General features: G+C 70.9%; 52 protein-coding genes and 2 pseudogenes (1 of these 54 only partly in view). 32 read left to right on the forward strand and 22 right to left on the reverse strand.

Annotated elements, in window-relative coordinates:
* The 3 genes from ACIPSA_RS39440 to pstB all read left to right on the forward strand — a co-directional run.
* On the forward strand, positions 1-1,824 hold the 3' portion of the coding sequence (locus ACIPSA_RS39440) for an Ig-like domain repeat protein (RefSeq protein ID WP_402643957.1). It extends 168 nt beyond the left edge of the window; the window shows 1,824 of its 1,992 coding nt (coding positions 169-1,992); its start codon lies off the left edge, out of view; it ends in the stop codon at positions 1,822-1,824.
* A gap of 76 nt (positions 1,825-1,900) precedes the next feature.
* On the forward strand, positions 1,901-2,809 hold the full coding sequence (locus ACIPSA_RS39445) for a sortase (protein WP_402643960.1): 909 nt from the start codon (positions 1,901-1,903) through the stop codon (positions 2,807-2,809).
* 109 nt (positions 2,810-2,918) lie between these two features.
* A complete protein-coding gene (gene pstB, locus ACIPSA_RS39450; protein ID WP_402644259.1) occupies positions 2,919-3,683 on the forward strand; it encodes a phosphate ABC transporter ATP-binding protein PstB in 765 nt (254 codons plus the stop codon).
* Positions 3,684-3,689: 6 nt separating this feature from the next.
* Here pstB and ACIPSA_RS39455 read toward each other — a convergent pair whose 3' ends face one another.
* Positions 3,690-4,520, reverse strand: a complete 831-nt coding sequence (locus tag ACIPSA_RS39455; protein ID WP_402643961.1) for a M55 family metallopeptidase — start codon at positions 4,518-4,520, stop codon at positions 3,690-3,692.
* Between the two features lie 84 nt (positions 4,521-4,604).
* On the opposite strand from ACIPSA_RS39455, the gene ACIPSA_RS39460 reads away from it, so the two are divergent.
* Both ACIPSA_RS39460 and ACIPSA_RS39465 read left to right on the forward strand, forming a co-directional pair.
* Complete coding sequence (locus tag ACIPSA_RS39460; protein ID WP_402643964.1) at positions 4,605-4,886, forward strand: hypothetical protein; 282 nt, start codon at positions 4,605-4,607, stop codon at positions 4,884-4,886.
* 89 nt (positions 4,887-4,975) lie between these two features.
* Entirely contained in the window at positions 4,976-6,853 is a 1,878-nt protein-coding gene (locus tag ACIPSA_RS39465) for a phosphatidylglycerol lysyltransferase domain-containing protein (protein WP_402643965.1), read from the forward strand.
* Here the strand turns inward: ACIPSA_RS39465 and ACIPSA_RS39470 are convergent.
* The 5 genes from ACIPSA_RS39470 to ACIPSA_RS39490 all read right to left on the reverse strand — a co-directional run bounded on the left by ACIPSA_RS39470 (position 6,822) and on the right by ACIPSA_RS39490 (position 12,663).
* On the reverse strand, positions 6,822-8,096 hold the full coding sequence (locus ACIPSA_RS39470; RefSeq protein ID WP_402643967.1) for an ArgE/DapE family deacylase: 1,275 nt from the start codon (positions 8,094-8,096) through the stop codon (positions 6,822-6,824). The two genes, ACIPSA_RS39465 and ACIPSA_RS39470, sit on opposite strands and share 32 nt — an antisense overlap.
* A 147-nt stretch (positions 8,097-8,243) precedes the next feature.
* A complete protein-coding gene (locus ACIPSA_RS39475; RefSeq protein WP_402643968.1) occupies positions 8,244-9,107 on the reverse strand; it encodes a carbohydrate ABC transporter permease in 864 nt (287 codons plus the stop codon).
* A gap of 8 nt (positions 9,108-9,115) precedes the next feature.
* On the reverse strand, positions 9,116-10,114 hold the full coding sequence (locus tag ACIPSA_RS39480) for a carbohydrate ABC transporter permease (RefSeq protein ID WP_402643971.1): 999 nt from the start codon (positions 10,112-10,114) through the stop codon (positions 9,116-9,118).
* 72 nt (positions 10,115-10,186) lie between these two features.
* On the reverse strand, positions 10,187-11,533 hold the full coding sequence (locus ACIPSA_RS39485) for an ABC transporter substrate-binding protein (protein WP_402643974.1): 1,347 nt from the start codon (positions 11,531-11,533) through the stop codon (positions 10,187-10,189).
* A gap of 110 nt (positions 11,534-11,643) precedes the next feature.
* Positions 11,644-12,663 carry a LacI family DNA-binding transcriptional regulator gene (locus ACIPSA_RS39490; protein ID WP_402643977.1) on the reverse strand — a complete coding sequence of 340 codons (1,020 nt, stop codon included), beginning with the start codon at positions 12,661-12,663 and terminating at the stop codon, positions 11,644-11,646.
* Positions 12,664-12,842: 179 nt separating this feature from the next.
* Here ACIPSA_RS39490 and ACIPSA_RS39495 point away from each other — a divergent pair, with 179 nt between their 5' ends.
* Positions 12,843-14,216 carry a mucin-1 gene (locus tag ACIPSA_RS39495; protein ID WP_402643980.1) on the forward strand — a complete coding sequence of 458 codons (1,374 nt, stop codon included), beginning with the start codon at positions 12,843-12,845 and terminating at the stop codon, positions 14,214-14,216.
* A gap of 31 nt (positions 14,217-14,247) precedes the next feature.
* On the opposite strand, the gene ACIPSA_RS39500 is transcribed toward ACIPSA_RS39495, so the two are convergent.
* Positions 14,248-15,720, reverse strand: coding sequence for an APC family permease (locus ACIPSA_RS39500; protein ID WP_402643982.1), 1,473 nt, complete (start codon positions 15,718-15,720; stop codon positions 14,248-14,250).
* Between the two features lie 86 nt (positions 15,721-15,806).
* Positions 15,807-16,541 (reverse strand): FadR/GntR family transcriptional regulator, encoded by a 735-nt coding sequence (locus ACIPSA_RS39505; protein ID WP_402643984.1) that lies wholly within the window; start codon positions 16,539-16,541, stop codon positions 15,807-15,809.
* A 244-nt stretch (positions 16,542-16,785) separates the two neighbouring features.
* Here ACIPSA_RS39505 and ACIPSA_RS39510 point away from each other — a divergent pair, with 244 nt between their 5' ends.
* Complete coding sequence (locus ACIPSA_RS39510; RefSeq protein WP_402643986.1) at positions 16,786-18,261, forward strand: amino acid permease; 1,476 nt, start codon at positions 16,786-16,788, stop codon at positions 18,259-18,261.
* A gap of 92 nt (positions 18,262-18,353) precedes the next feature.
* Here the strand turns inward: ACIPSA_RS39510 and ACIPSA_RS39515 are convergent, their stop codons facing one another.
* Positions 18,354-18,530 (reverse strand): ester cyclase, encoded by a 177-nt coding sequence (locus tag ACIPSA_RS39515; RefSeq protein WP_402643989.1) that lies wholly within the window; start codon positions 18,528-18,530, stop codon positions 18,354-18,356.
* On the opposite strand from ACIPSA_RS39515, the gene ACIPSA_RS39520 reads away from it, so the two are divergent.
* Positions 18,499-18,999: a hypothetical protein gene (locus ACIPSA_RS39520; protein WP_402643991.1), complete on the forward strand. Its 501-nt coding sequence runs from the start codon at positions 18,499-18,501 to the stop codon at positions 18,997-18,999. The two genes, ACIPSA_RS39515 and ACIPSA_RS39520, sit on opposite strands and share 32 nt — an antisense overlap.
* A gap of 592 nt (positions 19,000-19,591) precedes the next feature.
* Here ACIPSA_RS39520 and ACIPSA_RS39525 read toward each other — a convergent pair.
* Positions 19,592-20,239: a hypothetical protein gene (locus ACIPSA_RS39525; RefSeq protein ID WP_402644261.1), complete on the reverse strand. Its 648-nt coding sequence runs from the start codon at positions 20,237-20,239 to the stop codon at positions 19,592-19,594.
* A 326-nt stretch (positions 20,240-20,565) separates the two neighbouring features.
* On the opposite strand from ACIPSA_RS39525, the gene hemL reads away from it, so the two are divergent.
* From hemL to ACIPSA_RS39565, 8 genes and pseudogenes are all read left to right on the forward strand, one after another.
* Positions 20,566-21,882 carry a glutamate-1-semialdehyde 2,1-aminomutase gene (hemL, locus tag ACIPSA_RS39530; RefSeq protein WP_402643994.1) on the forward strand — a complete coding sequence of 439 codons (1,317 nt, stop codon included), beginning with the start codon at positions 20,566-20,568 and terminating at the stop codon, positions 21,880-21,882.
* Between the two features lie 32 nt (positions 21,883-21,914).
* Entirely contained in the window at positions 21,915-22,562 is a 648-nt protein-coding gene (locus ACIPSA_RS39535; RefSeq protein WP_402644264.1) for a histidine phosphatase family protein, read from the forward strand.
* A gap of 213 nt (positions 22,563-22,775) precedes the next feature.
* A complete protein-coding gene (locus tag ACIPSA_RS39540) occupies positions 22,776-24,086 on the forward strand; it encodes a hypothetical protein (RefSeq protein ID WP_402643995.1) in 1,311 nt (436 codons plus the stop codon).
* A 77-nt stretch (positions 24,087-24,163) separates the two neighbouring features.
* Complete coding sequence (locus ACIPSA_RS39545) at positions 24,164-24,751, forward strand: TlpA family protein disulfide reductase (protein ID WP_402643998.1); 588 nt, start codon at positions 24,164-24,166, stop codon at positions 24,749-24,751.
* A gap of 1 nt (position 24,752) precedes the next feature.
* Positions 24,753-25,529, forward strand: a complete 777-nt coding sequence (locus ACIPSA_RS39550; RefSeq protein WP_402644000.1) for a cytochrome c biogenesis CcdA family protein — start codon at positions 24,753-24,755, stop codon at positions 25,527-25,529.
* Between the two features lie 3 nt (positions 25,530-25,532).
* The gene (locus ACIPSA_RS39555) at positions 25,533-27,248 is read left to right on the forward strand and encodes a cytochrome c biogenesis protein ResB (protein ID WP_402644002.1); all 1,716 of its coding nucleotides are present in this window, start codon (positions 25,533-25,535) and stop codon (positions 27,246-27,248) included.
* Positions 27,245-28,345, forward strand: coding sequence for a c-type cytochrome biogenesis protein CcsB (gene ccsB, locus ACIPSA_RS39560; RefSeq protein WP_402644004.1), 1,101 nt, complete (start codon positions 27,245-27,247; stop codon positions 28,343-28,345). Before ACIPSA_RS39555 ends, ccsB begins: the two co-directional genes overlap by 4 nt.
* A gap of 149 nt (positions 28,346-28,494) precedes the next feature.
* Positions 28,495-28,683, forward strand: a pseudogene (locus ACIPSA_RS39565) (transposase); the annotation flags it as partial.
* A gap of 60 nt (positions 28,684-28,743) precedes the next feature.
* Here the strand turns inward: ACIPSA_RS39565 and ACIPSA_RS39570 are convergent.
* Together ACIPSA_RS39570 and ACIPSA_RS39575 are read right to left on the reverse strand one after the other, a co-directional pair.
* Positions 28,744-28,856 (reverse strand): annotated as a pseudogene (locus tag ACIPSA_RS39570) (IS481 family transposase); the annotation flags it as partial.
* A 133-nt stretch (positions 28,857-28,989) separates the two neighbouring features.
* Positions 28,990-29,334, reverse strand: coding sequence for a hypothetical protein (locus tag ACIPSA_RS39575; protein ID WP_402644007.1), 345 nt, complete (start codon positions 29,332-29,334; stop codon positions 28,990-28,992).
* Positions 29,335-29,684: 350 nt separating this feature from the next.
* Here ACIPSA_RS39575 and ACIPSA_RS39580 point away from each other — a divergent pair, with 350 nt between their 5' ends.
* Positions 29,685-30,143, forward strand: a complete 459-nt coding sequence (locus ACIPSA_RS39580) for a hypothetical protein (RefSeq protein WP_402644009.1) — start codon at positions 29,685-29,687, stop codon at positions 30,141-30,143.
* On the opposite strand, the gene ACIPSA_RS39585 is transcribed toward ACIPSA_RS39580, so the two are convergent.
* The 3 genes from ACIPSA_RS39585 to ACIPSA_RS39595 form a co-directional block, all read right to left on the reverse strand.
* The gene (locus ACIPSA_RS39585; RefSeq protein ID WP_402644011.1) at positions 30,140-31,687 is read right to left on the reverse strand and encodes a hypothetical protein; all 1,548 of its coding nucleotides are present in this window, start codon (positions 31,685-31,687) and stop codon (positions 30,140-30,142) included. The two genes, ACIPSA_RS39580 and ACIPSA_RS39585, sit on opposite strands and share 4 nt — an antisense overlap.
* A complete protein-coding gene (locus tag ACIPSA_RS39590) occupies positions 31,687-33,804 on the reverse strand; it encodes a hypothetical protein (protein ID WP_402644014.1) in 2,118 nt (705 codons plus the stop codon). Before ACIPSA_RS39590 ends, ACIPSA_RS39585 begins: the two co-directional genes overlap by 1 nt.
* A 110-nt stretch (positions 33,805-33,914) precedes the next feature.
* Positions 33,915-34,892 (reverse strand): isopenicillin N synthase family dioxygenase, encoded by a 978-nt coding sequence (locus ACIPSA_RS39595; protein WP_402644016.1) that lies wholly within the window; start codon positions 34,890-34,892, stop codon positions 33,915-33,917.
* 216 nt (positions 34,893-35,108) lie between these two features.
* Between ACIPSA_RS39595 and ACIPSA_RS39600 the strand changes: the two genes are divergently transcribed.
* A complete protein-coding gene (locus tag ACIPSA_RS39600) occupies positions 35,109-35,876 on the forward strand; it encodes a CDP-alcohol phosphatidyltransferase family protein (protein WP_402644018.1) in 768 nt (255 codons plus the stop codon).
* A 43-nt stretch (positions 35,877-35,919) separates the two neighbouring features.
* Here ACIPSA_RS39600 and ACIPSA_RS39605 read toward each other — a convergent pair whose 3' ends face one another.
* On the reverse strand, positions 35,920-36,894 hold the full coding sequence (locus tag ACIPSA_RS39605; protein WP_402644019.1) for a zinc-binding alcohol dehydrogenase family protein: 975 nt from the start codon (positions 36,892-36,894) through the stop codon (positions 35,920-35,922).
* A 121-nt stretch (positions 36,895-37,015) separates the two neighbouring features.
* Here ACIPSA_RS39605 and ACIPSA_RS39610 point away from each other — a divergent pair, with 121 nt between their 5' ends.
* Positions 37,016-37,360: an ArsR/SmtB family transcription factor gene (locus ACIPSA_RS39610; RefSeq protein WP_402644020.1), complete on the forward strand. Its 345-nt coding sequence runs from the start codon at positions 37,016-37,018 to the stop codon at positions 37,358-37,360.
* Between the two features lie 74 nt (positions 37,361-37,434).
* Here ACIPSA_RS39610 and ACIPSA_RS39615 read toward each other — a convergent pair whose 3' ends face one another.
* Complete coding sequence (locus ACIPSA_RS39615) at positions 37,435-37,887, reverse strand: nucleoside deaminase (RefSeq protein ID WP_402644023.1); 453 nt, start codon at positions 37,885-37,887, stop codon at positions 37,435-37,437.
* Positions 37,888-38,034: 147 nt separating this feature from the next.
* A complete protein-coding gene (locus tag ACIPSA_RS39620) occupies positions 38,035-38,304 on the reverse strand; it encodes a PLD nuclease N-terminal domain-containing protein (RefSeq protein ID WP_402644025.1) in 270 nt (89 codons plus the stop codon).
* 154 nt (positions 38,305-38,458) lie between these two features.
* Here ACIPSA_RS39620 and ACIPSA_RS39625 point away from each other — a divergent pair, with 154 nt between their 5' ends.
* From ACIPSA_RS39625 to ACIPSA_RS39660, 8 genes are all read left to right on the forward strand, one after another.
* Positions 38,459-39,910 carry a menaquinone biosynthesis decarboxylase gene (locus tag ACIPSA_RS39625; RefSeq protein ID WP_402644028.1) on the forward strand — a complete coding sequence of 484 codons (1,452 nt, stop codon included), beginning with the start codon at positions 38,459-38,461 and terminating at the stop codon, positions 39,908-39,910.
* The gene (mqnP, locus tag ACIPSA_RS39630) at positions 39,907-40,809 is read left to right on the forward strand and encodes a menaquinone biosynthesis prenyltransferase MqnP (protein WP_402644031.1); all 903 of its coding nucleotides are present in this window, start codon (positions 39,907-39,909) and stop codon (positions 40,807-40,809) included. The genes ACIPSA_RS39625 and mqnP overlap by 4 nt, the downstream gene beginning before the upstream one ends.
* A 259-nt stretch (positions 40,810-41,068) precedes the next feature.
* Entirely contained in the window at positions 41,069-41,743 is a 675-nt protein-coding gene (locus tag ACIPSA_RS39635) for a UbiX family flavin prenyltransferase (protein ID WP_402644033.1), read from the forward strand.
* 73 nt (positions 41,744-41,816) lie between these two features.
* Positions 41,817-42,272, forward strand: coding sequence for an Lrp/AsnC family transcriptional regulator (locus tag ACIPSA_RS39640; protein WP_263211303.1), 456 nt, complete (start codon positions 41,817-41,819; stop codon positions 42,270-42,272).
* Positions 42,273-42,354: 82 nt separating this feature from the next.
* Complete coding sequence (gene mqnE, locus ACIPSA_RS39645; RefSeq protein WP_402644036.1) at positions 42,355-43,518, forward strand: aminofutalosine synthase MqnE; 1,164 nt, start codon at positions 42,355-42,357, stop codon at positions 43,516-43,518.
* A gap of 125 nt (positions 43,519-43,643) precedes the next feature.
* Complete coding sequence (locus ACIPSA_RS39650; protein ID WP_402644037.1) at positions 43,644-44,168, forward strand: GNAT family N-acetyltransferase; 525 nt, start codon at positions 43,644-43,646, stop codon at positions 44,166-44,168.
* A gap of 101 nt (positions 44,169-44,269) precedes the next feature.
* Complete coding sequence (locus ACIPSA_RS39655; protein ID WP_402644039.1) at positions 44,270-44,569, forward strand: DUF4229 domain-containing protein; 300 nt, start codon at positions 44,270-44,272, stop codon at positions 44,567-44,569.
* A gap of 47 nt (positions 44,570-44,616) precedes the next feature.
* Positions 44,617-45,267, forward strand: a complete 651-nt coding sequence (locus ACIPSA_RS39660) for a TetR/AcrR family transcriptional regulator (RefSeq protein ID WP_402644041.1) — start codon at positions 44,617-44,619, stop codon at positions 45,265-45,267.
* A gap of 7 nt (positions 45,268-45,274) precedes the next feature.
* On the opposite strand, the gene ACIPSA_RS39665 is transcribed toward ACIPSA_RS39660, so the two are convergent.
* Positions 45,275-46,573: a DUF6716 putative glycosyltransferase gene (locus ACIPSA_RS39665; RefSeq protein WP_402644042.1), complete on the reverse strand. Its 1,299-nt coding sequence runs from the start codon at positions 46,571-46,573 to the stop codon at positions 45,275-45,277.
* Positions 46,574-46,723: 150 nt separating this feature from the next.
* Positions 46,724-47,575 carry a MaoC family dehydratase gene (locus ACIPSA_RS39670; RefSeq protein WP_402644044.1) on the reverse strand — a complete coding sequence of 284 codons (852 nt, stop codon included), beginning with the start codon at positions 47,573-47,575 and terminating at the stop codon, positions 46,724-46,726.
* 405 nt (positions 47,576-47,980) lie between these two features.
* Here ACIPSA_RS39670 and ACIPSA_RS39675 point away from each other — a divergent pair, with 405 nt between their 5' ends.
* From ACIPSA_RS39675 to ACIPSA_RS39685, 3 genes are all read left to right on the forward strand, one after another.
* On the forward strand, positions 47,981-49,852 hold the full coding sequence (locus ACIPSA_RS39675; protein WP_402644267.1) for an AMP-dependent synthetase/ligase: 1,872 nt from the start codon (positions 47,981-47,983) through the stop codon (positions 49,850-49,852).
* A 133-nt stretch (positions 49,853-49,985) separates the two neighbouring features.
* A complete protein-coding gene (locus tag ACIPSA_RS39680) occupies positions 49,986-51,026 on the forward strand; it encodes a DUF1259 domain-containing protein (RefSeq protein WP_402644046.1) in 1,041 nt (346 codons plus the stop codon).
* Entirely contained in the window at positions 51,026-52,237 is a 1,212-nt protein-coding gene (locus ACIPSA_RS39685; protein WP_402644048.1) for a cytochrome P450, read from the forward strand. The genes ACIPSA_RS39680 and ACIPSA_RS39685 overlap by 1 nt, the downstream gene beginning before the upstream one ends.
* Before the next feature lie 44 nt (positions 52,238-52,281).
* Here ACIPSA_RS39685 and ACIPSA_RS39690 read toward each other — a convergent pair whose 3' ends face one another.
* Complete coding sequence (locus ACIPSA_RS39690) at positions 52,282-53,175, reverse strand: LysR family transcriptional regulator (RefSeq protein ID WP_402644050.1); 894 nt, start codon at positions 53,173-53,175, stop codon at positions 52,282-52,284.
* Positions 53,176-53,332: 157 nt separating this feature from the next.
* On the opposite strand from ACIPSA_RS39690, the gene ACIPSA_RS39695 reads away from it, so the two are divergent.
* Both ACIPSA_RS39695 and kstD read left to right on the forward strand, forming a co-directional pair.
* Positions 53,333-53,887 carry a DUF6817 domain-containing protein gene (locus ACIPSA_RS39695; RefSeq protein WP_402644053.1) on the forward strand — a complete coding sequence of 185 codons (555 nt, stop codon included), beginning with the start codon at positions 53,333-53,335 and terminating at the stop codon, positions 53,885-53,887.
* A gap of 66 nt (positions 53,888-53,953) precedes the next feature.
* Positions 53,954-55,723, forward strand: coding sequence for a 3-oxosteroid 1-dehydrogenase (gene kstD, locus ACIPSA_RS39700; RefSeq protein ID WP_402644055.1), 1,770 nt, complete (start codon positions 53,954-53,956; stop codon positions 55,721-55,723).
* 63 nt (positions 55,724-55,786) lie between these two features.
* Here kstD and ACIPSA_RS39705 read toward each other — a convergent pair whose 3' ends face one another.
* Positions 55,787-56,464 carry a class I SAM-dependent DNA methyltransferase gene (locus ACIPSA_RS39705; protein WP_402644058.1) on the reverse strand — a complete coding sequence of 226 codons (678 nt, stop codon included), beginning with the start codon at positions 56,462-56,464 and terminating at the stop codon, positions 55,787-55,789.
* Positions 56,465-56,514 lie beyond the last annotated feature (50 nt).

Here is a 56,514-nt window from a genome sequence, read left to right on the forward strand (position 1 = left end):
ACGGTCAACGGCACCAGCTACGCCGCGACCGCCGTGAAGTCCGCGAGCGGCGCGGGCGTCGCCTCGTACGACGCGATCGAGCCCGGCACCGGCTCCACCACCTCCAGCATCACCACCCGCTCCGGCGGCCCGTCCTTCCTGCGCCCGAACGGCTCCGGCAAGGGCCGTCTCGCCCTGAGCGAGTCGCTGACCGGCGACAAGTACCCGGACTCCTCCGGTGTCTCCATCAAGGGCCAGGTCGACTTCGCCCGCTCCTCCAGCGGTCCGTCCACCTCCGGCACCGCGCTCACCTACATCCCGTTCGCCCGGGACGCGGTCGGCGTCGCGGTCAAGGGTTCCGCCCTGGACACGCTGACCGTGGACCAGCTGCACGACATCTACTCCGGCACGCTCACCACGGTGAACGGCCAGACCGTGCACCCGAAGATCCCGCAGAGCGGCTCCGGCACCCGCAAGTTCTTCCTCGGCGCGATCGGCCTGACCGACGCGACGCTCTCCCCGACCATCCCGACCGTCCAGGAGAACCAGGGCAACGCGGCCCTCACCGAGGACGGCGCGCTCGTCCCGTTCTCCGTGGGCTCCTGGATCGCCCAGAACAACGGTGTGGCCCCCGACTTCAGCAAGTCCTCGGCGGCCGCGGGCGGTCACCTCGCCGCCGTGCAGCTGCCCGGTGACACGGGTGCCACCAGCCCGGTGACCACGGTCAACGGCAAGCTCACCCCGGTCGGCGGCTACTACGAGAACGCCACCTTCGGCCGTGACGTCTACAACGTCGTCCCGAGCCGGGCGATCGACCCGACCAGCGTCTTCTTCGACAAGGACCTCTACGACGTCTTCGTCACCACCGGCAGCCACTCCGCCGCGCTGGCCTCGGACGACGCCGAGAAGGTCATCTCCGCCTTCGGCTTCGTGAACGAGTCGTACAACGGCTCGGTCAGCGTGGCCAAGCACGCCAAGCTGGGCGGCCTGGAGGAGTCGGGCGTCGACGCCTCCGTGCCCGCCGCGCCCGTCGCCAAGGCCACCACCGGCGACGCGAGCCTGAAGCTGTCCTGGACCGCCCCGGCCGCCACCGGTCTGCCGCTCACCGACTACCGGCTCACCCTGACCGGTTCGGACGGCGCCGTCGTGGCCGTCAAGGACGTCCCGGCCACCGCCACGTCGTACACCTTCACCGGTCTGGCCAACGGCAGCTACACCGCCACGGTCGCCGGCGCCAACCTCAACGGCACGGGTGCCGCCGCCACCTGGAGCGGCTCCGTCAAGTACGCGAGCGCCACCACGGCGACCGCCGCGACGACGGCGTACGGCAAGACGCCGAAGGTCGTCGTCACCGTCACCGGCTCGCACGGGGTCGCCCCCACCGGCAAGGTCACGGTGAAGGAGGGCAGCACGGTCCTGGGCACCGGCACCCTGGACGCCTCCGGCAAGGTCACCCTCGGCCTGTCGAACCACCTCAAGGTCGCCACGCACTCCCTGTCCGTCTCCTACGCGGGCAACTCCAACCTCAACGCGTCCTCCCAGACGGTCTCCCTGAAGATCACCAAGGCGACGCCGTCCATCAGCAGCACCGCGCCGTCCACCGTGAGCCACACCGCCCACGCCAAGGTCACCGTGAAGGTCACCGCGACCGGCACCACCCCGACCGGCACCGTGCGCATCTACGAGGGCACCAAGGTGCTCGCCACCGGCACGCTGAGCGGCGGCAAGGTGACCATCACCCTGCCGAAGCTGAGCCGCGGCAAGCACACGCTGCACGCGAACTACGCGGGCTCCTCGACGGTGAGCTCGAAGAGCGGCGCGAACTTCACCATCAAGTCCACCTGATCCGCTCGGCTGCCGGGGAGACGGCTCCTGTCTCCCCGGCAGCCCCCTCGAACTTCAGCAAAGGAGGCGGGCCGCCGTGACCGTCGCCGCACAGACCAGACTGGCACCGGCCGCGCCGCGCACGCGTGTCCGGAGCCTCACCGCCGTCCGCCACCTCGCCCGCGGCGGCCTGCTCAGCCTCGCCGCCCTGCTGCTCGGCATCACCGCCCAGCTGCTCCTGGTCAGCGCCGCCCAGGAACACTCCGCCCAGCACGCCGCGTTCGACGACCTGCGCAAGCAGTTGGCGCTGGGCACGGCCCCGGTGTCCCAGGCCGACCAGCAGGGCAGGCTGCTGGCGCCCGGCACCCCGGTCGCGCTGATCGACATCCCCGCGCTCGACCTGAGCCAGGTCGTCCTCGAAGGCACCGACTCGGGCGTGCTGACCGACGGTCCCGGCCACCGTCGGGACACCCCGATGCCCGGACAGGCCGGCACCAGCGTGCTGATGGGCCGCGCGGCGGCCTACGGCGGCCCCTTCGGGCACCTCGCCGATCTGGCCGAGGGCGACACGTTCACCGTGACCACCGGTCAGGGCAAGGCCAAGTACCAGGTCGCCGACGTACGGCGGGCAGGTGACCCGGCGCCCGGCGCGCTGGCCTCGGGCAAGGGCCGCCTCGTGCTCATCACCGCCACCGGCCCCCGCTTCATGCCGGCCGGTGTCCTGCGCGTGGACGCCGACCTGGTCTCCGCGCCCTTCCAGACCCCGGCGGCCGTCATCCGCTCCGGCACCCTGCCGGAGTCCGAGGAGCCGCTGGCCCACCCCTCCGGTGTGCCGTGGCCGCTGGTGATGTGGCTGCAGGCGCTGCTCCTGGCCGCCGTCGCCGCCGTGTGGACCTGGCACCGCTGGGGCCGCCACCAGACGTGGATCGTCTTCGCCCCGGTCGTCGCGGTGCTCGGCCTCCAGGTCGCCACGCGCACCACCGAACTCCTGCCGAATCTGCTGTGAACCGAGGTATCCGACCGTGACCGACACCGTGACCGACATCGTGACCGACGCCGTCACCGACACCGCCGTACTCCCCGTCCACGCGGACCCGACCGCCAACCCCGCCACGCTGGAGGCCCGCGACGTCTCGGCCTGGTTCGGCACCCACCAGGTGCTCAGCCGCGTCTCGCTGACCATGCCCGCGGGCCAGGTCACGGCGCTGATCGGCCCCTCCGGCTGCGGCAAGTCGACGTTCCTGCGCACCCTGAACCGCATGCACGAGATGATCCCGGGATCGGCCTTCGGCGGCGAGGTCCTCTTCGAGGGCGAGGACATCTACGCCCCCGAGCGCCGGCTGACGGACGCCCGCCGCCGGATCGGCATGGTCTTCCAGAAGCCCAACCCGTTCCCGGCGATGTCGATCTACGACAACGTGGTGGCGGGCCTGAAGCTGACGGGCACGCGCGCGAGCCGCCGTACGAAGGACGAGCTGGTCGAGGAGTCGCTGACCCGCGCGGGCCTGTGGAAGGAGGTGCGGGACCGGCTCCGCCAGCCCGGCGGCGCGCTCTCCGGCGGCCAGCAGCAGCGTCTGTGCATCGCCCGCGCGCTGGCGGTACGGCCCCGGGTCCTGCTCATGGACGAGCCCTGCTCCGCGCTCGACCCCACCTCCACCCGCCGGGTCGAGGAGACCATCCACGAGCTGGCCGGCCAGGTGACGGTCGTGATCGTCACCCACAACATGCAGCAGGCCGCCCGTGTCTCCCAGCAGTGCGCGTTCTTCCTCGCCGAGCAGGGCACCCCGGGCGGCATCGTCGAGCACGGCGACACCGAGCAGATGTTCGGTTCCCCGGTGGACCAGCGGACCGCCGACTACGTGGCGGGCCGGTTCGGCTGAGCTCCGTCAGCAGTACGGCGGCTGGTTGGTGAGCGAGGCCGCCACGCGCATCCACACGCCGAACTGGCGGTAGAGGGCGGGCAGCGGACCGCGGGCCTCGACCGTACGGCTGTCCGTGGCGGTCACGCCGGGGATTCCCGGGAGGGTGGCGGCGACGGAGGCCGACTGCCAGCGGACGGTGAGGGTGCGGTCGCCCGCGGGGACGGAAGGCCGCCGCGGCGCGGCCGACAGGGCCGTGGCGACCGCTTCCTCCACCGCCCGGCGCGCCTCGGCCTCGGGGCGCAGCTCCGCCGCGAAGCGGTCGCGGGCGTACTTCACGGGGACCGTGACGATCCGGTCGTCCCACGCCGTCGCCTCCGCGCAGGCCACGTCGTCACCCGTGAGGGCGACCACCGGGACGCCGAGTGCCGCCGCCGTGGCCTGGGCCAGTCCGATCTCGCCGACCGGGCTGCCGTCCAGCCATATGTCCTCGATCTCGTGGCCCATGAAGCTGTGGCTGAGCACGCCCGGCGCCCCCGCCCGGGAGTGGTAGCCGACGCAGATCACGGCGTCGTACTCGGGGGTAAGGCCCTCCAGCATGAACATCTGCTTGGGCTTGCCGCGTACCAGGCGGGCGGCCGGGTGCAGCGCCTCGGGCAGGATGTTGCGCATGGGGCCGTGGGCGTCGTTGACAAGTACGTCGCTCGCCCCCGCCGCCAGGGCGCCCAGGACGGCGGCGTTCACGTCCTGCGCCATCATCGAACGGCCGCGTTCGTAGTCCCGCCCGCCGGGCTGGACGTCGTCCGCGTCGACGAGTCCGGTGATGCCTTCCATGTCCGCGCTGATGTAGATCTTCACAGCCTTACGCTATCCCGACCCTACATACTGTAGGTTCCCAACTGCTGACAGCCAGAAGCCAGAAGCCGGTTCGACGGGGGAATCATGCAGGGCTCGGAGACGCGGGAGGCACCGCAGCCGGGGCAGGGCGCCGTGAGCCTCGGACCCACGATCGCGCTGCTCGTCGTGAGCCTCGTCATCGCCGCCGTGGGCGTGTACGAGCTGTGCGGCTTCGGGCTCCACAGCCTCGCCAAGCGGCCGCACCTCTTCAGTGACGGGCTGGCCACGGGGGGCGTGATCGCCGCCGTGGTGACGGCCGGCGCGGCGGTCGGCAACCTGGCGTGGCACCTGGTGGCGGCGCGGCGAGGGCCGGACCGAACCGGGTGAGTCCCGGTATGCCCGTACTCCGGTTACCTTACAAGCTGTAGGGTCTGCGTTGTCCGTCCCCGTCCCCGTCCCCAAGGTGACCAGTCACCATGCCCGCACCCGCACAGCGGCCGACCCCGATTTCCCCACAGGTCCCCGCTCAGCGCAAGCCCCGACAGCGAATCACCGATGCCGACCGGTCCCGGCTCAGGGCCTGGGCCGCCCAGGCCACGGTCTGGTACCTGCGACTCATGGCCGTGTTCAACATCGTGGCCGTCATGTCGCTGCCGTTCCGGCAGGAGGTCAACGAGCACAACACCGGCCGGCTCCTCACCCTCCACCGGCAGCACGCGCACCACGCCGGCCAGTTCTTCACCCCGTACCTGGCCACCGCCGGCCTGGTCTCGGCCGCGCTCGCGCTGTTCCTCGCGCTGGTGATGCGGCGCCGCAAGCGGGCCGCCTGGGTGTCCAACCTGCTGCTCGCCGGACCCCTCTTCGGCCTCTACGTCCTCGCCCTCACCCAGCACGAGTACCGCGAGCACGCCTTCAACTGGGTCTCCACCGGCCTCACCGGCCTCTTCGTGGCCGCGCTGATCGTCGGGCGCCGTGAGTTCAACGCCGTCGGCGACCCCTCCAACCCGAAGCTGGCCCTGGCCGTCGGCGCGGGCGGCATCCTCGTCACCGGCGGTCTCGGCACCCTGCTCGTGCACGCCACCAACAAGTTCCCGGGCGCGAGCATCACCGACGAGATCGCCTACACCCTCCTGCGGGGCATCAGCGTCGGCCCGCTCGCCGACCGCGTCGAGGCCGTGCACGCGCCCCGCTGGACCGACATCGCCATCAACATCATGCTCGCGGCGGCCTTCTGCCTCGTCCTGTACGCCTGCTTCCGCTCGCCCCGCGGCCGCCGGCTGCTCAGCACGGAGGACGAGGAGCGGCTGCGCCGCCTGCTCGACAAGCACGGCGCCCGGGACTCCCTCGGCTACTTCGCGCTGCGCCGCGACAAGGCCGTCATCTGGTCGCCCACCGGCAAGGCCGCCGTCACCTACCGCGTCGTCGGCGCCGTCAGCCTCGCCTCCGGCGACCCGATCGGCGACCCGGAGGCCTGGCCCGGCGCCATCGACGCCTGGCTCACCGAGGCACGCCGGCACGCCTGGACGCCCGCCGTCATGGGCGCGAGCGAGGAGGCCGGCACGATCTACGCCCGGCACGGCCTGGACGCCCTGGAACTGGGCGACGAGGCCATCGTGGACCTCGCCGACTTCACCCTCGAAGGCCGGGCCATGCGCGTCGTACGGCAGGCGCACAACCGGGTCAAGCGGGCCGGGTACACGGTTCGCATCCGCCGCCACGAGGACATTCCCGACGACGAGATGGCCCTGCTCGTCGAGCGCGCCGACCACTGGCGCGACGGCGCCACCGAACGCGGCTTCTCCATGGCCCTGGGCCGCCTCGGCGACCCGTCCGACGGCCGTTGCGTGATGCTGGAGTGCCTGGACGCCGAGGACGAGCCCCGGGCCCTGCTCAGCTTCGTCCCCTGGGGCGAGCACGGCCTCTCGCTCGACCTGATGCGCCGCGACCGCGACGGCGAGAACGGCCTGATGGAGTACATGGTCGTGGAACTCCTGCTGCGGGCGAAGGACCTGGACGTCCGACGGGTCTCGCTGAACTTCGCGATGTTCCGCTCGGTCTTCGAACGCGGCTCCCGCCTCGGCGCCGGCCCTGTCCTGCGCCTGTGGCGCTCGACTCTCACCTTCTTCTCACGCTGGTGGCAGATCGAGTCGCTGTACCGCGCCAATGCCAAGTACCGACCGGTGTGGGAGCCGCGCTACCTGCTCTTCGCGAAGAGCAGCGACATCCCGCGCATCGGGCTGGCGAGCGCGCGGGCGGAGGGCTTCCTCACCGCGCCCGCGCTCCCGTCCTTCACCCGGCGCAGGCAGGCGCCCTGCGCGGAGGTCACCTCGTCCCCACCGTCCGCAGCACAGTGAGCACCAGCGTCCGTGCCACACCCACCACGTCGCTCACGGACACCCGCTCCTCGGCGCTGTGCGCCACCCGCACGTCGCCCGGCCCGAACTGCAGCGTCGGTATCCCGGCCCCGGCATAGAGCCGCAGGTCGCTCCCGTACGGAGCGCCGCGCTCCCGGGGCCGGGAGGCCCAGCCGTTCGCGTCGGTGCAGGCGTCGCGCACCACGTCCCGCAGGGGATGCCCCTCGGTCAGGCTGCCACTGGCGAACTGACCGCCCGTCCAGCTCACCGTCGCCGGACGGTCCCGCAGCCAGGGATCGGCGGCGCAGGCCTCGGCCACACAGCGTTCCAGTTCGGCGCGGGCGTCCGCCGGGTCCTCACCGAGGCGGACGCCCAGCCGGCCCTCGGCGACCAGCAGGTCCGGAACGCTGCTCGCCCAGTCGCCCGAGCGCAGGGTGCCGACGGACAGGGCGTAGGGGATCGGATACTCGGCCATCAGCGGGGACGGGTTGGCGTTACGGGCCGTCTCCAGGCGGGCGAGGGCCTGGTGCAGCGGCAGGTACGCGTCGATCGCGCTCACCCCGGCGTCCCGGGAGCTCGCGTGTGCCGCCTTGCCGGGGACGGTGACACGGAAGGTCAGGGCGCCCGCGTTCGCGGTGATGAGGGTTCCGGCGGTCGGCTCGGTGATGACACAGGCGTCTCCCCGGTGCCCGCGCCGCAGGGTCCCGAAGGCACCGATACCGCCGTCCTCCTCGCCGACCACGAAGTGCACGGCGACCCGGCCGCGCAGCCGCACCCCGGCCGCCCGTACCGCCGCCAGGGCGGCGAGGTGCGCCACCAGCCCGGCCTTCATGTCGCAGGCCCCGCGCCCGTGCACGACGTCCCCGGTCACTCTCGGCACGAACGGATCCCCCTCCCAGGCGGCGAGGTCCCCTGGCGGTACGACGTCCACGTGCCCCTGCAGGACCAGCGTCGGCCCGTCGTCGCCGTCGCCGCCCGCCGTGTGCCCCACCAGGCCCCACGCCTCCTCGCGCGGCACCTCCATGCCGGGGAAGGCCGGGTCCGCGAGCAGCGCGGGCAGGTCCATGGACCACAGATCCACGTCCAGCCCGAGCCGCTCCAGCTGCCCGGCCAGATGGTGCTGGAGCTCCGACTCGGCGGCACTCCCGGTGACACTGGGGATCGCCAGCAGTTCGAGCAGGGTCCGGCCGATGGCCGCCTCGTCGACCGCGCCGAGGGCGGCGGCCTCCTCGTCAGTCAGCACGCGGGCTCCTTACCGTCACGTCGGCAGCGGTGCGCTCCGATCACCCTGATCATCACGCCGTCCCCGCCACCGTGAACAGATGCCCACGCGTCCCGGCCCGCAAGGACACCGTGGCGCCGGCCGCCGCGGTGTCCCGTGCGGGGTCGCTCACCCCTTGACCGCGGAACCGGCGACTCCCTGGACGAACCAGCGCTGGAAGAAGACGAAGACGACCAGGACCGGCAGGACGAGGAGCACGCCGAAGGCGAGGATCTGGCCCCAGTCCGGGGGCTGCTGGCTCTGGAAGACGCTCATCTCCAGCGGGAGCGGGCGGACCGACGGGTCGGAGACCATCAGGACCGGCCACAGGAACGAGCCCCACTGCGTGAGGAAGGTGAGGATCGCGACCGAGGCGAACACCTGCTTGGACATCGGGACGATGATCGCGAAGAAGGTGCGCCAGGGCCCGGCGCCGTCCAGCCGGGCCGCCTCCTCGATGCTCGGCGGGATCGAGCGGAAGAACGTGTGGAACTGGTAGACCGAGAAGGCGTTGGCGATGAACGGGACCGCCTGGACGAAGACGGTGTTGCGCTGGTCGTTGAACAGGTAGAAGAGCGGCACGGCCACCGACTCGAACGGCACCAGCATGAGCAGCAGGACGAGCGTGAAGACGGCTTCCCGGCCGCGCCACTTCAGCCGTGACAGGCCGTACGCGGCCATCGAGTTGACGAACAGACCACCGGTCACGACCACGAACGCGACGAGCAGCGAGATGCCCATGAAGCGCCAGAAGTAGCCGGTGCTGTCGGAGTTCAGGGCGTCGAGGACGTGCGCGTAGTTGTCGAAGGACAGGTGCGTGGGCAGGAAGCCGGTCAGGCCGTTCAGCACCTCGTCGGACGGCTTGAGGCTGCCCAGGAGCAGGTACAGGACGGGCAGGACGAAGACGAACGCCAGGACGCCGAGGACGGTGTAGTCGGCGAGGCGGCGCAGCCGGCGGTTCGGCCGGCGGTGTGGCGCGCTGGTCGTGGCCATGGTGGGTGTCAGTCCTCGTTGTCGGGCCGGACGACGCGGCGCTGGATGAGGGTCAGGACGACGACGATCAGGAAGAAGACGACGGTGATCGCGGACGCCTGGCCGATGTTGTTCTGGTCGAAGGCGGTGGTGACGGCCTGGTACATGACCGTGCGGGTGGCGTCCTCGTCGAGACCGCCACCGTGGATCAGGACGTAGACCTGGTCGAAGACGCGGAAGGACAGCACCGAGGTGAGCATGGCCACGAACACGAGGGTGCCGCGGATGCCGGGCAGCGTGACGTGCCGGAACTGCTGCCAGCGCGAGGCGCGGTCGAGCTCGGCCGCCTCGTAGAGCTCGCCGGGGATCTGCTGGAGACCGGCGAGCAGGATGACCATCTGGAAGCCGACCCCCTGCCACACGGACAGCACGATGATCGAGGCCATGGCGGTGGCGCCGTCGCCGAGCCAGTCGAAGGCGCCCCAGTTGCCGAAGCTCACCGCGTGCAGCGCGGAGTTGAGCAGGCCCTGGTCGCTGCGGGCGAGGATGAGGCGCCAGATGACGGCGACCAGGGTCATCGGGAAGACGACCGGCATGAAGAACAGGGACCGGAACAGGCCGATGGCCTTGAGCTTGCGGTTCAGCAGGATCGCCAGGGCCAGCGCCAGACCCGTCTGGACGGGTACGACGACCACGGCGAAGGTCAGGTTGTTGAGCAGGGCCCGCAGGAACGGGCCGGACAGGTCGGGGTCGGTGAACAGCCGCCGGTACTGCTCCAGACCGAAGAACGTGGGTGCCAGCGGAGAGCCGAGGCGCACGTTGTAGAAGGAGAGGACGACGGCGTAACCGAACGGTATGCCGACGAAGGCGACGAGCCCGGCGACGGCGGGCATGGACATCAGCAGTCCGTGCAGCCAGTCGCGGTTCCTCGACCCTGAACGCGTCGGCCGCGCGGGCTTCACGGAGGTCACGGGCGGGCCTTCTGCCTTTCCGGAGGGCGCGGGGCGCGCCGGTTCCACGGTCTTCACGAGGCGGTCCTGTTCCCGGCCGGGGCGAGTGCGGCGTACGCGGACCCGCCCCGGCCGATGTGTCCTGCGGTGCTACTGGATCTTGTAACCGGCGTTGTCGGAGAAGTCCTGGTCGATGGCGTGGGCGGCCTTCTTCAGGGCGGTCTTCGGGTCGGCGCCGCCGTAGATGGAGTTCAGGGCCTCGCTGAACTTGGCGGTGACCGTGGGGTATCCGGCGGTGACCGGGCGGGTCACGGCGACACACGACTTGGTGATGTCGCTGTCGCCGCACGGCTTGGCGAGCTGGTCGGCGTAGAGCCGCAGCGGGCCGCCCTCCTTGTACAGGGGGCTCGCGGCGAGTGCGCTCTTCGTGGCGGGCGGGGCGCCGTTCGCCGTGGTCATCGCGGTGACGTTGGCGTCGTCGAGGAGGTAGTCGAGGAAGGCGCCGGCCGCCTTGCCGTTCTTGGAGCCCGAGCCGATGCCCCAGGACCAGGAACCCTGGCCGGTCTTGGGACCGTTGCCGAAGTCCGGCAGCGGCAGTACGACGAGGTCGCTGCCGAGGGACTTGCTGTAGGCGGGGTACATCCAGTGGCCGACCCAGCTCAGCGCGACCCGGCCCTTGGCGAAGGCGTTGCCGTCGGTGTTGGGATCGACGTACGTCTTCCAGGACTGGAGGGTCTTCATGGCCGAGACCACGGCCGGGGTGTCGAGGGCGCCCTCGGCCTTGCCGTCCTTCAGCAGCGAACCGCCGGCCGACCAGACGACCGGGGCGAAGCCGTACGTCCCCCACTCGTTGGCGAGACCGTTGTTCTCCTGGAGGTCGAGCGGCTTGCCGTCGGAGTCCTTGGTCTTGAGGGCCTTGAGCGCGGCGGTGAACTCCTGCGCGGTCCAGGCGTCGGACAGGCTCGTCGGGTACTTCACCTTGGCCGCGTCCAGCAGCTTCTTGTTGCCGTAGATGCCGAGCCCCGAGTCGTACATGCCCAGGCCGTAGTGCTTGCCGCCGATCGCGCCCTGCGCCTTGCTGGCGTCCGTGGCGTTGGCCATGGTCTTCGCCGAGACGTAGTCGTCGATCGCGGCGAGCTTCTTGTTGTAGACGAAGTTCGCCATGGTCGGGCCGTCGAACTCCATCACGTCCGGCAGCTTGGCGGCGTCGGTGGCGGTGATGGTCTTGGTGTAGTCGTTGCCGGGGATCAGCTTCAGCTCGACCTTGATCTTGTCCTGGGAGGAGTTGAAGGACTTCACCGCGTTCTGCAGGGCCGTGTCCTCGCTCTTCTGGCTCTGGTGGGCCCAGACACTGATGGTGCCCTTGCCGGTGCCCGCCTCGGCGGAGGCGTTGCTGCCGCCGCCGCCCGGTCCGCAGGCGGCCAGCGCCGCCAGGGGAAGGGCGAGGGCCAGGCCCGTACCGGCTGTACGGCGGTACCTTCTGTGGGTCGAGCTCATGTCTGTGCCTCCGTGCGGTGCGAGGGTTCGAAGCGCGATGGTGCTTTCGGGCGTGGGGGTGTGGGGTTCAGGAGTGCCGGCCGGGAACGGGCCGCCGTGGCCGGTGCCGGTCACTGGGGTCCGCGCGGGCACGGCGGGGCGGTGGTCTCGCGCAGGACGAGGCGGATGGGCATCTGTACGTGCCCGGCCGGTTCGGCGTCCGGCTCGTCGAGCTGTCGCAGCAGCAGCCGGGCGGCCTCGGCGCCCTGCCCGGCGACCGGCTGGGCGACGGTGGTCAGGCCGACCACGTCGGCGAGTTCGTGATCGTCGAAGCCGACGACGGACACGTCGTCCGGCACCTTGAGCCGGTGGCGCCGCAGGGCGCGCAGCGCGCCCATCGCCATCTCGTCGGACTGGGCGAACACCGCGGTGGGCGGCCGGGAGACCGCCAGCAGCTCGGTCATGGCCCGCTCGCCGCCCTCGACGGTGTAGTCCCCGTTCGCCTCCAGGGCCGGGTCGTGCTCGATCCCGGCGTCGGCCAGCACGTCCAGATACGCCTGCCGGCGCTCGACGGGCGTGGTCCAGTGCAGCGGCCCGCTCTCGCCGCTGATCATGCCGATCCGGCGGTGGCCCAGGTTCACCAGATGCCGTACGGCGCTCTCCGCGCCGGCCCGGTCGTCGATGCCGACCACGGTGAACCCGGGCCGGGCGCTGCCGACCGTGCTGGCCAGCGGGACTCCCAGTGAGCGCAGCGCGGCGGACTCCTCCTCGTCGGGGATGAGCAGCGACAGCACGGCGTCCACCCGCTTGCGGACCGGCATCTTGGTGAAGAAACGCTTGCGCGTCTCGGGCGAGCCCAGGTTGTACAGCAGGACGTCGTACCCGGCGGCGCTGAACACGCGCTCGGCCGCGTCCAGCACGCTGCCGAAGAACCAGCGGCCGATGTACGGGGCGACGACCCCTATGGTGAAGGTGCGTCCGCTGGCCAGGCTGGACGCCGAGCGGGACGCCGTATAGCCGAGGCGCGTGGCGACGGCCGTGATCTGCGCCCGCACCTCGTCGGACACGCCCGCCTGTCCGCGCAGCGCGCGGGACACGGTGGACGCCGACACTCCGGCGGCGCGGGCGACATCGGTGATGCTGACCGTCACGGCGTTTTCTCCCGTCGGTTTCACGTCGGTGTGATCTGTGGGTGACGTGACCGTAAACCGGGCACCGTTGTTGCGCAAGCGTTTGCGTTCAGTTTTACTTGGGCCGATTCTCAAGTGAGACCTTCAGTGTCAATGATCAACGCACGCGTTTGAGCGATGCGAGCCGACAGGAACAGTGCATGCGATACGCCCCGCCCGGCCTCTGCGTGAACGACTTCGCCCTTCTGCGCGACGACGACGGCACCTACGCGGTGCTGCATCTGCAGGGCCCGTGGACGCCCGAGTTCGACCATCTGCGGATGGAGACCTCCTACGGCCGGGCCACCTCCACCGACCTGGTCCACTGGAAGCCCGAGGGCACCGCCTTCGGCAACGGCCTGCCCGGGCGCTTCGACCAGCAGGCGGTGTGGACCATGCATCCGGTCCGGCACGGCGACGGCGCCGGAATGGCGATGTTCTACACGGGCGTGAGCGGGCTGACGGCGGGCGGCTGGCCGCTGCAGTCGGTCGGGCTGGCCTACTCCGACCGCACCGACGGCACCGGCTGGCGCCGGCACGGCACCGGGCCCGTGGTCGAGGCGGACGCCCGCTGGTACCGCACCGGGGAGCGCATGGGCTGGCGCGACCCGTTCGTCGTACGCGACGACGAGTCGGACGGCTGGGTGATGGTCGTCTGTGCCGCCGACGCCTCCCTCCCCGTCGAGGTCAGCGGCTGTGTCGCGTGGGCCACCTCGGACGACCTGGAGCACTGGACGGTCCAGCCGCCGCTCGTCTCACCCGGTGACGTCGACGAGCTGGAGTGCCCGGTCCTGGAGCGCCTGGACGACGGCAGCTGGCTGCTGATCGGTTCGATCGGCGCGACGCGCGGCTTCGAGGCGTGGACGGCGCCGCGGCTGAGGGGTCCCTGGACCCGCCGCGGCCCGCTGGGCCCGACCGGCTCCTACGCCCCCCGTGTCATCGCCGCCCCCGACGGCACCCGCGTCGTCTTGCACACCACCCCCCGCCGAGTCGGCCTGACGGACTCCGGTGAGCGCTGCCGGGGCATGCTCGCCCAGCCCAAGACCCTTGTCCTGCCGGAGGACGCGGCACCGCGTCTGGAGTGGTGGCCCGGTCTGGACGGCTGGCTCGGCGAGGAGACGGAGGAGTCGTCCCTGCACGCGGTCGGCGACATCGCCGTCTCCGGGCGCGTCGAGATCACCCTGCGGACCGGGGACACCGGGGACACCGGGGACACAGGGGGCGACGGTCCCGCCCTGGTCGTCGGCTGCGACGGCAAGAACCTCTGGGTCACCGGCCCCGACGGCGCCCGGCTCGGCGAGACCGTCCTGACCGAGCCCGCAGCCGCCTTGCGCATCCTCACCGTCGGCGAATACGTCGAGGTCTACGCCGACGGCGTCTTCGTCCTGGCCACCCTGTGCTACTCGGGCCGTCCCGCCCAGTGGACGGCGGTCCGCGACGGGCACACCCGCACGATCCCCGTGCGTCCGGTCCGCCTGCCCGACCCGGGCCGCGACGACGCCTCGGCCGTGTGGCCGGGCCCGGCGTCGGCCTGAAAGGCCCGGCCGGGCGCCGCCGACACCCCGTTCACTCCGCGTCGGCGACGACCGAACCGACGCGTTCGGCCAGGCTCGGATCGCGGCGGACCAGGAGCGTCGCGTAGCCCACGGCGGCGAGCAGGACGGCCAGCGCCACGTAGGGGAACCAGCTGTACGGCGCGGGCTGGCCGGGCTTGGCGAGGTAGTAGAGCGGAACCAGGATGGCCAGGGCGCCGATCGCGGGCAGCACCAGGTGCCGGACCGTCCGGAACTCCTGCGGCCGGTACCTGCGGTAGTACAGCGGCAGGGCGATGTTGGAGGCGAGGTAGACCAGCAGGATCAGGATGGCGCCCAGGCTCGATGACTCGGTGAAGAAGACCACCGGGTTCATCGGACCGCCGTTCTCCCCGAGCAGATGGCCCAGGCCCCAGCCCGCGATGATCAGCAGCGCGGTGGCGGCGAAGGTGACGATCGCGTTGTTCGGCGTACGGCGCGTGGGATGCACGTAGCCGAAGAAGGACGGGAGCAGCCCCTCTCGCCCGGCGTTGAACACCAGCCTCGCCTGGGAGTTGATGCCCGCGATCAGCACGCCGAGGGTGGAGGTCAGGCCCCCGACGTAGGCGAGGAACGCCAGCGCGCCGAGCGTGTGCTGGGCGACGTCGATGAAGGGGATCGGGGAGTCGCCGAGCCGCTCCACGTCGTAGCCGAAGCCGGTCACGGTGGCGTACGAGAAGAGGATGTAGCTCACCGTCATGATCGCGATGGAGGAGAACACCGCGCGGCCGACGTTGCGCCGCGGGTTCTCCGTCTCCTCGGCCAGCGCGGCCGAGTTCTCCCAGCCGATGAACAGGTACACCGCCAGCGGGAAGCCCGCCGCCAGCCCCTTGAGGCCATGGGTGATGTGGCCGGGCAGGAACGGATCGGCCGAGAGGCTGCCGCGGTGCTCGACGATGGTCGCGACCGAGACCACGACCAGGACCAGCATCTCCACGCCGAAGAAGTAGCCGGCCCACTTGGTGGAGACCACGATCCCGCGCAGCATCAGCACCACCGACAGCCCGGTCAGCAGCAGCGTCCAGATGATCCACGGCAGGTCGACGCCGGTGTAGTGCTGCAGGGTGATCTGCACGAACCCGCCCGAGATCGCGATGACGGAGGCCATCGCGATGATGTAGCCGAGTCCGGCCAGCAGTGCGGTGGTCACGGCGCTGACCGGCCCGAAGGTCTTGCCGACGAAGGTGATGAAGCTGCCCGCCGAGGGATGCGCCCGGGAGAACTCGGCGAGCGTGTTGCCCAGCAGGGCGACGGCGACGCCCGCGGCGGCGATGGTCAGCGGGGACGCGACGCCCGCGGTGGTGGCGAGGAAGGCGAAGCCGAAGAAGAAGCTCATGGCCGGGCCGACGTTGGCCATCGTGGCGGCGGCGATGTCCGCCATGCCGAGGACGCCGCCGCGCAGCCGCTGGGGCGCGCCGCCGACGGGGCCCGACGTCGGCGACGGGCCGACGGGTCCGGGGTCAGGCATGGCGACGGCTCCTTCTGCGGGGTGTCGGCACGGGGAGGGGGGAGGAAGAGGGGGGAGGAAAGGGGGCTGGCCGGCGTGACCGGGCGTCAGTCCGGGCGGGCGTGCTGGTGTGCCTTCACCGCCCGCACCGCCGGGTCCATCGCGCCGCGGGCGAGTTCGTCGAGCAGGTCGGCGTGGCAGCGGTTCCGGGCCCGTACCACCGCGGGGGCGGGAGCGGGCGTCAGCAGGCACTGCCGGCCGAGCAGGTCGGCGGCGAACTCGCGGATTCCGACGCCGCCGAGCGTCTCCGCGAGGTCGAGGTGGAAGCGTGTCTCCAGTTCGAGCAGCCGGGCCGGGTCGTCGGACAGGTCCATCTCGTCCACCAGCGCCCGCAGCCCGTCCAGCAGGCCGTCCGGGACCTCGCCCGCGCTGTGCGCCACGAGTCCGCATTCGAGCAGCAGGTGGAAGGCGTCCAGCGAGGCCGCCTCGTCGGCGTCGTGCATCAGGGCGACGACCGTGTCCCAGTCCGCCGCGACGAAGGTCCCGCCGGCCCGGCCCCGACGGCGGTCGAGCAGGCCGTCCTGGCACATGCCCTCCAGCGCACGGCGCACGGTGATCTCACTGATCCCCAGCTCCTCGGCGAGGACACCCGAGTCCGGCAGCCGGTCTCCCGGTGACTCGGACTTCAGACGCACCCGCAGGGCGATCCGCGAGCGGACGAGCTCCGATCCCGTGGGGCCCCTGCCGGACAGGACACGGGTGTCCAAGACCCCGCCGACCGGCGCAGGCCGAGCGGGACCTGGCTGGTTGTAGGGCCCGAACTTGCCCGCTGCGTTCACCACGACGCCACCCTAACGGCCTGCCGAGCGAGGGCAGGGACCGCGGCGACGGCGTCCGCACGAGGGTCTGCATGGGGGCTCCCACGGGGCCGGGACACGGGGACGACGCGGTGACGGCGACGGAAGGCGCCGCTCCGCGCTGCACGAAAAATAGAGCAAGGTGAACAGTTAAACAAGACTTGTTCTTTTCGATCGTACTGAACTATTTTCCAGTCGCCCCGCTCCGCACTCCTCCCTGGATGTCGAGATGACCACACGTCCCCCCGTCCCCGCCCCCGCCGACACGGGCCCGGTGGCGACCGCCACCGACGGCAACCCGGCAGACTCCGGCCTGCAGGCTGGTCTGAAGAACCGCCATCTGTCGATGATCGCGATCGGCGGCGTCATCGGCGCCGGCCTGTTCGTCGGCTCCGGCTCCGGCATCGCCGCCGCGGGTCCCGGCATCCTGATCTCCTACGCGCTCGTCGGGACCCTCGTCGTCCTCGTCATGCGCATGCTCGGCGAGATGGCCGCGGCCAACCCGACCTCCGGCTCGTTCTCCGCGTACGCGGACCGCGCGCTGGGCCGCTGGGCCGGATTCACCATCGGCTGGCTGTACTGGTTCTTCTGGGTCGTGGTGCTCGCGGTCGAGGCGACCGCCGGGGCGAAGATCCTGGCCGGCTGGATGCCTGCGGTTCCGCAGTGGGGCTGGGCCCTGATCGTCATGGTCATCCTCACCGCCACCAACCTGGCCTCGGTCAGCTCCTACGGCGAGTTCGAGTTCTGGTTCGCGGGGATCAAGGTCGTCGCCATCGCCGCGTTCATCGTGATCGGCGGCCTCGCGATCTTCGGCCTGCTGCCCGGCTCCGACCACCCCGCATCCGGCTTCTCCAACCTCACCGCACATGGCGGCTTCCTGCCGAACGGCCCAGGCGCGATCCTCACCGGCGTCCTGATGGTGGTCTTCTCCTTCATGGGCAGCGAGATCGTCACGCTGGCGGCGGGGGAGACGGCGGACCCGCGGGCCGCGGTCACCAAGGCCACCAACAGCGTGATCTGGCGGATCGCGGTGTTCTACCTGGGCTCGATCCTGGTCGTGGTGTCGCTGCTGCGCTGGGACGACCCGGCGATCCTCAAGGACGGCTCGTACGTCGCGGCCCTCAGCTCCATCGGCATCCCGCACGCCGCCCAGATCATGAACGCGATCGTGCTGACCTCGGTCCTGTCCTGCCTCAACTCCGGCCTCTACACCGCCTCGCGCATGGCGTTCTCCCTCGGCAAGCGCAGTGACGCCCCGGCCGCCTTCGGGCGGACCTCGGGAAGCGGAGTGCCGCGGGCGGCCATCCTGGCCTCGGTGGTCTTCGGCTTCGTCGCGGTCGGCTTCAACTACCTGTGGCCGGACACGGTCTTCCAGTTCCTGCTCAACTCCTCGGGCGCGATCGCGCTGTTCGTCTGGCTGGTGATCTGCTTCTCCCAGCTGCGGATGCGCAAGATCATCCAGCGGGAGGCGCCGGAGAAGCTGGTCGTCAGGATGTGGCTCTACCCCTACCTGACCTGGGCCACCATCGCCCTGATCGCGTTCGTGCTGATCTACATGCTGACCGACACCGCCGACGGCGGCGGCCGTGACCAGGTGGTCCTGTCCACCCTGGTGGCCGCGGCTGTGGTGGTCTTCGCCCTGGTCCGCCAGCGACTGTCCGGCCGGAACGGGACCCGGACGCAGGACACCGTCCCCCTGCCGTAGGGCAATCCCCACCCTCGGCCGACGCGGCGGTGGTACGGCTCTCCAGCCGCACCACCGCCGCGTCACGGCTTCGGCCGCCGACCGCAACACCGTTACTGGATCCAGGGCGCCTTGTAGGTGCCGGTGTCGTTGAGGAACGCGGTGAAGTCCTCGGAGGCCCACTCCTCGCTGATCTTGCCGTTCCGCAGCTGGTAGACGTCGATCGCGTCCCACCGGACCGGCCGCCCGCTGGCGGGTATGCCCAGCAGGGGGCCCTGGCTCGCGGCCAACCCCGGCGGGCTCCGCCTGTTCGCCGGCATTGACGACTGGCCGGCAGGGCAGCGCAACCTCGCCCGCTACGTCATCCTCCACCCGGCGGCCCGCGCCCTCATCGACGACTGGGAGGACGCACTCCACTCCTATGTGGCGTGGCTGCGCGGACCGGCCGCCATCGAGCCGGACGCCCCCGACCTCACCGTGCTCATCGACGAACTACGGGAACACAGCCGGGAGTTCGCCGAGCTCTGGGACCGCTACGGCGTCGTGGGCAGCACCCAGGGACGCCGGCTCTTCCACCATCCCGATGTCGGCGACCTCACCCTCGGCTTCCAGGGAATGACGCTGAACGGCACCAACGGCCAGTTCCTGGTGGCCTTCTACGCCGAACCCGGCACCCCCGACCACGACGCGATGGTGCTCCTGGACCGGGTGGCGCAGGAGCGCTTCGGCAAGCCCTCGGCATCGGCGTCACCGGCGTAGGACCGCCATACCAGAGTAGGTACGTGACGGCAGGCAGCACCGCGGACGCGGCGTGCCGGCACGGTGGCACGCCGCGTGGCCCCGACCGGCGTCGGCGAATCCCGCCGGGCGCCTCGGGGCAGAGGCTGCGGCGGACCGTCCCCTCCCGTCCGTGCCGCGCGTGCGCAGCGGCCCGCCCCGGCGGACATGACCCGAGCGTGGCAGCCCTGCCAGGGGCGCAGGACACGGGGAGTCCGTCGATCAGTTCAAGCCACCTGGCCGAGATGTACAGGATTCAATCACACGGTGCGCACACAACCTTCACATCGTGCGATCGTTCGCCGAATCGATACACCGCCGCCTTCGCCCCAAATCCGATGCGGCGCGCCAGCCCGCACCAGGGGGGTACAGCTCCCGCAGTTCCGTCAGGACGCGCTCTGTCAGAAGTGGGGTGGCCTGAGGTTTTCTGGAAGCCCCCGGCTTCGAGCGGGGCGTTCGAGGTAGGCAGTCGCAAGGTGTTGCAGGGAGCGTCGCCATGACGCTCCTCGGGCACTAGTAAGGGCGGAGCCCGAAAGCCCCGCCCGAACAACACAGAATGCCGCAGAACCCCAGATCAGGGCCAAACCAGGCAATAAGGCTGATGCCCCGCCTCATGCAGCCGGTGCGAGAAGTCCTGCCACTCGTGCAGCAACTGGTACACGTTGAACGCGTCCCGTGGTCCGCCCCGGTCCGGCACCGTGGACCAGATGAACGCCGCCGCGCCCACCGCCTCCTCGCCGATGCCTCGCAGTGGGTCCACGACGGTCATCGGGAGCTTGACGACCGCGTAGTCGGGGTGCAGGACGACCAGCTCCAGGGGCGGCACCTTGTGCAGGGGCACGCCTTCGATGCCGGTCAGCACCATCGCGGCCATCGTCTCCGGCTTGATCTTGGTGAACATGCCGTTCATGCCGAGCTCGTCGCCGCCGAGTTCTTCAGGGCGCATCGAGATCGGGACGCGGGCCGCCGTCGCACCGTCCGGTGCGCCGAAGTATTTGTACGTCACCCCCACCCGACCACCATTCCTGCTCTCCGCCGTCAGCCGATCGATCCGACGGTCGATACGTCGATCGTCCCGATCCGACTCACTCGGTACCCCGTGTGCCTGGCGTGCCTCACGTGTCTCGCTCGTTTCCTCCGCGTCGCGTCGGTGCCTTCCCCGCCGGGCACGTCGAGGACCCAGATCATCAGTCCCCTCGCCCAGTCCGCCACCGCGATGCATATCTCCACCCGACTGCTTTTCTAGGACGCGTGGCCCCCGCCGCGCAACCCGATCATCGTGACAGTGACCTCCCCCACGGCCGCCCGCCGAAACGTGCGCTGAAACTCCAGTCCGCAGGATCTTCGCCGCCACTGAACACCATGAGCCGTATGAGCTGTGTGTATCAGCTGTGTGTATCAGGTCCCAGTCTCGCAGATGGCACGGGATCGACCAGGGGAGCCGGACGCGAGATCGACCACGTGTTTGTCGGAGTGGTGACCGGGGCGGCCTACCCTGAGGAGGTCACTACGCAACCGGAGTCGGAGAAGTCGGAGAAGTCGCACGTCATGAGCGAAATCCCCTATTCGTACGAAGCGCCTGTCTCGCAGGCTCTGTTCGACCGTGCGGCCGTCGTCACGCCCGGCGGCGTGAACTCCCCGGTGCGCGCCTTCCGTGCCGTCGGTGGTACGCCCCGGTTCATGGTGTCGGGCACCGGTCCGTACCTGACCGACGCGGACGGGCGGGAGTACGTTGATCTCGTCTGCTCGTGGGGCCCCATGATCCTCGGGCACGCGCACCCGGAGGTCATCGCCGCCGTCCAGGACGCCGTCGTGCGCGGTACGTCGTTCGGTACGCCCGGTGAGGGCGAGGTCGCGCTCGCCGAGGAGATCGTCGCGCGGATCGAGCCCGTCGAGCAGGTGCGGCTCGTCAGCAGCGGCACCGAGGCGACCATGTCCGCCATCCGCCTCGCCCGCGGGTTCACCCAGCGGTCCAAGGTGATCAAGTTCGCCGGCTGCTACCACGGGCATGTGGACTCCCTGCTCGCCGCAGCCGGCAGCGGTGTCGCCACGTTCGCGCTGCCCGACACGCCCGGCGTCACCGGCGCCCAGGCCGGGGACACGATCGTGCTGCCGTACAACGACCTCGAAGCCGTGCAGGAGGCCTTCCACCGGCACCCCGGCGAGATCGCCTGTGTGATCACCGAGGCCTCGCCCGGCAACATGGGGGTCGTGCCGCCGGCGCCCGGGTTCAACCAGGGGCTCAAGGACGCGTGCCAGCGCAACGGGGCCCTCTTCATCTCCGACGAGGTCATGACCGGATTCCGGACCAGCCGCTCCGGGTGGTACGGGATCGACGGGGTCAGGCCCGACCTGATGACCTTCGGCAAGGTCATGGGAGGCGGGTTCCCCGCCGCCGCCTTCGGTGGGCGCGCCGACGTCATGGCGCACCTCGCGCCCGCCGGGCCCGTCTACCAGGCCGGCACGCTCTCCGGGAACCCGGTCGCCACCGCCGCCGGCCTCGCCCAGCTGCGGCTCCTCGACGACGCCGCCTACGAGACCGTCGACAGCGTCTCCGCGCAGATCCAGGGCCTCGTCACCGAGGCCCTCACCAGGGAGGGGGTCGCGCACCAGCTGCAGACCGCCTCCAACATGTTCTCCGTCTTCTTCACCAACCGGCCCGTGCGGAACTACGAGGACGCCAAGGCGCAGGAGTCATTCCGCTTCACCGCCTTCTTCCACTCGCTGCTGGCCAACGGTGTCTATCTGCCGCCGTCGTCCTTCGAGTCCTGGTTCGTTTCCACGGCCCACGACGAGCGGGCCATCCAGAAGATCGCCGACGCCCTTCCGGCGGCGGCCCGAGCCGCCGCGGAGGCCACCGCGTGAGCAACAACAACGCCATCACCGTCGTCCACCTCATGAGGCACGGCGAGGTCGCCAACCCGGACGGGGTGCTGTACGGGCGCCTTCCCGGCTACCACCTCTCCGAGCTCGGGCGGCAGATGGCCGACCGGGTCGCCGAGCACCTGGCCCCCCGGGACGTGACGTACGTCGTCGCCTCCCCGCTGGAGCGGGCGCAGGAGACCGCGACCCCGATCGCGAAGGCGCACGGCCTGGACCTCGACACCGACGAGCGGCTCATCGAGGCCGACAACGTCTTCCAGGGCAAGACCTTCGGGGTCGGGGATGGCGCCCTGCGCAAGCCCGGCAACTGGAAACACCTCGTCAACCCCTTCAAGCCGTCCTGGGGTGAGCCGTACGTCGACCAGGTCGTACGGATGAAGGGCGCGCTGGACGCGGCCAAGGACCGGGCGCGCGGGCACGAGGCCGTACTCGTCAGCCACCAGCTGCCGATCTGGATCGTGCGGTCGTACGTCGAGAAGCGGCGGTTGTGGCACGACCCGCGCAAGCGGCAGTGCACGCTCGCCTCGCTGACGTCCTTCACCTACCAGGGCGACAGGATCGTGTCCGTCGGGTACACCGAGCCCGCCCGCGACCTCGTCCCCGCCCATCTCCTCGCCGGTGCCAAGCCGGTGAAGGGGCAGGGCAAGGCGTTCGGCGCCTGACGCACCCGTTAGTGTCCTGACTCGCCCGCCAGGTGTCCTGACACGCCAGCAGGGTGCTCCGACTCACCCGCAAGGTGTCCTAAGACCTCGCAAAACGCCTTAGGACACCTTTGTGGTGTTCATTACGGAATGTATGACAAGTGACGGAACCCCCCTGTTCGTCACGCCCTCTGAGTGGGTGACACCAGCAGGACGTGACGGATCGGGGTTCTCATGCGCATCTTGTCCCGAAGGGGAATGCTCGGCCTCGGCGCGGGCGCCGCGGCCGCCGCCGGTCTCGCGGGCTGCGGCACTCTCGACCCGTCAGACGGGGACGGGCACCGTTCGGGTTCCGGCGGCGGCAAGAACGGCTCGGGCGGCAAGGGCGACGGCGGCGGCAAGAACGGCGCGCATCCCGCCCGGCCCATCGGCGACGGCTCCACGTCCTTCACCGGCAAGCAGCCCCACCAGCCCGCCAAGCCCGAGCCGCTGGAGGCCGGGCAGACCCCGCCGCAGTTCGTGATCTTCTCCTGGGACGGCGCCGGCGAGGTCGGCAACGGCCTCTTCCCGCGCTTCCTCGACCTCGCCAAGGAACACGGCGCGAGCATGACCTTCTTCCTCTCGGGGCTGTATCTGCTGCCCGAGTCGAAGAAGCGCCTCTACAACCCGCCGAACAACCCGCGCGGCGCCTCCGACATCGGCTACCTCACCGACGACCACGTCAAGGCCACGCTGACGAACATCCGTCGGGCCTGGCTGGAGGGGCACGAGATCGGCACGCACTTCAACGGGCACTTCTGCTCCGGCTACGGCACCGTCGGCAACTGGACCCCGCAGCAGTGGCGGAGCGAGATCCAGCAGGCCAAGGGCTTCGTGAAGGAGTGGCGGACCAACAGCGGGTGGACCGACCTGCCGTCGCTGCCGTTCGACTACGAGAAGGAACTCGTCGGCGGCCGTACGCCCTGTCTGCTCGGCCAGAACAACCTGCTGCCCACCGCCCGTGAACTCGGCTGGCGTTACGACGCCTCCTCGCCCGGCGGCCGTCAGACCTGGCCGCAGAAGAAGCTGGGCATCTGGGATCTGCCGCTGCAGCAGATACCCTTCCCCGGCCGCAGCTTCGAGGTCCTGTCGATGGACTACAACATGCTCGCCAATCAGTCGGTCAACTCGACCAAGGCGCCCGCCTACAACTACCCGGGCTGGCGGACCCAGTCCGCGCAGGCCTACATATCGGGATTCCAGCGGGCATACGAGACGAACCGCGCGCCCTTCTTCATAGGCAACCACTTCGAGCACTGGAACGGCGGCATCTACATGGACGCCGTCGAGGAGGCGTTCAAGCACATCGCGCGGGAGAAGGAGAAGGGCGCCGACGTACGGCTCGTCTCCTTCCGGCAGTTCGTGGACTGGATGGACGTGCAGAAGCCCGAGGTCCTCGCCAAGCTGCGCACCCTGGACGTCGGCCAGAAGCCGGCCGGCGGCTGGAAGACCTTCCTTGCCGGCACCCCCTCCGGCTCCGCGGGCGCCGCCTCGAACGCCACCTGAAATGCGGATCTCCCCCCGCAAGAGCCCCACAAGGGGGGTGCGCAAGATCCTCAGAACGGGCATGCGAAACTTTTCACATGAGCACCCGTAGCCGCGTCCTGCTTGCTGCCACGGCCGCCGCAGCGGCCCTGGCCCTGTCCGCGTGCACGTCCGGAGGAACCTCGGGCGGAGGCGGCAACACCAACTTCGTCACCGGCAACAACGGCATCGACACGGCCGCCAAGGGCCACCGGGACGCGGTGCCCGACCTGTCCGGCAAGACCATCGACGGCAAGAGCCTCGACATCGCCGACTACAAGGGCAAGGTCGTCGTCGTCAACGTGTGGGGCTCCTGGTGCGGTCCGTGCCGCGCGGAGGGCAAGTACTTCGCCAAGGTCTCCAAGGAGTACCAGGACAAGGGCGTCCAGTTCGTCGGCATCAACACCCGGGACACCAGCACCACCCCGGCGATCGCCTTCGAGAAGGAGCAGGGCATCACCTACCCGAGCCTGTACGACCCGACGGGCAAGCTGATGCTCCGCTTCAAGAAGGGCACGCTCAACCCGCAGCTGATCCCCTCCACGCTCGTCATCGACCGGGACGGGAAGATCGCCGCGCGGGCCCTGGAGGCGCTCAGCGAGGAGAACCTGCTCAAGATGCTCAAGCCGGCCCTCGCGGAGAAGTGACGTGAGCGCGCTTCTCCCGCTCGCCTCGGCAGTGGTGGGCAGGAACGAGACCGTCTTCAACGGCGCCCTGCTGGTGGCCCTGCCCATCGCCCTGCTCGGCGGCCTCGTCTCCTTCTTCTCGCCGTGCGTCCTGCCCCTGGTCCCCGGCTACCTCTCCTACGTCACCGGGGTCGCCGGCACCGACCTCGCGGAGGCCAGACGCGGGCGGATGGCCGCGGGCGCCTCCCTGTTCGTGCTCGGCTTCACCGTGGTGTTCGTCTCCGGCGGGGCCCTGTTCGGCTTCTTCGGGCAGACGCTCCAGGAGAACAAGGGCGTCCTGTCCAAGGTGCTCGGCGTGCTCATGATCCTCATGGGCGTGTTCTTCATGGGCCTGATGCCCTGGTTCACCCAGCGCGAGTTCCGCTTCCACAAGCGGCCGACGACCGGGCTGGTCGGAGCGCCGTTGCTCGGCGCCCTGTTCGGCGTCGGCTGGACGCCCTGCCTCGGCCCGACCCTGGCCTCAGTGTCGAGCCTGTCCCTCCAGCAGGCGAGCGCCGGCCGCGGCGCCATACTGACGGTCGCCTACTGCGTAGGCCTGGGCGTGCCCTTCGTCCTCACCGCCGTCGCCTTCCGCAAGGCCCTCGGCGCCTTCGGCTGGGTCAAGCGCCACTATGTCTGGGTGATGCGCATCGGCGGCACGATGATGATCGTGACCGGTGTGCTCCTGCTGACCGGGGCGTGGGACAGTCTCGTGAGCCAGATGCAGACCTGGTCCGACGGCTTCACTGTGGGGATCTGATCGATGAGCAAGACCACCGCCGACAACTCCGCGGCCGGGGCCGAGGACCAGGACCTGGGCGCGGCCGGCTCCCAGCTGTCCACCGCGCCCCAGGAGGAGCTGGTCAGTCTCCCCTCCCTGGGCGTCATCGGCTGGGCCCGCTGGTTCTGGCGGCAGCTCACCTCCATGCGGGTCGCGCTGCTGCTGCTCCTGCTGCTGTCGCTCGGCGCGATCCCCGGCTCACTGATCCCGCAGACCGGCGCCGACGCCGCCAAGGTCGCCGACTTCCGCAAGAGCCACACGATGCTCGCGCCGGTCTACGACAAGCTCGGCCTCTTCCACGTCTACAGCTCGGTGTGGTTCTCCGCGATCTACATCCTGCTGTTCGTCTCCCTCATCGGCTGCATCATCCCCCGCACCTGGCAGTTCGTGGGCCAGCTGCGCGGCCGCCCGCCGGCCGCGCCCAAGCGGCTGACCCGGCTGCCCGCCTACACCACCTGGCGCACCGAGGCCGACCCCGAGCAGGTCCGCGAGGCCGCGCTCGCCCAGCTCAAGAAGCGCCGCTTCCGTGCCCACATCGCCGGTGACGCCGTCGCCGCCGAGAAGGGCTACGTCCGTGAGCTGGGCAACCTGGTCTTCCACATCGCGCTGATCGTGCTGCTGGTCGCCTTCGCCTCGGGCCAGCTGTACAAGTCGGACGGCAACAAGCTGGTCGTCGAGGGGGGCGGTTTCTCCAACTCGATCATCCAGTACGACGACTTCAAGTCCGGCAGCCTCTTCACCACCGACGACCTGGTGCCGTTCAGCTTCGACCTCAAGGACTTCAGGGCCACCTACGAGCTCACCGGCCCGAACCGGGGCACCCCGCGCGCCTTCGAGGCGAAACTCGCCTACCGCAAGGGCGCGTACGGCAAGAAGACCTCGACCACCGTCAAGGTCAACCAGCCGCTGCAGATCGGTGACTCCAAGGTCTACCTCGTCAGTCACGGCTACGCGCCCGTCATCACCGTCCGGGACGGCAAGGGCAACGTCGTCTATCGCGACGCCGTACCGCTGCTGCCGCTCGACGGTAACGTCACCTCGCAGGGCGTGCTCAAGGTGATGGACGGCTACAAGAACGCGCAGGGCGTCGGCGAGCAGCTGGGCGTCCAGGCCTTCTTCCTGCCGACCTACGGCGGCGGCGCCTCGGTGCTCTCGCAGTTCCCGGCGCTGCTGAACCCGGTGCTCAACCTCGCGCCGTACCACGGCGACCTGGGTGTCGACTCGGGTATCCCGCAGAGCGTGTACCAGCTCGACAAGTCCCACCTGAAGGCGTTCAAGGACTCCAAGGGCAAGCAGCTGAGGGTGAACCTCAAGCCCGGACAGACTACGCAGCTCCCGGACGGCGCCGGCTCGATCACCTTCGAGAAGGGCGTCAAGGAGTGGGCCGGCTTCGAGGTCGTCCAGGAGCCCGGCGGTGGCTGGGCGCTCGGCGGTGCCATCGCCGCGATCTTCGGTCTGGCCGCGTCCCTGTTCATCCAGCGCCGCCGCGTCTGGGTGCGGGCGGTCCGCGGCGCCGACGGCGTGACCGTCGTCGAGATGGCCGGCCTCGGCCGCAGCGAGTCCGCCAAGGTGCCCGAGGAACTGGGCGACCTCGCCGGAATCCTCTACGACCAGGCGCCGGGGGCACCGGACCCCGACGACGACCCCTCAGAAACCCCCGACTCCGAAGTCGTACCTGCCGAAGGGGCTGAGCAGTGACTCTCGCCGCCGCAACCGATCTCGCCGCTGCCACCAACGAACACCTCGCGAGTATCAGCAACATGCTGATCTACTCGTCGATGGCCGTCTACACCCTGGCCTTCTTCGCCTACATCGCCGAGTGGCTGTTCGGCAGCCGCAGCAAGGTCGGCCGTACGGCCGCCGCGCTCACCGCCGACGCCTCGAAGAAGGCGGGCGCGCCCGCCGTCACCGTGAAGAAGGCCGGCGGCACCGCGGTCCTGGAGCGGCCCAAGGTCGTCGTCCGGTCCGCGGCCGGTGCCCGGGACGTGCCGGACGGGCCCGGTGCCCACGGCGGTGATGAGCAGGGCGACCTGTACGGCAGGATCGCCGTGTCCCTCACCGTGCTCGCCTTCCTGGTGGAGGTGGGCGGTGTCGTCGCCCGCGCGGCCTCCGTGGGGCGGGCCCCGTGGGGCAACATGTATGAGTTCAACATCACGTTCTCCACGGTCGCCGTCGCGGTGTACCTCTCGCTGCTGGCGCTGAAGAAGAACGTGCGCTGGATGGGCCTGTTCCTCATCACCACGGTCCTGCTCGACCTGGGCCTCGCGGTCACCGTCCTCTACACGGCGAGCGACCAGCTGGTCCCGGCCCTGCACTCGTACTGGCTGTACATCCACGTCTCCACCGCGATCTTCTGCGGCGCGGTGTTCTACGTGGGCGCGGTCGCTACGATCCTGTACCTCTTCAAGGACTCGTACGAGAACAAGCTCCAGACCGGCGGCAAGCCCGGCAGCTTCGCGACCTCGGTCCTGGAGCGCCTGCCCGCCTCCGCCTCGCTGGACAAGTTCGCCTACCGCGTCAACGCGGCCGTCTTCCCGCTGTGGACGTTCACGATCATCGCGGGCGCGATCTGGGCGGGCGACGCCTGGGGCCGCTACTGGAACTGGGACCCCAAGGAGACCTGGTCCTTCATCACCTGGGTCGCCTACGCCTGCTACCTGCACGCCCGCGCCACGGCCGGCTGGAAGGGCCGCAAGGCCGCCTACCTGGCGATGATCGCCTTCGGCTGCTGGCTGTTCAACTACTACGGCGTCAACATCTTCGTGACCGGCAAGCACTCCTACGCGGGCGTCTGAGCACCCGGGGCCGGCCCGAGGGCCGGCCTGAAGCAATTTCTCCAGCCACGCGGCGTCCTACACGGTGACACGCTCGGAAACTTCCCCCGGGCGTGTGGCCACCCCATTCGTCGACTGTAGGACGCTGGTGTGACACGTAGGCAACTCACGGGCCGTATCCCCAGCGGCTGCGGGATCAGTTCGAGGGGATGATCTGGCGGTTTCGTTCCAGTGCCCAGTGGCGGGAGATGCCCGGGGAATTCGGTCCCTGGCCCACGGTCTACGGCCGGTTCCGGGTCTGGAGGGACGCCGGTGTCTTCACCGCGCTGTTGGAGGGCCTGATCGCCGAGGCCGCCCGCCGGGCCGGCCGCGGACAGTGCGAACACCGTCGAGCGCCTGATCGACAAGCTCAAGTCCTGGCCGGAAGCTACCTCGCCGAGTTTCTTGATGTCGACGTGGACCAGTTCGCCTGGCCGGTGAGCCGGTCCAGGAGGGCCAGCCGGTTCAGGCCGTATCGGATCAGGATGCGATGCTGGGACACGAAGACCTCCGTGTGGTGCAGTCCTAGACAGCTCCACCACACCGGAGGTCTTCGTCGTGATCAAGCCCGGCCGGTGTCGACAACGCTCGTGATCAATAAAACTAGAGCCTGTCCGGCCTGCGGGTCAGTCCCTGACCTGCGTGTCGAGGAACTTCGCGGTGGTCCGCTGGGGCGCGCCGCACGCGGCCACGGAGTCCTGGTACCACTGCTTCCACGGACCCCAGACGGTGTACGTGTCGCCGTTGATGCCGTCGGTGCAGAGGATCTTGAGCCGCTGCTCTCCCGGGCCGTAGTGGCAGGTCTGACTGATCGAGTAGGTGTTGATCTGGCGGAACCCGCAGCCGTGCACCGCGGCGCTGGCCGGGGTGGCCACGGCGATGGGCGCGGCCACGGCGATGCCGCCGAGCAGCAGCGGTGTCGAGAGGACCGAGGTGAGCTTCCTCTTGCCGAGCGTCTTCCTGTTGAGCACAAGATCCCCCTCTGTTCGGGCCAGCTGGTCAGGCCGGCCGTGCGCCGTCGGTTGTGGATGACCGACAGACTGGTCGGGAAGCACGTTACTGATCCGTCGCGGATCATGTCCATGCCTTATAGGGAAGGCATCGAGTCGCGATCAAGGGTTGCTGCGGGTGAGGAGGCCGGCGAGGTAGTTCTCGGGCGTTTGGCCGTAGCGGGTGGCGATGCGTCAACATCTTCGTGACCGGCAAGCACTCCTACGCGGGCGTGTGAGCCGCTGACGGCGCTTTCGCCTTCGCCGACGGGCCGACGGGCCGACGCCCGTAACCGGGTGCGCAACCCTCGGCCAAGGGTCACGCTGGTGTCATGACCGGTTCCATCGAACAGGGCGCCAGCCAGACCCGTGGGAACGCGCACATACTCCACTTCCTGGTGCGGCTCCCGAGGCCCATGGGCGAGGTCTGGCCCGCGCTGTCCACCCCGGAGGGGCTCGCGGGCTGGTTCACCGCCGCCGATGTCCTCGAACCCCGGCTGGGCGGCGCCGTCACCCTGCGTGACCTGGGCAGCGGGCGGGTCACCGCGTGGGACGTGGACCGGGTCGCCGAGTACACGGTGGAGGGCGGCGGCCGGGTCCGCTTCCACCTGGAGCGGGACGGGGACACGGCGAGCGCCCTGCGTTTCACCCATGAGTTCCGGGGCGAGGGGGAGACGGAGCCGCGCTGGCGGGCTCGCTTCGAACGTCTGATCGACTTGATTGGGGGCGCGGGCGCGGGTGCGGGTACAGGCGCGGGTACGGGCGCGGGTACGGGCGCGTCCACGTCCTAGGACGGCGGCAGGCACTCCTTCGCCGGCGGCTTCCCCTCCGGCCAGGCGATCCGCACGAACCGGGAGTGACCCTCCGGGGTGAGTTCCACGATCGGCACGGCCTTGTCGTACGGGTTGCCGTGCACGTCCAGGCAGATCCAGCCGCTCGCCCCGTTCACCCGCAGCGAGCCCTCGACCTGCGGCCACTGGAGGCCCACGTCCGCGAGCGACGGGATCTTCCTCCCCTCCGGGACCGCCTCACGGATGCCGTGCACGGCCAGCCGCAGGGCGTCGTACGCGATGATCAGCTGCCCGTCGTCCAGGGCGACCGAGCCGATCGGCCCGACCGGCTTCCGCTCGGCGCTCGTCAGCAGCGCCCGCAGCACCTGCGCGTCCGCCGCCGAGCCGCCCGTTTTCGCGGGATCCCTCGCCCAGGCGTCCGGGTGCGCGAGGGCGGTGTAGCGGACGGCGAGGTTGTGCTTCAGGGCGCCGCGGTCCAGGTCCTTCTCGCCGGTCAGGTACGAGCCCTCGTCCCCGGTCAGCAGCGTGAACTTCCGGTCCTGGCAGCCGCGTCCGCCCAGCTCGTTGATGAACTGCCGCAGCTGGGTGTGCCGGCCCGCGAACAGGATCGTGTCGGTCTCCTTGGACGTGTCGCACACCAGATGGGTGATCTGCCGGAAGGTGTTGGCGGTCGTGCCCTCCTGGCTGCGGTCGGCCGGCGGGGTGAACGGCTTCGGCTGGTACGGCGACCCCTTGATCAGCGCGGCGAACGACTTCCGCAGCGTCCTCGTGTACGGGTCACCGGGGTTGTCGTACACCAGCAGCGCCTTGCCCGCGCCGACCTTGGCGAAGGAGGCCAGCGCGCGGGCCTCGTCGGTGTTGGTCGGGGAGACCCGGGCCAGCCCCGGGAAGGGGTCCTTGCCGCCCTGCCCGTTGGCCAGGTCGTCGGCGGTGATGGAGGAGCCGACCACCGGAATGCCCAGCCGGGTCAGCTCCCGGACGGCCTTCTTGTTGTTGTCGGTGCTCTGCCCGACCCCGGAGACCGCCCGCAGCCGGTCCGCGCCCTTCGTCATCCGCGCCAGCTGGTCGACCATCTCCTTCCAGTACGTACTGGTCGCCCCGGGGTTGGCCATGACCAGCCGGATCGCCGGAGCCTCCCCGTTCGAGAAGTGGTTGGCCTGGTACTGCGCGAGATAGGCGCCCTGCAGCTCGTGCTGGATGTCGCTCAGGCTGGCCGCTGCGGTCGCGGTGTACGGCAGCATCACCGCGACGGTCACATAGGTGCCGGGCTTGAGCCGACCGTTCTCCCGCGCGATCGCCCGCACCGTGTCGCGGAGCTGGGGATGCCCGAAGTCGTACGCCGTCGTCGCCACGCCCACGCACTCGTCGCTGCCCTCCGGCCGTGTCACCCCGGGGGCGCAGGACCGGTCGTCGTGCGCGAGGGTGCGCACCGCGAAGACCAGGCCGGTCACCAGGCCCGCCGTGACCAGCAGCGCCAGATAGCGGCGCAGCGGTATCTCCCAGACGCCCTCGCGCAGCCATGTGCCCAGACCTCTGCGTGCCATCACGCCTCCCCGCTTCGGTCGTCCGGGTCGTCCTCCTCGTCCGGGCCGTGCGGCGGACGCCCGGCCAGCGCGGCCGCCGGCCAGTCCCGCGACGCCCGCCACAGCAGTGCGTTGCCCGCGGGCCGCAGGTTGGACAGCTGCTCCAGTTCGAACCGCAGCCGGTCGCAGACCTTCGGATCGGGCAGCACCAGCGGGTCGGCCAGCTGCCACACGGCGTGCAGCAGCCGCCGTATCCGCAGATGCAGTACGGCGTCCACGCCCTCCGGCACCTGCTGCTCGGCGTCCGTGCGGCCCAGCGCCACGGCCGCGCGCCGGTCGCCCCGGCCGGTGAAGTCGCGGCCCTCGGCGTCGTGCGCGTGGAAGTAGGGCGCCGACGCGACGAAGCGGAGCGTGCGCAGCCAGGCGCGGGTGTCGAGGGCGTGGAAGGTGTCGCGCAGGTGCGCGATCGCCGACTCCGTGCTCCCCAGGGCGAGTTCATGGTGCAGCCGGTAGGCGACCGCGTGCTCGGCCTGCTCGGCGGAGCGCGTGTAGTGCGCGATCAGCGTCTCGTGGGCCGTGCGCCACGGGCCGTGGTCGGTGCCCCGCAGATGCAGCCTGAGCAGCAGCAGGGTCCGTACGAAGGGATCGCCGACGAACTGGCCCGGCGCGCCCGGCAGTCCCTCCTGGGCCAGCCGGGTCTGCAACGCCCGTACGTCCGACGGACCGAAGTCGTCCGGGAGCAGGGCCTCGGCCAGCGCGCAGGCCGAGTCGTGGTCGTGTGCGGCGGCCAGTACGGTCAGCTCGTCCAGACGGTCGGCTGGCACGAGCCGGTCGAGGAGTTCGCGGTAGGCGGGGGAGCCGTCGTGGTCCTCGTGCAGCCGGACGTCCGCGGTGAGCAGCTCGCCGAGCGAGGACGCCGCCGGCAGGCTCTGTGCGGCCGACTCGGCGAGCAGGACGATGCCCAGCGGGTTTCCGCCCGTCAACCGGTGCGTGGCGTGGGGGAGTTGAGGCGGCACCGGCACCTCGTCGCAGACCGCGCCCACGATGTGCAGGGTGTCGTCCGGGGTGAGCGGCGGCAGCGACACCAGCAGCGCCCACGAGGACGGCACGCCCGCGTCCGGGGTCCACTCGCTGCGCCGGGCCACCTCGGGCAGCGCGCGCCGCACGGCGTTGCGCAGGCCCGTGGGGCCCTCCCGCCCGTCGCCGCGCAGCGCGCCGATGAACGCCACCTGGTCGGCGATGCCCTCGGAGCGGTCCCGCAGCACCGCCTCCACGAGCCCCGGCCCCGGTGCCGTCTGCGCGTTGTCGACGAGGACGAGCGGCCGCCCGAGCCGTTTCATGCGCGGCAGCACGCCCGCGTAGGCCTCCGTCAGGTCGGCGAGCAGCGCCCGCACCAGATGGCGCTCGGCGTGCTCCCGGGAGGTGCCGCCCGCCCGGAAGTGCCCGGACAGCAGGATCAGCCCTCGCTGGGCGTGCCCGCCCGCGTTCGGATACGTCCGGTACCAGACCGACGCCTTCTGGTGCCGGCGGCTCGCGAACCCCTCCGCGACGGACTCCAGGGTGGCCTCGACCGCCCCGGACAGGAACGGCCCGCTGCCGGTCGCCGCCGCGACCACCTTGGCCGCCACCTTCCCGGCCCACCGCCCGGCGAAGCCGCTGACCCACGACCCGCTCTCGTTCAGCAGCAGGATCCGCTCGACCTCGCGCCGGATCCGCTCGGAGTCGGCGTCGCGCCAGCCGCCCGCGGCCACCGCGACCAGGCCCGACATCAGCCGGGGGAACTGGATCCGCCCGGCGCCGGTCACCGGCTCGGCGAGCTGCTCGGCGATGACGAGCAGCGCCTGCGCCACCGGGGACCAGGACTCGGCGGGCCGGTCCGCGGGCGGCCCCGCGAACTGCCCGTCCGCGCAGTCGACCAACGCGACCGGCGTGTGCCCCTTGTAAGCCTCCCGCAGCTCGGCGAGCACCGCACTCTTGCCCAGCCCCCGCGCCCCGGTGAGCACGACGAAGGGCGGCTCCGCCGGATACTCGAACGGATGCGCACGGTGCTGGTAGGGGCGCAGACCCACCAGCCGCGGAGCAAGGCCGGCCGGATCCGTGTCGAACAGGGCCCCCCGTCCGTGCAGACGTCTGTGCACCGCATCCCCCCTCAACTCCAGTGTAAGAAGAGGGAGTTGCTTCGTACCAGATCGCGTGGTGTCCGTTGGGTCACGAATCTGTCGAAACGGTGGCCCGGCCGGGGAAGCGATCAGCCGACGGTGATCGAGTCCAGCTTCTCGCGCAGGTAGACGTGCGAGTCGACAGGCGGATACGCCACCCGTCCCACCGGCGCCGGAACGGACTCGACGAGGGTGCCCGGGGTGCACTCGCCGAAGTAGACGAGGGACATCAGCTCCTCGGCGGGCGCGTCCACGGGCGGCGGCAGCACGCGGTGCCGTCCCGACCGCCACCGGTCACCGGTCCAACGAGCCATCAGATCACCGATGTTGATGGTGAAGGCGGCGGGGTCGAAGGGCGCGTCCTGCCACCCGTCACTGCCGTCCGCGGGGTCCGTGTAGACCTGTAGCCCGCCCATGCCCGCCTGCCGGTCCAGGATGGTGACCGTCCCGAAGTCGGTGTGCGGACCGATCCGGAACTGCCCCGGCAGCGGCTCGCCGATCACCTCGGTCCCCGGGTACCAGTTGATGTTGAAGCCGTACGTGGGGTGGTCCATGTGCCGGCTGAAGAAGTCCGGTTCGAGCCCGAGGGCGTGGCCGAGCAGGGACAGCAGCCGCTTCTCCAGCCCGGCCATCTCCCCGAGGTACTCCTCGCACAGCGGCCGGAGCTCGGGGACCTCGCCCGGCCACACATTGGGCGCGTACCACTCGGCGTTGACGACCGGGTCCTCGAACGGCTCGTGCGTCGCGAAGGTCAGCGACTCCTTCAGATCGGGCGGGGTCTTGGTCCCCTCCGCGTACCCGTTGGCCTCCGCCCCCGGCCCGAGCCACCCGCGTCCGCCGACCCTCGCCTCGTACGCCTGCTTGGCCTCGGCCGGGAGGACGAAGAACCGCCGCGCGGCCGCCCTGACGGCGGTGCGCAGCGCGGGGTCCACCCCGTGCCCGGTGACGAGCAGGAACCCCGCGGTCCGCAGGGCCCGGTCGACGGTGCGGGCGATGTCCTCGCGCGCCTCGGGGTCGCCGGAGAGCCAGGGGCGCAGGTCGATCGTGGGGATGCGGGGCCGGCTCATAGGGGTCCTCCCGGGAAATGGCGGCTGCGATTGCTCTCCTTCGGCATGGATACCGGACGCCGGGGCGACACCGGGACGACATGCGGGACTCCCGGGAGCCTTTCGGGGACGTTCGGGAGTGGCCTCGGTAAAGCGCCGGGAAACCCGCTCTGTACCCTGGCCCGATCATCGCCGCGCGCAGCGGCATTCGGCCCCCGGGTGGGTGGGAGGAACGTCATGGTTGCCGCTCCGGTTCTGGAGGAGCTGCGGGAGGTCGTACAGCCGCAGGCGAAGCTGGCGAGCCGCAACGGCGAGCACTGGGCGGGCCGGCTGTACATGCGGAAGGTCTCGCTGCGGTTCACCCGGCAGCTGGTGCGCACCCCGGTCACCCCGGACCAGCTGACCTGGACCATGGTGGTGTGCGGGATAGCCTCCGGCGCGGCCCTGCTCATACCCGGCCTGACGGGTGCCGTCCTCGCCGTGATCCTGATGCAGCTGTTCCTGCTCTTCGACTGCGTGGACGGCGAAGTCGCCCGCTGGAAGGGGCAGAACAGCGCGACGGGCATCTACGTCGACCGCCTCGGCGCCTACCTCGCGGACGCCGCGCTGATGGTGGGCGCCGGTTTCCACGCGGCGCGGTCGGGATACGGCGGCTGGGTGTCGGTCGGCATCGCCACCGCGCTCGGTGTCGTCCTGCTGAAGGCCTCCACCGACCTGGTGGACGTGGCGCGTGCCCGGCGCGGACTGGCCGTGGCCGACGACGAGGCGACCCGGCCGCGTTCGCAGGGCGTGGCGACGGTGCGCAGGCTGGCCGCCGCCTTCAAGATCCACCGCGTCACGAACGGCATCGAGGCGTCCCTGGTGCTGCTCGTCGCCGCGATCGCCGGTGAGGTCACCGGGGGCATCGAGCCCACCCGCTGGGCGCTGGGCGCGCTCGCCGTGATCACCTGGGTGATGGTCCCGGCCCACCTGCTGTCGATCCTGTCGTCGTCCCGGCTGCGCTGACGTCAGCGGCTCGGCGCAGCCGGGACGAGCGGGAACGCGCCGGTCAGCCCGCCACGCGCAGCAGCAGCTTCCCGGTGCTCGTCCGCGCCCCCATCAGCCGGTGCGCCTCCGCCGCCTCCGCCAGGTCGAACTCCGCCGTCACCGGCAGGGACACGGTGCCGTCGACGGCCTTGGCGAAGGAGAGTTCGGCCAGCCTGCGCAGTTCGGCCGGGCCTGTCGCCGCCAGGCTCAGGATGGAGAAGCCGGCCACCGACTTGCCGAGCGGGTACAGCTCGGGCTGGCCCACCGTCCACGGCTCGGCCGAGCTCGCGTTGCCGAAGGAGACCAGCCGCCCGAACACGGCGAGCGAGGCCAGGCTGCCCTTCAGGGTCTCGCCGCCCACGGGATCCAGGGCGAGGTCGACTCCCCGCCCGCCGGTCGCCTCCCGCACCGGCTCCTCGAAGGCGCCGACGAAGACCTCGTCGTAGCCGTTCTCCTTCGCGTAGGCCGCCTTGGACGCGGACGACACCACGCCGTACACGGCCCCCGCGCCCGCGGCCCGCGCCAACTGGCCCACCACGGTGCCGACTCCGCCCGCCGCGCCCTGCACCAGCACCGTCTCGCCCGGCTGCAGCCGGCCCACGGTGTGCACCAGGGCGTGCGCGGTCGGCAGCACCGTCGGCAGTGTGGCCGCCGTACGCAGGCCGATGCCGGAGGGCACCGGGAAGACGGTCGCCGCGTCGGCCACGGTCACCTCGGCGTAGGCGCCGCCCTCGGTCAGGGCCGCCACCTCCTGCCCGACGGCCAGTCCCGCGACGCCCGCCCCGACCGCGCGCACCCGCCCGGATACCTCGAGGCCCGGCCGGAAGGGCAGGCCCGGCACCCGGTAGCCCTCCGAACGGGCCTTCAGGTCCGCGAAGTTCACGCCCGTGTAGGCCACGTCGATGCTGATCTGACCCGGGCCGGGCTCGGGAACGTCCGCCTCCACCACCTTCAGGACCTCGGGACCGCCGTACTCCTGGAACTCGATCGCACGCATGCCGTACCCCCGGCTCGACTGTTCAACGAAAAGCGAACACTGCGGAGTGTATGGTTTTCATCGAACACTCGGCAAGTGAATGCGCGACGGCGAGCGAATACGCGCCAGCGAGGAGGACGGCATGGCCGCCACCAGTCATCGGGCCGCCCCCGAGCACACCCACCCCGAGCAAGTCCCCGTCCCCACCGCGCTCGCCGCCCTCGCCGACCCCGTACGCATCACGCTCGTACGGGAGCTGGCCGCCTCCGCCGACTGGTCCCGCAGCTGCGGCAGCTTCGACGTACCGGTCGGGAAGGCGGCCCTCAGCCATCACTTCGCCGTGCTGCGCGGGGCGGGGCTGGTCGAACAGCGCGACGAGGGGCCGCGACGCGTCAACCGGCTCCGGAGACAGGAGTTCGAGGACCGGTTCCCGGGGCTCCTCGCGCTGGTCCTGCGCGAGGAGCCGTGCGACGAGGCCGGTCAGTAGCCGTAGCCGTAGCCGTAGCCGTAGCCGTAGCCGCGGCGGTTCCGGACCCCCTCGGCCAGCCCGTCAGGAACCGTTCACTCGGCGCCGATGTCCTCGTTCCACAGGTTCGGGTGGTCCTTGATGAAGGCGCGCATCATCGCGGCGCACTGGGGGTCGTTGAGCTGGATGATCTCCACACCGTGGGACGCCAGCCAGTCGTGGCCGCCCCGGAAGGTCTCCGACTCGCCGATCACGACCCGTGAGATACCGAACTGACGTACAAGGCCGCTGCAGTACCAGCAGGGCGACAAGGTCGTGACCATCGTCGTACCGCGGTAGGAGTGCTGTCGTCCGGCGGAGCGGAAGGCGGCGGTCTCGGCGTGCATGGACGGGTCGGCGTCCTGCACACGCCGGTTGTGCCCGCGTCCGAGGAGCGTGCCGTCATCCCTGTACAGCGCGGCTCCGATGGGAATCCCGCCCTCGGCGAGTCCGGCCCTGGCTTCCGCGACGGCAGTGGCGAGCCACTCTTGTGCCTGTGTTCCTTCCATGCACCGTTGCTCCCCGGACCCCGCGTCCCGGAACCCGGTACCGCACATCCGGCCGTACGGCGCATCCGGAACCCCGCACGCCGCGCAACCCGCGTGCGCCCCTGTGCACCTGCTCCGCCGGTGACCGGCCCGCGGCCCGGGGGAAGCTCACTCGGCCTCGGGCTCGTCCTTCTTCAGGGACTTGAGGAACTCGGGGTTGTCGTCGGGGGCGACCCAGCCGGCGGGGGCCGCGGTGCGCACCTTGCCCGCGATCAGCCAGGCGACCGGGCCGACCAGCACCTCGCCGAAGAGCAGGATGATGACGACCCACGCCACCTTCGGCAGCGCCCGCACCTCTTCCTCGGGCGTGTTGAGGCAGTCCACGAACGCGTAGATCCACAGCGCCAGGACCAGCAGGAAGGGGAGATACCTGAGCATGTGCGTGCGATCCCTCGGCAGAGTGAGACGGCCCCGGTGACCGGGCCAGGGTAGCCCGTGGCAGCCGTGCTTTCCCGGGGGACAACCCCCGGACCCCCGGCAGAAGCAGGGGCGGACGTCGGGAGAAAGCAGACGTTCGGCGATACTGGGGCACATGGCTTACGACGATCTTCGCTCCCTGCTCAGGGCACTGGAGCGCGAGGGAGACCTCAAGCGCATCAAGGCCGAGGTCGACCCGTATCTGGAGGTCGGGGAGATCGTCGACCGGGTGCAGAAGTCCGGCGGCCCGGCGCTCCTCTTCGAGAACGTCCGCGGCTCCGCCATGCCGCTCGCCATGAACGTCTTCGGGACCGACCGGCGCCTGCTCAAGGCCCTCGGCCTGAAGTCGTACGGCGAGATCAGCGACAAGATCGGCGGTCTGCTGCGGCCCGAGCTGCCGCACGGCTTCGTGGGCGTGCGCGAGGCCTTCGGGAAGCTCGGCTCGATGACGCACGTACCGCCGAAGAAGGTGAAGGACGCTCCGGTGCAGGAGGTCGTCCTGCACGGTGACGACGTCGACCTCGACGCGCTCCCCGCCCTGTTCACCTGGCCGCAGGACGGCGGCTCCTTCTTCAACCTGGGGCTCACGCACACCAAGGACCCGGAGAGCGGGGTCCGCAACCTCGGGCTCTACCGCCTCCAGCGCCACGACAAGCGCACCATCGGCATGCACTGGCAGATCCACAAGGACAGCCGGAACCACTACCAGGTGGCGGCGCGGCGCGGTGAGCGTCTCCCGGTCGCCATCGCCTTCGGCTGCCCGCCGGCCGTGACCTACGCCTCCACCGCGCCCCTCCCCGGTGACATCGACGAGTACCTGTTCGCCGGATTCATCGCGGGCAAGCGCATCGAGATGGTCGACTGCAAGACGGTCCCGCTCCAGGTCCCGGCGAACGCCGAGGTCGTCCTGGAGGGCTGGCTGGAGCCCGGCGAGATGCTCCCGGAGGGCCCCTTCGGCGACCACACCGGCTTCTACACCCCGCAGGAGCCCTTCCCGGCGCTGACGATCGACTGCGTGACGATGCGGAAGCGGCCGCTGCTCCAGTCGATCGTGGTCGGCCGCCCCCCGACGGAGGACGGCCCGCTGGGCCGCGCCACCGAGCGCTTCTTCCTCCCCCTGCTGAAGATCATCGTCCCGGACATCGTGGACTACCACCTCCCCGAGGCCGGCGGTTTCCACAACTGTGCGATCGTCTCGATCGACAAGAAGTACCCGAAGCACGCGCAGAAGGTCATGCACGCGATCTGGGGGGCACACATGATGTCGCTCACCAAGCTGATCGTGGTCGTCGACTCCGACTGCGACGTCCACGACCTGCACGAGGTCGCCTGGCGTGCCCTCGGCAACACGGACTACGCCCGCGACCTCACGGTCGTCGAGGGCCCGGTCGACCACCTCGACCACGCCTCCTACCAGCAGTTCTGGGGCGGCAAGGCGGGCATCGACGCGACGAAGAAGTGGCCCGAGGAGGGCTACACGAGGGACGGGGGGTGGCCGGACATGGTCCTTTCGGACCCGGATACGGCGGCCCTGGTGGACCGCCGCTGGAAGGAGTACGGGCTGTGAGCAGCGCCTCCGCCGCGATCCCGCAGCCGGGACGCACCAAGGCCTTCCTGCGCCTGGTGATGATCGAGCACTCGGTCTTCGCGCTCCCCTTCGCCTACATCGCCGCGCTCACCGCGATGTTCCAGATGGACCGGAACGTCCACTGGGGCCGTCTCCTCCTGGTGACCGTCTGCATGGTCGGCCTGCGCACCTTCGCCATGGCGGTCAACCGGATCATCGACCGCGAGATCGACGCCCGGAACCCCAGGACCGCCCACCGCGAGCTGGTGACCGGCGCGATGTCGGTGAAGCACGCCTGGACCGGCGCCCTGATCGCGCTGGTGGTCTTCCTGGGTTCGGCGGCCCTGCTGAACCCGCTCTGCCTGGCCCTGGCTCCCGTCGCGGTGATCCCGATGGTGGTCTACCCCTACGGCAAGAGGTTCACGAACTTCCCGCAGGCCATCCTGGGCCTGGCCCAGGCGATGGGGCCGGTGGGCGGCTGGCTGGCGATCACCGGGGAGTGGTCCTGGGACGCGGTGGTCCTCGGCCTCGCCGTCGGCATCTGGATCGGCGGCTTCGACCTGATCTACGCCTGCCAGGACGTCGAGACCGACCGCGAGATCGGCGTCATGTCGGTCCCGGCCCGCTTCGGCATCCCGGCGGCCGTCTGGGGCGCCCGGGTGTGCCACGCGATCACGACGGCCCTGTTCGTCTGGTACGCCGTGCTCACCGACGCGGGCGCGTTCTTCTGGCTCGGCCTGCTGATCGTCGCGGGCGCGTTCGTCTACGAGCACACGATCGTCCGCCCGCACGATCTGTCCCGCCTGAACAGGGCGTTCTTCAGCGTGAACGGCTTCATCGGCATCGCGCTGTTCGCGTGCGCGCTGCTCGACCTGCTGGTCCGAGGGCTCACGGTCTGACCCGATCGGGTGATCGGGTGATCGGGCGGCGAAGGCGTGAGACCAGGCCGGTAGGAGGATCGGATCCGGGCTCGTCCCCGCCCAGCGGGGGTTGTCCGCCGTTCGTCGACGAGAACGCCCGGTTCAGCGCCCGGTTCAACCGGTTGTCCTCGCCGACGCGGGGATTCGGTCCGGCGGTCCGGCGGCTTGTCGGCCCGTCCGATCCGCATCCGCCCCGCCCCGTCCTGAACACGCTCGGCCACGCCGGTACGCTCAAGGTGTGAACGCAGGAGAAACGCAGCGCGCGCCTTGGATCGTGGGGGTGTCCGGAGCATCCGGTACTCCGTACGCGGCTGCTGTGCTGCGGGCGCTGCTCGCGGCGGGCGAGAGCGTCGACCTGGTGGTCAGCCGGGCCGCGCGGCTCACGTTGCTCGACGAGACCGGAATCTCCTTCCGGGACGCCCACTGGCAGGAGGACCTGCGGGAATGGCTGGCCCGGGGGGCGGACGGGAAGCCCGAAACCTTCGATGTGGACGTCGAGGAGGTGCGGTACTGGAGCGCGGGGGACCTCGCCGCCGGGCCGTCCTCGGGGTCGTACCCCGCCAAGGGAATGCTCATCGTGCCCGCCTCCACCGCCTGTGTGGCCGGTGTCGCGCTCGGGCTGTCGAAGGATCTGCTCCAGCGGGCGGCGAGCGTCACCCTCAAGGAGCGCCGCAAACTGGTCGTGGCCGTGCGGGAGACCCCGCTGAACGGTCAGACCCTGCGGCACCTGGTCGCCCTGGACGACGCGGGCGCGGCCGTGGTGCCCGCCTCCCCCGCCTTCTACGCGGGAGCGACCCACATCCAGGACCTGGTGGACTTCGTCGCCGGGCGGGTTCTCGACGCGGCGGGCGTCGGACACGGTCTCTACCGCCGCTGGGAGGGCGAACTCGGCGGCGGAACCCGCACGACGTGATCGTCATCTGAGCAAGTCGCAGTACCTCTCAGCACTTCACTTCGGGAACTTTTCAGCGGAAGGCTTCGATCGCATGGACGCGGTGGACAGGCAGCTCATCCAGGCCCTGAGGGAGAACGGCCGGGCCTCCTACGCGGAGCTTGGGCGCCTCGTCGGCCTGTCGGGACCCAGCGTCACCGACCGCATCAACCGGCTGGAGGCGGCTGGCGTCATCACCGGCTACCGCGCCACCGTGAACGCGGCCTCCCTCGGCCTCGGCGTCACCGCCCTGATCGGCATCTCGCTCTCCGACGCCGCCGACCACGAGGACGTGGCCCGCCGGCTGAAGGACCTGCCGGAGATCGAGGACTGCTGGTTCATCGCGGGCGACGACTCCTTCATGCTCAAGGTGCGTTCGACGGATGTCGACGGGCTGGAGAAGACCATCCGGCGGCTGAGCGGGACCAAGGGCGTCTCCCGGACCCGTACCACCATCGTGCTGTCCACGAAGTGGGAGAACCGGGTCGGAGAACTGCCTGAGGAGGTATAGGCGCGGAGCGCCGTATGGGGGCACCGCCCGCCCGAAGGGTGGGGGAGTACGGTTGGGCGGGTTGTCGTAGAAAGGTGTTGGCATGGACGTCGGGCTCAAGCGCGAGCTGGAGGAGAAGGTCCGCTCCGGTGAGCGGCTGACTCGCGAGGACGGCATCGCGCTGTACGAGTCGGACGACCTGGCGTGGCTGGGCGGGCTCGCGCACGAGGTGCGGACGCGCAAGAACGGTGACGTCGTGCACTTCAACGTCAACCGCCACCTCAACATGACCAACGTGTGCACGGCCTCCTGCGCTTACTGCTCGTTCCAGCGCAAGCCGGGCGAGAAGGACGCGTACACGATGCGCATCGAGGAGGCGGTCCGGCTCGCCAAGACGATGGAGTCGGAGAACCTCACCGAGCTGCACATCGTCAACGGCCTGCACCCGAACCTCCCGTGGCGCTACTACCCGCGTTCGCTGCGCGAGCTGAAGGCGGCCCTCCCGAACGTCTCGCTGAAGGCCTTCACTGCGACGGAGATCCACCACTTCGAGACGATCTCGGGCCTGTCGGCGTCGGAGATCCTCGACGAGCTGATCGACGCGGGCCTGGAGTCCCTCACCGGCGGCGGTGCGGAGATCTTCGACTGGGAGGTCCGTCAGCACATCGTGGACCACCGGACCCACTGGGAGGACTGGTCCCGCATCCACCGCCTGGCGCACGAGAAGGGTCTGAAGACCCCGTGCACCATGCTCTACGGCCACATCGAGGAGCCCCGGCACCGCGTCGACCACGTCCTGCGCCTGCGTGAGCTCCAGGACGAGACGAACGGCTTCCAGGTCTTCATCCCGCTGCGCTACCAGCACGACTTCGTCGACATGAAGGACGGCAAGGTCCGCAACCGGCTCCAGGCGCGCACACAGATGGCGACGGGCGCCGAGGCGCTGAAGACGTTCGCGGTCTCCCGTCTCCTCTTCGACAACGTCCCGCACGTGAAGGTGTTCTGGGTGATGCACGGCGTGCAGACCGCTCAGCTCGCCCTCCAGCACGGTGCGGACGACATGGACGGCTCGGTCGTCGAGTACAAGATCACGCACGACGCGGACAACTACGGCACGCCGAACAAGCTGACCCGCGAGGACCTGCTGGACCTGATCCGCGACGCGGGCTTCCGTCCGGTGGAGCGGAACACGCGGTACGAGATCATCCGCGAGTACGACGGCCCGGACCCGCTGCGCCGGGAGTCGCCGCAGCCGATGCGCGTGTGACGTGACGCCGCCGGCCGGACGGGTACCCGTCCGGCCGGCGGCGTCACGAAGGCGCCCGAGGACCTGAAAGTGGCTTCCCGCACATTGAGCTGATGGCGTGTTGGGGTAATGGATAGCATGCGCGCATGCCCCTTACGTTCACTCTGGACCCCTCCGTCACCCCTGCCCTTCGTGACGGTGTCCTCGACCTCTGGACCGACGTCTCCAACGCCGGCGGGGCGGTGGGTTTCCTGGTGCCGGTGAGTCGGGAGGAGATACGCCCGGAGCTGGTGAAGCACCTCGCGGCGATGGCCGAGGGGCGTACCCGGCTGCTCGTCGGGCACGACGAGGCGGGCGAGGTGGCCGCGGCCGTGTTCCTCTCCTTCAACACGCACCGGCTGATGAAGCACTGGGTGTGGCTCTACACGGTGATGGTCCACCCGCGGCACCAGGGCAAGGGGTATGGGCGTGACCTGCTGGCGGCGGCCGCGGACGCCGCCCGTGGCCTCGAAGGCATCGAGGCCGTACGGCTCACCTGCCGGGGCGGCGTCGGCCTGGAGCGGTTCTACGGCTCCTGCGGCTACAAGGAGGTCGGGCGGGTGCCCGGCGCGATCCGCGTCGCCCCCGGGGACGACCGGGACGACATCACCATGCTGCTGCCGCTGCACTGACCGGCCCGTGACCCCGCTGCAAGATCGCGTGCGGAACGTGCTTCACTGGACGGTGCCCGTTTGTGGCGTAAGGACCGTTCGATACGGAAGAGTGGATTGAGATGCTCCGCTACACGCTGATGCGCCTCGGTGTCTTCGCAGGCTGCTTCGTGGTCGTCTGGGGCGCCGTCTACTCCGGTATCTTCCCGCGCGGCTTCGGTGACTCCAACTTCCTGTGGGTGCTCCTGCTCGCCCTGGTGCTCTCGGCGCCGATCAGCTGGGTGGTGCTGCGCAAGGAGCGGGACCGGGCGTCCGTCCAGGTCGTCCAGAGGGTCGACCGGATGAAGTCGAACCTGGAGGCCAACCGCAACCAGGAGGACGCGGCGGACGACACGGCGCGGGCGCAGGAGCCGGCCTCCTAGGGACTTCCCCGCGTCGGGCGGCCCGGTGCCCAACTACTCTTGCCCCCATGGGTGCCGTGAAGACAAAGCGGATGCCGCGGGCGGTGCGGGAGCAGCAGATGCTCGACGCCGCCGTACGGACCTTCGGCCAGCGGGGGTACATGGCCGCGTCGATGGACGAGATCGCCGAACTGGCGGGCGTGTCCAAGCCGTTGGTGTATCTGTACCTGAACTCGAAGGAAGATCTGTTCACCGCGTGCATCCGGCGTGAGGCCAAGGCGCTGACGCGGGCGGTGCGGGACGGTGTCGCGCCGGGGCTGCCCGCCGAGCGGCAACTCTGGGAAGGGCTCCGGGCGTTCTTCGCGCACACCGCCGAACACCCCGACGGCTGGTCGGTCCTGCACCTCCAGGCCCGCACCCACGGCGAGCCCTTCGCCGCCGAGGTCGCCGCGATGCGCGAGGAGCTCGTCGCGTTCGTGACCCAGCTGATCGTGGTCGCCGCGCGCGAGGCCCACCGGGACCCCGATCTGCCCGAGCGCGAGGTCGCCGGGCTGGCCGAGGCCCTGGTCGGCGCCGCCGAGTCCCTCGCCGCCTGGGCCAACGCCACCCCCGGCGTCACGGCCCGCCAGGCCGCGGCGACCCTGATGAACTTCGCGTGGGCGGGGCTGGGCAACCTGATGGAGGGCCGCCCCTGGTCCCCGCCCGCCGCCGGGGACTGACGCGGTCCTACGCGGCCCCCCACCGCCGCAGCGCCGGCGCCACCCGTCGGCGCCCGACCCGGTACAGCGTCTTCGCGCCGTGCCGGGCGACCCGCCGTACGGCCGCCTGTACGCGTCCCGGACCGGCGGCGCCCGGCCCGGCGGGCAGCGGGCGGCCCCGCTCGTCGAGACCGTGCCGGTCCAGCAGGCCGGTGAGGTAGATCCCGGCCCGCTGGGGCGTGTAGTACGGCCGCAGGGGCGGGAGCGGGCCCGCGGCGCGTAGGGCCGCGATGCGGGCGCGGGCCGCGGCGTACGGATCCGACTTGCCGATGCCCTGCGCGGCCGCCCACTCGGGGTGCGCGACGGGCAGCGCGCCGGTGTCCAGGTCGTCCCAGGAGGCGAGGCAGCCGGAGTGGATGAAGTAGTGGTTGCCGTGCGCCTCGCGGACGCCGAAGTCGGTCAGGATCGCGGTCGGTATCCCGCGGTGCATCGACTCCAGGGCCGCCGTGGAGCTGACCGTCACCAGCAGGTCGGTGCGGTCGAGGACCTCGCCCATGTGGCCGTAGACCAGCTGGAGGTTGGCGGGGGCGGGCTCGGCCAGTTCCTCGACGAGGAGCTGGTACGGGTCGGCCTCGACGTGGGTGGTGTGCTCGCCGGGCAGGCTGCGCAGTTTCATCAGCACCTGCCGCTCGGGATGGTGCCGGGCGTGGGCCGCGGCCCGCTCCAGCAGCCTCAGCCGTGCCGCCTTGCCCTTCGGCACGGACGGCTGCACGGCGAAGGTGAGCGTGAACGGGCGGTCGGGCGACGGCAGGTAGGGATCGCCGCCGAGGAAGGGCAGCGCGCACTCCACCACCGAGTCGGGGTCGACACCGACGGCGGCGAACGCGGCGCGGAAACGCTCCGCGTCATAGCCCGAGTTGGCGAGGACGAGGTCCGTACCGCCGCGGGTCAGCAGCCCGTCGACCATCTTCTCGTAGACGACACCGACGTACCCGGTGACCACGATCGGCCGCCGCTCCCGCCCCTCCCACGCCAGGCCCAGGCTGTGGGTGAGGGCGAGGACCGCGCCTCCGGTGATCGCCATGACGACGATGTCGGCGTCCGCCAGTTCCCCGTCGTCGACGAGTTCGGCTGCGGACAGTTCACGCCGGGTGTCGGGCATGATCCCGACCTCGGCCAGTTGTCGTTCGGTCGGTGAGGAGCGGGCGCTGAGGAAGACGGCGTCCAGGGCGTGTTCGGGAGCGATCTGCCGGGCCACGGAGGCACCCCACTTCCAGCGGGTGTCCGAGTCCGCGAGCACGGCTATGCGTCGGGGTCTGGGAGGCATGCGGGGAAAGGTAAGAAGCGGTTATGAGGGCCACCTGAGAGGAACATGGGAAGACTGGGGCGTTCCTCTGAGACAGCCGTCAAGCCGTCCGGCTTTCCGGGCCATTTCCGGCCGTCACCGGTGACCGGTCACCGACTGTTCGTCCACTGTTCACCCGGCCGGCGGGAGCACCTCGCCGGTCATGTGGAGGCGTTCTCCTGCGGCGCCCCGCAGTTCGAAGCCGCCTCGGTCGTCCGCCGCGTACCGCACGGTGCCCGGCAGCAGCACCGGCGCCCGGAACTCCGCCCGCACCAGGGCGGTCCGGGGCACCCCGTGCGCGGCGAGGCAGCGGGCCAGGGTCCACATGCCGTGTGCGATGGCGCGGGGGAAGCCGAAGAGGCGGGCGGTGAGCGGGTGGAGGTGGATGGGGTTGCGGTCCCCGGACGCGGCCCCGTACCGCCGCCCGACATCCCCCGCGATCCTCCACTCCGCGACGGCCGGCAGCGGCCCCCGCTCGTCCCCGGCCGCCTGGGGCGCGGCGGAACCGGTGCGGTGCCGGGCGAGATATGTGCTGCGCGACTCCCACACGATCTGCCCGGCGTCCCGTACCTCGGTGACGACCACCGCCTCCGTCCCGCGTCGGTGCGGGGCCAACCCCTCGACATGTACGGCGAGTTCGTACTCCCCGGCGGCCGGAAGGGCCGAGTGCCGGGTGATCTCGACGGACGTGTGGACCAGGCCGAGCAGCGGCAGCGGGAAGTCGCTGCCGCTCATCAGCCGCATGGCCGGCGGGAAGCCGAGGACGTGCGGATAGGTGACCGGGAGCGAGTCGTCGCCGGTGGCGAAGCCGCACACGCGCTCGTAGGCGGCCAGCCGGGACAGGTCGACGCGCACCCCGGGCAGCACCAGCCGGGTGTGCGGGACGTCGGCGTTCGGCCGGGGCCGCTTGAACGGTGAGCGCAGGGCACCCCGGGCGAACAGGGGTGCGAGGGCGGGGGAGTCGGTGAGGTAGCGGTCGGCCATGTCTCCAACTCCCGCAAGACTGGGGCGGAATTACTTACTTTGGAGTAGGTTACTGGAGGTAAGCCTACGTCACGGTGGGAGAGGAGGTCGAGATGCGCTCCCTTGAGCAGGCGGTCGCGCCATGGACCTGAGCCTTCCTCACGTAACCCGCGAGATTGCACAGCCCCGTCCCCGTTCCATCCCCGAAACCGCACAAGCCCGCCACAGAGGACCCGTACGATCACCTGCCTGACCGGCGGTAACCCCTTTCTGGTGCCGGACGCTGAACGCCTCGGTGTGCGAGGCACGTACGACATGCAGCAAGCAGTTGGCCGCTGCACGCCCGAGGAGCCGCCCGTGTCCACCCCGTACCCGAACGCCCCCGTCTCCTCCGGCGCAACGGTCTCGGCGACCGACTACGACGGCGTGCCGATCCTCGTGGCGCCCGAGACGCGCCGACTCGACGGAGCCGTACGCGAGGCCTCCGTACCGCCGTTCGCCCCGCCGGTGACGCACGGGTCGCTGGCGGACCTGCCGTTCGAGAATGCGGAGGCGGAACCCGGCGCGGTGATCCTCAGCCGCAAGACGGCGGACGGCGACTGGGAGGACGTGACGGCGGCTCAGTTCGCCGAGCAGGTCATGGCGGTGGCGAAGGGCCTCATCTCCGAGGGGCTCGTGCCCGGCGACCGTATCGCCATCATGGCCGGCACCACCTACGAGTGGACCCTCCTCGACTTCGCCGCGTGGGCGGCCGGTCTCGTCACGGTCCCCGTCTACCCCACCTCCTCCGTCTTCCAGACCCGCTGGATCCTCCAGGACTCGGGCGCCGTGGCCCTGGTCACCGAGACCGCCGCCCAGGCGGCCGCCATCGGCCCCGAACTCGAACGCATCCCCGACCTGCGGCACATGTGGGTGATGGAGAAGGGCCACGTCGGGCGCCTGGCCGAACTGGGCACGCAGGTGCCGGACTCCGAAGTCGGCGTACGCCGGGGCATGCTGGTCCCCGACACGCTCGCCACCCTCATCTACACCTCGGGCACCACCGGCCGCCCGAAGGGCTGCGCGCTCTCGCACGGCAACTTCTTCGCCGAGGTCGACAACGCGATCGAACTCCTCTACCCCATCTTCAAGGCGAAGTCGGGCGAGGAGGTGTCGGTCCTCCTGTTCCTGCCCATGTCCCACGTCTTCGGCCGGATGGTCGCGATCGCCTGCGTCCGGGCCGGGGTGCGGCTCGGTCATGCCCCGAGCCTGAAGGCCGAGGACCTGCTCCCCGACCTGGCGGCCTTCAGGCCGACCTGCCTGCTGACCATCCCCTACATGCTGGAGAAGGTCTTCAACACCGCCCGCGCCAAGGCGGAGGCCGGCGGCCGCGCGTCCTCCTTCGACCGGGCCGCGTCGGTGGCGCAGCGCTACGGCGAGGCACTGGAGGCCCGGCAGACGGGGACCGGCAACGGCCCGAACCGGTCCCTGAAGACCGCCCGCGCCTTCTACGACCCCCTGGTCTACCGCCGCATCCGCGCGGCGATGGGCGGCCGAGTCAAGTACGCCATCTGCGGCGGCTCCCCGCTCGGCCGCCGCCTGGCCGCGTTCTACGCCGGCGCCGGCATCGAGATCTTCGAGGGCTACGGTCTGACGGAGACGACGGGCGCCTCCACGGTGACCCCGCCGCTGAAGCCCCGCCTGGGAACGGTGGGCTGGCCGCTGCCCGGCACCAAGGTCCGTATCGCGGCCGACGGCGAGATCCTCATCGCGGGCGACCACGTGCTGCGCGGCTACTGGGACCCCCAGGCGGGCGGGGTCGTCCCCGCGACCCGCGACGGCTGGCTGCCGACGGGCGACATCGGGGAGCTGGACGACGAGGGCTATCTGACGATCACCGGCCGCAAGAAGGAACTGCTCATCACGGCGGGCGGCAAGTCGGTGGCCCCCGCCCCGCTGGAGAACTGGCTGCGCTCCCACCCCCTGGTCTCCCAGTGCATGCTCGTCGGCGACGCCCGCCCCTACGTCACCGCCCTGTTCACCCTCGATCCCGACGGCATCACCCACTGGCGCCAGATGAACGGCAAGCACCCCGTCCCGCCGGAGCTCCTCGTGGACGACGCCGAGCTGAGGGCGGTGCTGCAACGGGCGGTGGACGAGGCGAACCGGCTGGTGTCACGCCCGGAGTCGATCAGGAAGTTCGCGGTGCTCCCGGTCGACTTCACCGAGACCGCCGGTCATCTGACCCCGTCGATGAAGCTCCGCCGGGAAGCGATCATGCGGGACTTCACGGCGCAGGTGGAGGGGCTGTACGGCTAGGCGCCGTCCGGCGCCGCGTGCGGGGGTCATCCGACCGGCCCCATCCCGCTTAGCCCACCCGGACCCATCTGCCGGTGCAGATCACGGGTCCGGGAGGCCTCCCGTGCTTCCATCGCGCCAGGAGGCATATGAAATGACTGACGACCGACAGCAGGATGCCCACCCCGGACCGACCGCGTCCAGGCGCCGCGTGCTGACCACCGTCGCGCTGGCGCCCGTACTGACCGGAGCCGTCGGCGCGGTTCCGACCACCCGCGCCATGGCCGCCGGCCGGCCGGCCGAGCCGGTACCCACCCTGGTCCGGCCGGTGATGACCGAACTGGCCGACTGGTCGGACGTGGGCGCGGCCCTCGGCGCACCGGGCGGCATGAAGCGGTACATGTACCACACGCCCCTGCTGCGCCGGGACCTCCACGTGGTCTCCCGGGGCATCATGGTCCGCCCCGCGCTCGCCCTGGGCACCCATCTTTCCTTCGTCCGGTACGCCGACGGCAGCTCGCTCCTCATGGGCGACGCGGTGGTCACCGAGGGCGAACTCCAGCCGTTCAGCGACGCCCTGCACGAGAACGGGATCGGGCAGACGGCCATCCACAAGCACCTCCTCTCCCAGCGGCCCGACATCTGGTGGTGCCACCTCCACGCCCACAGCACCGACCCGGTGTCCGTCGCGCGCGGTCTGCGCGCCGCCCTGGAGCGCACTGCCACCCCGTTCCGGAAGACCACCACCCTGACCCCGGGGGCCGACACCGCCTTCGCCATGCCCTTCGGCCTGGACACCGCGGCCATCGACGCCGCGCTCGGGGTGAAGGGCTCCTCCGACGGCGGTGTCTACCAGAGCACGTTCGTCCGCAGGGAGACCATCACCGACGGCCACCTCGTCCTGCCCCCGGGCCTCGGATCGACCACCTCGTTCAACTTCCAGCCGCTCGGCCGCGGCCAGGCCGCGATCAGCGGGGACTTCGCCGTGATCGCCGACGAGGTCCACGACGTCCTCGCCGGGCTGCGGCACGGCGGTGCCGACCTCGTCGAGCTCCACCACCACAACCTCACCGACGAACCCCGCCTGTTCTTCGTCCACTACTGGGCCGTCGGCGACGCCGTGGCCCTGGCAAAGGGCCTGCGCCCCGTCGTGGACGCCACCAATGTCGAGCCGATGAAGGGGAACGGCGCCTGATGACCACGAGCGACGAACCGACCACCTGCCCGTTCGACTACAGCGAGGCCCTCGACTTCGATCCCGAGCTCGCGGCCATCATGGAACGCGACTCCCTCACCCGCATCCGGCTCCCGTACGGCGATGCCGGCGCCTGGCTGGTCACCGGTTTCCGCTCGGTCCAGCAGGTCTGCTCGGACCAGCGCTTCAGCCGGGCGCAGATCATGGGCCACGACTATCCCCGGATGACACCGGAGCCCATCGTCTCCCCCGAGTCCATCAACGTGATGGACCCGCCGCACAGCAGTCGCGTACGGCGACTGGCGTCACAGGCGTTCACCCAGCAGCAGGTCGACGGGATGCGGGAGCGGATCGTCCTGCTCGCCGACTCCCTGCTCGACGAGATGACCGAGCAGGGATCGCCCGCGGACCTGGTACGGCACCTGTCGAACCCGTTCCCCCAGCACACGATCCTGCATCTGCTCGGGATCCCCCGGGACGAATGGTCCCGGATGCGCGAGCAGGTCCACCGGCTCCTCGTCACCGGCGAGGACAACAGGGCGGCGGCGGCCAAGGTGAAGACCGACCTGACGGACTACTTCGGCGCCATGGTCGAGCAGCGCCGCCGCACCCCCGGCAACGACATCATCAGCTCGATGGCCGCCGCGCGGGAGGGCGAGGACCAGCTCGACGACAGGGAACTGGCCGTCATGGCCCTGACCCTGGTGCTCAGCGGGCAGGACACGGCGACGTGCCAGATCAGCAACATCGTGTATCTGCTGCTGACCCGGCCCGAGCTGGCGGCCTACCTGCGGCGGCGCCCGGAGAACCTGACGGACGCCATCCACGAGATCCTCCGGTACATCCCGTTCCGCAAGGGGGTCGGCATCCCCCGGGTGGCGGTGGAGGACGTCGAGATGGACGGCGTGAAGATCCGGGCGGGCGACTTCGTCCATGTGTCGTACCTGGCGGCCAACCGCGACCCGGCGCGCTACCCGGAACCCCACCTCATCGATCCCGACCTGCCCGGGCGCAACGCCCCCCACATGACCTTCGGCTGGGGCGGCCACCGGTGCATCGCCGTCCCCCTGGCCATGGCGGAGCTGGAGGTGGCGATCGGACGGCTGCTGGAACGATTCCCCGAGCTGCGGCTCGCGGTGCCCCCGGAGGAGGTGCGGTGGGACACGGAGACGATCCGGCGGTTCCCCCTCGAACTGCCGGTGGCCTGGTGAAGTGAGGGACGCGGGGGTCCGAGGCGCTCATCGCCTCGGACCCCTCACGCCGCCCGGGCGCGCGCGTTCTCGACGATGTCCGCGAAGGCCCGCGCCGGCGGACTGAGCGCGTCCCAGCGGCGGACCGCCCAGCCGACCGGCAGCGGGCGCAGCCCGGGAAGAGGAATCAGCCGGAGCCGCCCGCCTGCGGGGACGGGAAGCCCCGGCAGCGCCGGCACGACCGCCCGGCCCACGCCGAGCTCCGCCAGCAGGAGGGCCGTGTCCCAGTCGGCGACGCTGGTGTCGTACGTGAAGCGCACCCCCGACTCCGCGCACGCGGCCTCCAGATGGGCGGCGGACGCGGAGTTCGGCGGAAGCCGGATCAGACGGATGTCCGTCAGGTCACCGGCGGCCGCTGACGCCCGTTCCGCCAGCGGATCGTCCGCCGGCACCGCCAGCACCCACGGGAGCTCGGCCACCGCCCGCTGCTCGATCCCCCGCACCGGCGGACCGAGCGTGATCCAGGCCAGGTCCAGGGTGCCGTCGGCCAGCGCGTCGAAGCTGCCGCGCCCCGAACTCACCGTCCGGAACTCAAGGCTGACCCGGGGATGGCGCCGCCGGAACGTGACCACCGCGTCCGACATGAAGTGCCGTACGGTCGTCGCCCCGGTCGCCACGCGTACGTATCCGCTGTGCCCGTCGACCAGGTCCCGCAACTGCCGTACGGCGAGGTCCAGTCCGGAGATCCCCTCGGCGGCCGCGGCTTCGAGTATCCGTCCCGCCTGTGTGGGCACGACCCCGCGAGGCTGCCGCTCCACGAGGGCCGTCCCCGTCTCCCGCTCCAGGCGCCTGACGTGCTGACTCACGGCCGACTGGGTGCACCCGAGGTCACGGGCCACCGCGCTCAGGCTTCCGGCCCGGCACACGGCCACGAACACGCGCAGGTCGTCGAGGGTCACAAGACCCAAGCTAGCACTTGGAGTTGGTGACAAAACCCAAGGATTGACTGGACCACGGGCCGAGGGCGAAGCTCTTCTCCGGGCCCAGGCGGCAACCCGCTCCTCACCCCGGGAAGGGGAGCGGGTGCCGACCACACTCGCCGAAGGGACACGGCACATGGACGATCAGGACGACCGAACGGCGGCGCGAGCGCGGGACTTGCTGGGGCGGCTGGGGGCGGACACCCTTGCGCACCCGGGCGGCACCCTCCTCGCCCACCTCGACCGTGTGCGGGACCGACTGGCCACCTGGGGCGCCCGCCCCGCCCTCCGGCTCGCCGGCCTGTGCCATGCCGCCTACGGCACCGACGGCTTTCCGTCCGCACTGCTCCCGCTCGACCGCCGCCCCGAGCTCAGGACGGTGATCGGCACCGAGGCCGAGGCGATCGTGTACCACTACGCGAGCTGCGACCGGAAGGCCACCTATCCGACCCTCACGGACCACAACTCCCCCTTCCGCGACCGCTTCACGTCCCGCACCCTGCATCCCGCACCCCGCCTGTCCCGTGACTTCGCCGAGCTCACCGCCGCCAACGAACTCGACCTGGCCGGGCGGGATCCCGCCTTCCGTGAGCGGTACGGCCCCGATCTGCTCGCCCTGTTCACTCGCTTTCGGCCCCTGCTCGGCGAGCCCGCCTGGCGGGACTGTCTCGCCGTGCTGGCCGACGCGTAGCTCTTGACTTCGTAAGCCCCCCGCGCGACATTCCGGTCCCCCAGACCCGCTTCGGAGGGACCTGCCATGTCCGCGAGAAGTACCGGCTCACCCACCCGCAGACACGTGCTCGGCACCGCAGCGGGCGCCGGGCTCGCCCTCGCGGTCGCCGGGGTCCAACAGGGGGCCACCGCAGCCGACTTACCGCTCCTGGGTACGTACGACGTCGTCGTCATCGGGGCGGGGGCCGCCGGGATGACCGCTGCGCTCACCGCCGCGGGGCAGGGGCTGAGCTGTGTCGTCGTGGAGAAGGCGGCCACCTTCGGGGGGTCCGCCGCCCGCTCCGGAGCCGGGATCTGGATTCCGAACAACCCCGTCATCCTGTCCGCCGGTGTGCCGGACACCCCGGCCAAGGCCGCCGCGTATCTCGCCGCCGTGGTGGGGACGGACGTGCCCGCCTCACGGCAGCAGGCCTTCCTCGCCCACGGGCCCGCCATGATCTCGTTCGTCATGGCCAACAGCCCGCTGCGGTTCCGGTGGATGGAGGGCTACAGCGACTACTACCCGGAGCTGCCGGGCGGGCTGCCGGGCGGGCGGTCGATCGAACCCGACCAGCTCGACGGGAACGTCCTGGGCGCCGAACTCGCCCATCTCAACCCGCCGTACATGCAGGTACCCGCCGGCATGGTGGTCTTCAGCGCCGACTACAAGTGGCTCGCCCTGGCGGCCGTGAGCGTCAAGGGCGCCGCCGTCGCCACCGAGTGCCTGGCCCGCGGCACCAAGGCGGCCCTGCTCGGGCAGAAGCCGCTCACCATGGGGCAGTCGCTCGCCGCCGGGCTGCGCAAGGGGCTGCTCGACGCCCAGGTGCCGGTCTGGCTCAACTCCCCCCTCACCGACCTGTATGTGGAGAGCGGAGCGGTGACGGGGGCCGTCGTCACCCGGGACGGGTCCCCGGGGCTCGTCCGCGCCCGGCGCGGGGTCGTCGTCGGGTCCGGCGGGTTCGAGCACAACGCCGCCATGCGGGCGCAGTACCAGCGGCAGCCCATCGGCACGGAGTGGACCGTAGGGGCCAAGGAGAACACGGGGGACGGGATCCGGGCGGGGGAGCGGGCCGGCGGTGCGCTCGGGCTGATGGACGACGCCTGGTGGGGACCGGCCATTCCGCTGCCCGGCCAGCCCTACTTCTGTCTGGCCGAACGCACCCTGCCCGGCGGTCTGATGGTCGACGCGGCCGGACGCCGCTTCGTCAACGAGGCCGCCCCGTACAGCGACGTCGTCCACACGATGTACGACCGGAACCCCACCGACCCCGACATCCCGGCCTGGCTGGTCGTCGACCAGAACTACCGCAACCGGTACCTGTTCAAGGACGTGGCCCCGACCTTCGTGTTCCCCGACGACTGGTACAGCTCGGGGGCCGTGTACAAGGCCTGGAGCTGGGACGCCCTCGCCTCGTCCATCGGGGTTCCCGCGGCCGCCCTGCGGGCCACCGTCGACCGCTTCAACTCCCAGGCCCTGCACGGCAAGGACACCGACTTCCACCGGGGCGACAGCGCCTACGACCACTACTACACGGACCCGGCGGTCCTGCCCGACTCCTGCCTCGCGCCGCTGTGGCTGCCGCCGTACTACGCCTTCCGGATCATGCCGGGCGACCTCGGCACGAAGGGCGGGCTGGTGACGGACGCGCGGGCGCGGGTGCTGCGGGCGGACGGATCGGTGATCCCGGGACTGTACGCCGCCGGGAACGCCAGTTCCGCCGTGATGGGGCACAGTTACGCGGGCGCGGGATCGACCATCGGTCCGGCCATGACGTTCGGGTACGTCGCGGCGCTGGACATCGCCGGGCGGCTCTAGACAGGACCCATGCCCAGGAGGGTTTGGGCTGACCTGGGCTGACCTGGGCTGACCTGGGCGGACCTAGGCGGTCCTAGACGGACTTGGGCAGACCTGGGCGGGCTTCCGGGCGATCAGGAAGGCCTGCCGGGACGACTCGCCGAGGCCGGTGTCCGCTTCGCGCACCGTGCGGGAGAGCAGCGCGAAACCGGCCCCGGCGAGCAGTTCCACCATCCGCTCCGGGCGGCGCCGCTGGAAGTCCAGCGAGACCGGGTGGCCCCACGGGCTGTCGAAGCGGCGCGGCGCGTCACCGGCCTGGAAGCCGAGCAGGAGGTGGCCGCCCGGGGCGAGTACCCGGTGGAACTCCGCGAAGAGGGCGGGCAGTCGGTCCACAGGGGTGTGGATGGACGAGTACCAGCTCACGACCCCGGCCAGGTCGCCGTCCGGGAGCTCCAGGTCCAGCATCGAGCCCTGTTCGAAGCGCAGGCCGGGGTTCTCGCGGCGGGCGATCGCGAGCATCGACTCCGACAGGTCGAGTCCGAAGACCGGCACGCCGAGGGAGGCGAGGTGCGCGGTGGCCCGCCCGGGACCGCACCCGAGATCGGCCACCGGGCCGGCGGTGCCGACCAGCTCGGCGTACGCGCCGAGCACGGCCCGCTCCAGCGGCTTGGCGGCGAGCTCATCCCGGAAGCGGTCGGCGTAGTCGTCGGCGACCGCGTCGTAGAAGGTGCGGGTGGCGGTGAGGAAGTCGGTGTCGGCCATGGACGGGAACCGTAGCGAATTACGAAGCGCTCTCTCCGCCGGAACGAAAT

Source organism: Streptomyces sp. NPDC086549 (assembly GCF_044746205.1).
In the GTDB taxonomy this organism is placed as follows: Bacteria; Actinomycetota; Actinomycetes; order Streptomycetales; family Streptomycetaceae; genus Streptomyces.

Bases quoted from the DNA above. Each gene is read 5' to 3' on its own strand.
- ACIPSA_RS39535 (WP_402644264.1), top strand. From the start codon at position 21,915: ATGAGGCACGGCGAGGTCGCCAACCCGGACGGGGTGCTGTACGGGCGC.
- ACIPSA_RS39465 (WP_402643965.1), top strand. From the start codon at position 4,976: ATGCCCGCACCCGCACAGCGGCCGACCCCGATTTCCCCACAGGTCCCC.
- ACIPSA_RS39485 (WP_402643974.1), bottom strand. From the start codon at position 11,533: ATGAGCTCGACCCACAGAAGGTACCGCCGTACAGCCGGTACGGGCCTG.
- ACIPSA_RS39555 (WP_402644002.1), top strand. From the start codon at position 25,533: ATGAGCAAGACCACCGCCGACAACTCCGCGGCCGGGGCCGAGGACCAG.
- ACIPSA_RS39615 (WP_402644023.1), bottom strand. From the start codon at position 37,887: ATGGAAGGAACACAGGCACAAGAGTGGCTCGCCACTGCCGTCGCGGAA.
- ACIPSA_RS39665 (WP_402644042.1), bottom strand. From the start codon at position 46,573: ATGCCTCCCAGACCCCGACGCATAGCCGTGCTCGCGGACTCGGACACC.
- ACIPSA_RS39495 (WP_402643980.1), top strand. From the start codon at position 12,843: ATGCGATACGCCCCGCCCGGCCTCTGCGTGAACGACTTCGCCCTTCTG.
- ACIPSA_RS39620 (WP_402644025.1), bottom strand. From the start codon at position 38,304: ATGCTCAGGTATCTCCCCTTCCTGCTGGTCCTGGCGCTGTGGATCTAC.
- ACIPSA_RS39660 (WP_402644041.1), top strand. From the start codon at position 44,617: ATGGGTGCCGTGAAGACAAAGCGGATGCCGCGGGCGGTGCGGGAGCAG.
- mqnE (WP_402644036.1), top strand. From the start codon at position 42,355: ATGGACGTCGGGCTCAAGCGCGAGCTGGAGGAGAAGGTCCGCTCCGGT.
- kstD (WP_402644055.1), top strand. From the start codon at position 53,954: ATGTCCGCGAGAAGTACCGGCTCACCCACCCGCAGACACGTGCTCGGC.
- ACIPSA_RS39475 (WP_402643968.1), bottom strand. From the start codon at position 9,107: ATGGCCACGACCAGCGCGCCACACCGCCGGCCGAACCGCCGGCTGCGC.
- ACIPSA_RS39600 (WP_402644018.1), top strand. From the start codon at position 35,109: ATGGTTGCCGCTCCGGTTCTGGAGGAGCTGCGGGAGGTCGTACAGCCG.
- ACIPSA_RS39525 (WP_402644261.1), bottom strand. From the start codon at position 20,239: ATGCATCGCGGTGGCGGACTGGGCGAGGGGACTGATGATCTGGGTCCT.
- ACIPSA_RS39650 (WP_402644037.1), top strand. From the start codon at position 43,644: ATGCCCCTTACGTTCACTCTGGACCCCTCCGTCACCCCTGCCCTTCGT.
- ACIPSA_RS39500 (WP_402643982.1), bottom strand. From the start codon at position 15,720: ATGCCTGACCCCGGACCCGTCGGCCCGTCGCCGACGTCGGGCCCCGTC.
- ACIPSA_RS39545 (WP_402643998.1), top strand. From the start codon at position 24,164: ATGAGCACCCGTAGCCGCGTCCTGCTTGCTGCCACGGCCGCCGCAGCG.
- ACIPSA_RS39460 (WP_402643964.1), top strand. From the start codon at position 4,605: ATGCAGGGCTCGGAGACGCGGGAGGCACCGCAGCCGGGGCAGGGCGCC.
- ACIPSA_RS39705 (WP_402644058.1), bottom strand. From the start codon at position 56,464: ATGGCCGACACCGACTTCCTCACCGCCACCCGCACCTTCTACGACGCG.
- ACIPSA_RS39655 (WP_402644039.1), top strand. From the start codon at position 44,270: ATGCTCCGCTACACGCTGATGCGCCTCGGTGTCTTCGCAGGCTGCTTC.
- ACIPSA_RS39670 (WP_402644044.1), bottom strand. From the start codon at position 47,575: ATGGCCGACCGCTACCTCACCGACTCCCCCGCCCTCGCACCCCTGTTC.
- hemL (WP_402643994.1), top strand. From the start codon at position 20,566: ATGAGCGAAATCCCCTATTCGTACGAAGCGCCTGTCTCGCAGGCTCTG.
- ACIPSA_RS39640 (WP_263211303.1), top strand. From the start codon at position 41,817: ATGGACGCGGTGGACAGGCAGCTCATCCAGGCCCTGAGGGAGAACGGC.
- ACIPSA_RS39540 (WP_402643995.1), top strand. From the start codon at position 22,776: ATGCGCATCTTGTCCCGAAGGGGAATGCTCGGCCTCGGCGCGGGCGCC.
- ACIPSA_RS39580 (WP_402644009.1), top strand. From the start codon at position 29,685: ATGACCGGTTCCATCGAACAGGGCGCCAGCCAGACCCGTGGGAACGCG.
- ACIPSA_RS39610 (WP_402644020.1), top strand. From the start codon at position 37,016: ATGGCCGCCACCAGTCATCGGGCCGCCCCCGAGCACACCCACCCCGAG.
- ACIPSA_RS39595 (WP_402644016.1), bottom strand. From the start codon at position 34,892: ATGAGCCGGCCCCGCATCCCCACGATCGACCTGCGCCCCTGGCTCTCC.
- ACIPSA_RS39510 (WP_402643986.1), top strand. From the start codon at position 16,786: ATGACCACACGTCCCCCCGTCCCCGCCCCCGCCGACACGGGCCCGGTG.
- ACIPSA_RS39695 (WP_402644053.1), top strand. From the start codon at position 53,333: ATGGACGATCAGGACGACCGAACGGCGGCGCGAGCGCGGGACTTGCTG.
- ACIPSA_RS39680 (WP_402644046.1), top strand. From the start codon at position 49,986: ATGACTGACGACCGACAGCAGGATGCCCACCCCGGACCGACCGCGTCC.
- ACIPSA_RS39605 (WP_402644019.1), bottom strand. From the start codon at position 36,894: ATGCGTGCGATCGAGTTCCAGGAGTACGGCGGTCCCGAGGTCCTGAAG.
- ACIPSA_RS39685 (WP_402644048.1), top strand. From the start codon at position 51,026: ATGACCACGAGCGACGAACCGACCACCTGCCCGTTCGACTACAGCGAG.
- ACIPSA_RS39520 (WP_402643991.1), top strand. From the start codon at position 18,499: ATGCCCAGCAGGGGGCCCTGGCTCGCGGCCAACCCCGGCGGGCTCCGC.
- ACIPSA_RS39585 (WP_402644011.1), bottom strand. From the start codon at position 31,687: ATGGCACGCAGAGGTCTGGGCACATGGCTGCGCGAGGGCGTCTGGGAG.
- ACIPSA_RS39625 (WP_402644028.1), top strand. From the start codon at position 38,459: ATGGCTTACGACGATCTTCGCTCCCTGCTCAGGGCACTGGAGCGCGAG.